Source organism: Mycobacterium sp. HM-7 (assembly GCF_053852335.1).
Map to the genome: position 1 here is coordinate 3394049 of NZ_CM132657.1, position 57071 is coordinate 3451119.

Here is a 57071-nt window from a genome sequence, read left to right on the forward strand (position 1 = left end):
AGCCGCCGCGCCTGCTGATCTTCGCGTTCATCTGGGGCGCATCGATCAGCGTCGTCATCTCGGTGATCCTGGAGACGATGTCGACGCCGCTGCTCGGCAAGGACGGTTTCGCGGCCATGGCCATCGGTGCACCGGTCATCGAGGAGGCCGCCAAGGGTGTGTTCCTCCTGCTGATGATGACCGGCCGGCGCCGCAACGAACTCAACTCGCTGACCGACTGCCTCGTCTACGCCGGTTTCGTGGCCGCGGGGTTCGCGTGGCTGGAGAACATCTTCTACATCGCGATGGGCGAGACCATCGCGCATTCGCTGCTCACCGCCGCGCTGCGGCTGATCATGGGCCCCTTCGCGCATCCGCTGTTCACCAGCATGACCGGCATCGGTGTGTACCTCGCGCTGCAGCACCGCGGCGCCGGCGCGAAGGTGTTGTACATCGGGCTCGGCTACCTCGCCGCGGTGGTCATGCACATGTTGTGGAACGGCTCGACCGTCGTCGGGGCCGGGGCCTATTTCGCGGTCTACCTGTTCTGGATGGTGCCGATCTTCACGCTGGCCATCGTCACGGGCGTGGTGGGCCGCCGCCGCGAACAGCGGGTGGTCGCCGAGAAGCTGCCCGGGCTGATCGCCTCCGGCCTGATCACCCCGAACGAGGCGACGTGGCTCGGATCGATGCGCACCCGGAAGGGCGCGATCGCCACCGCGTCCCGGATCGGCGGTGCGGCGGCGGGGAAATCGGTGAAGGAGTTCGCCGTACAGGTCGTCGAGTTGGCGTTCGTCCGGGACCGCATCGACCGCGGCCTGGCCGATCAGCGGACCTATCAACTGCACGCCGAGGAGGCGTACTGGCTGACCGCCACCCGGGCCCAGGCGCCGGTACTGCAGTGGTTGACCAACTACCGGGCACTGTGACTTAAGGATTTGCGCGGGTCAGCGATACTTCTTGCATGCTCGCGCACCTTCTCGACGTCCTCCCGGCGTTCCTGGTCGCGTCGGTGATCCTCGCCGCACTGCCCGGACCGGCGACGGCGCTGTTCCTGCACCGCTCGGTCCGCGACGGCCGCAAGGCCGGCCTGGCGGCCGTCGTCGGCAACGAGATCGGCGTCTGCGGGTGGACGCTGGCCGGCGGCGGGGGGCTGTCGATCCTGCTGACGGCCAACCACTGGCTGTCGTTGGGGCTGCACGTCGTCGGGGCCGCGATCATGATCTGGCTGGGCATCAGCGCCTGGCGCAGCGCCAAGGGTTCGGGCGCCGTCGAGGTGGCGTTGCCGCCGCGCGGGCGCACGCCCGCCGCGGCGTTCCGCGCGGCGCTGCTGTCCATCGCCGCCAACCCGAAGGCCGCGGCCTTCGGCATCGTGGTGCTCCCCCAGTTCCTGCCGGCGACAGGTCCGGTGCTGCCGACGCTGCTGGCGCTCGCCGCCCTCCAACTGGTCATCGACACCTCGTGGTGCGTCGGCGTCGTCCTGGCGGCCGATCGGGCCCGAAACGTGCTGAGCCGCACCCACATCCGGCAGCGCATCGAACGCGTCATGGGCGCGATCATGGTCGCGCTGGGCCTCGGCCTGGCTGCCGACGCCTGATCGGCGCGACGTCAGCGGCGCGAGGCGCGGGCAAAATCGCTGCACTCCGGGCATTCGGAGAGCAGCGGATGCACGCAGTGCAGCACATGTGACAGGAACCGGTCGGCGCGCCGCAGGCCCGTCAGCTCGGCGCGGATTCGCTCCTGCGACCGGGCGATGAGCGCGACCTGGGCCGACCGGTCAGCGCCTCCGAGTTCGCGAATGTCCGCCAGGGAAAGACCCGCACCCTGGCAGAGCCGGATGATCTTGGCCCGAGTCACGTGCTCGTCGGTGTATCGACGGTGACCGGTGGCGGTGCGGTGCGGGACCAGTACGCCGACGCCCTCCCAGTGCCGAAGAACGTGGGCCTCGACGCCGGCCGCTGCCGCGGCCGCTCCCACGGACATGTTCGATGCCACGGGAAACCTCCCTTGACTTCAGGTCGACCTCAAGTTCTAGCTTCGCACACATGACCAAGCCGACGTCCCAAACCCCCACCGCCGCAGTCCGTCAACTCAGCTTGATGGCCTGCTGCAGCGCAGTCGCCCACGCGCCCGTCGGGCTCTTCCGCCCACGGCGACCCGACCGCCGGTTCCTGAGCTCCCTGATCGACGCCGGGCTACCGCGCGCCCGACGCACCGTCGACATCCGCGTTCTACCGCAGGTCGCCAAGTCCGTGCCGGCTGCCGGGGTCGCCGAGGGCGTGCGCAACCCTCGCCGAGTCGACGCCGCGATAACGGCTTTCGTGGTCGAGCATCCGCAAGCCCGCTTCGTCGTCGATCCGGGCATCTGCCACGACGTGCGCCGGCGAGCCATCTCCGAACTGCCGGCGGTGCTTCGGCCCGCCGTCCTACCTCCCGCCGACGTGGTGACCACGCGGGACGCATTGGCCCGAACGATGCCGGGCGTGACCCTCGACTTTGCTCTGCCGACCCATCTGCACTGGGACCACGTGTGCGGACTGCTGGACCTGCCGACGCTGCCACTGACGCTCCATCAGACCGAATTCGATTGGGCCGCAAGCGGTCCGGTGTCGCCCGTCGGCGGCGTGCGCTCGTCTCTGATCGACCGCCCGACCACGACCTACGAGCTGGATGGACCGCCGGTGGCCACCTTCAGCCGCAGCCACGACCTGTTCGGCGACGGCTCGGTGGTGCTCGTCGACCTCGCCGGTCACACTCCGGGGAGCATCGGCATCTTGGCCACCACCGCAATGGGCCCGGTCCTACTTTCCGGTGACGCGGCATGGCATCACGTGCAGATCGAACAGCTTCGGCAGCGGCCCAGCTACCCGGGCGCACTCGTGGACGAGAACCGCGACGAAGCGTTCCGGACCCTGCACCGACTCCATGCCGTCCGGGACCAGATGCGCATCGTGCCGAGCCACGACCACGCTGCCGCGACCGCTCTGGGTGGCTAGTGCGCCGCGGCGTCCCAGCTGCGGCCGTAGCCGACCGACACCTCCAGCGGCACGTCGAGCGGGTACGCACTGCCCATCTGCTCACGCACCAAGGTCTCCAGGGCGTCCCGCTCGCCCTCGGCCACTTCGAACAGCAGCTCGTCGTGCACCTGCAGCAGGATCCGTGACTTGAGCCCGGCGTCCTTCATGGCGCTGTCGACGTTGATCATCGCGACCTTGATGATGTCGGCGGCACTGCCCTGGATGGGCGCGTTGAGCGCGGCCCGCTCGGCGGCTTCCCGGACGTTGCGGTTGCTGCTGTCGAGTTCCGGCAGGTAACGCCGACGCCCGAGAACCGTCGAGGTGTACCCGTCCTTGCGGGCCTGTTCGACGACCGAGTGCAGATACTCGCGCACCCCACCGAACCGGTCGAAGTACTGGTCCATCTGCTGTTTGGCTTCTTCGGTCGAGATCTTCAGCTGCGAAGCCAGCCCGTAGGCCGACAACCCGTACGCCAGGCCGTAGGACATGGCCTTGACCCGGCGGCGCAGCTCGGCGGTCACTTCCTCGATCGGTACGCCGAAGGCCCGCGACGCCACGAAGGTGTGCAGGTCCTCGCCGGTCTTGAACGCCTCGATGAGGCCCGCGTCGCCCGACAGGTGCGCCATGATGCGCATCTCGATCTGGCTATAGTCGGCCGTCATGAGCTCGGCGAAGCCCTTGCCCACGACGAAGGCCTCACGAATCTGCCGGCCGGCTTCGGTGCGGATCGGGATGTTCTGCAGGTTCGGCTCGGTCGACGACAACCGGCCGGTGGCCGCGATGGTCTGGTTGAAGGTGGTGTGGATGCGACCGTCCGCGGCTGTCGAATTGAGCAGTCCGTCGACGGTGACCTTGAGCCGGGTCGCATCGCGGTGCGCCAGCAGATGCTGCAGGAACGGATGCCCGGTCTTGTCGAGAAGTGATTGCAGCGCGTCGGCATCTGTGGTGTAGCCGGTCTTGGTGCGCTTGGTCTTCGGCATCTCCAGCTTGTCGAACAGCACCACCTGGAGCTGCTTGGGCGAGCCCAGGTTGATCTGCTCGCCGATCGCCGCATAGGCCGCCTCGGCGGCGTCGCGGATCTGGTCCGCGAACTGGCTCTGCAACCGGCCCAGCAGTTCGACGTCGACGGCGATGCCCGCGTTCTCCATCTCGGCCAGCGCCCGCTGCACCGGAAGCTCCATCTGGCCGAGCAGCGCCAGCGAATCCATCTTGGCGAGTTCCACGTCGAGCGCGTCGGCCAGATCGCCGACGGCCGCCGCCCGCACGATCAGGGCCTGAACCGCCGCGTCGTCGACCTCATCAGGATCGTCCAGCAGGGAGAGCTGTTGCTCCTCTTTGCTTTCCGCGCGCAGTTCCCGGCCCAGGTAACGGACCGACAGGTCGTCGAGGGCGAAACTGCGCTGCCCGGGACGGACCAGATACGCGGCCAGCGCGGTGTCGGAGGTGACGCCCGCGAGCGGCCAGCCGCGGCCCAGCAGGTCATGCCACGCCAGCTTGGCCTCGTGCAGCGCCTTCGGCGGGCCCGGGTCGGCCAGCCAGGACGCCAGCGCCGCTTCGTCCTCGGCATCCAGTCGTGCGGTGTCGATGTACACGCCTTCGCCATTGGACGACACGATGGCGACCGCGGTGGCATCGGCGTCGAACGCCTTGTGTGTGCCGTTGACCGCCATGCCGAAACGGCTGCCGTTGCTGTGCTCGGCGAGCCAGGCCGCGAGGGTGCCCGGCTCGAGCAGGCCGCCGCGGACATCGAAGCCGAGTTCGACCTCGGGCTCCACGGGCGACAGGGTGTCGAACAGGCGGTCACGCAGAACCCGGAATTCCAGGTCGTCGAACAGTTGGTGAATGCGGTCACGGTCCCAGGGCTGCACCCGCAGACCCTCCGGGGTGTGCGCCAGCGGCACGTCCTTGACCAGGTCGGTCAGCTCCCGATTGAGGATGACGTTGGAGAGGTTGGCGCGCAACGAGTCGCCGACCTTGCCCTTGACCTCGTCGACGTGGTCGACCAGGGCCTGCAGCGAGCCGTACTGGTTGATCCACTTGGCCGCGGTCTTCTCCCCGACGCCGGGGATGCCGGGCAGGTTGTCGCTCGGGTCGCCGCGCAGCGCCGCGAAATCCGGGTACTGGGTCGGGGTGAGGCCGTACTTCTCGACGACGGCGTCGGGAGTGAAGCGGTGCAGGTCGCTGACGCCCTTCTTCGGGTACAGCACCGTGACGTCGTCACTGACCAGCTGCAGCGAGTCGCGGTCGCCGGTGACGACCAGCACCCGGAAGTCCTCCGCCTGCGCCTGGGTCGCCAGCGTGGCGATCAGGTCGTCAGCCTCGAACCCTTCTTCGGCCAGCACCGCGATGCCGAGCGCGCCCAACACCTCTTTGGTGATGTCGATCTGGCCGCGGAACTCGTCGGGTGTGGCGGCACGCCCCTCCTTGTACTCCGGGTACTTCTCCTTGCGGAACGTCTTACGCGACACGTCGAAAGCGGCGGCGACGTGCGACGGCTTCTCGTCGCGCAGCAGGTTGATCAGCATGGCGGTGAAGCCGTAGACCGCATTCGTGGTCAAGCCGCCCTGCGTCTTGAAGTTCTCGGCAGGCAGCGCGTAGAACGCCCGGAACGCCAGTGAATTGCCGTCCAGCAGCATCAAAGTGGGCTTGGTGGCGGGCGGGGCGTCCGTTGCGGTGGGGCTCACGGCCCTAACTCTATTCAGGTGCACCGACAGCCAGTAACCGCCGCGCCATGTTCACCAACTCACGGGCCGCGGGGCTCATCGGCCCGCCGGCGCGCCACGCGAACACCAGACGCCCGCGCAGCGCCGGCGTCAGCTTGATGAGGTGCAGATCGACGCGTGAGCGGACCATCGATTGCGGCAGCACGGCGACGCCCAGACCCCGCGCCGCGAGGTCGGCCAGGGCGTGCGGGGTGCTGGCCTCGAATGCGACGTGCACGTCCACTCCGGCGTCGGCGCAGGCTTGGTCGAATTGATGCCGGATGCCGGTGCCGACGGGCAGTGCGATGACGGCGCGGCCCGCCAGCTCCGCCAACCCGAGCGCGCGTCGGCGGTGCCACGGATCGCCGAACGCGACCGCGGCCACGATCGGCTGGTCGGTGACGACGACGGCGGCAAGCCCGGACGGCAGCTCGGTGCCGACCGACACGATGGCGGCGTCCAACTGCCCGGTGCGTATTCCCTCGATCAACGCGTCCGAGTTGGCGGTGCCGAGCGTGATGTCGACGCGCGGGTGCGCCTCGTGGAACTGGGCCAGCAGGCTCGGCATGTCGACGTCGTGCGCGGTGACCGTGCCGATGGTCACGGAGCCGCGCACGAGGTCGGTCAATTCGGCCACCGCGGTGCGCGCGTCGGCCACCGCGGCCAGGGCCGCCCGCGCATGCGGCAGCACCGCCTGCCCCGCTGCCGTCAACCGAACCTCCCGCCGGGCGCGGTCGAACAGCGGCTCCCCCAGTTCCCGCTCCAGCCGGGCGATCTGTGCGCTGACTGCCGGCTGCGCGACGTGGATGCGTTCGGCGGCGCGGGTGAAGTTGGCTTCCTCAGCGACGGCGACGAAGTACTCGAGCTGGCGAAGTTCCATAAGCAATCATTATAGTTTCTGGAATTCATTGATATTGGACTTATGATTCCACCGCGCCGAGGCTGGACTCATGACACCAGTACTCATCGCCGGCGGCGGTATCGGCGGGCTCACCACAGCCCTGACCCTGCACGCGCGCGGAATCCGCGCAATCGTGCTCGAACGCGCAAATGCTCTGCAGCCGTTGGGAGTTGGGATCAACCTGCTGCCCCACGCGGTGCGCGAACTCACCGCACTCGGCCTCGGCGACACGTTGACGGCCATGGCCGTGGCGCCGTCCTCGATCCGCTTCTACACCCACCGCGGCGAGCTGCTGTTCACCGAACCCCGCGGACTGGCCGCGGGCGACGCCTACCCACAGCTGTCGGTGCACCGTGGGCAACTGCAGATGATGCTGCTCGATGCGGTGCGCGCACGCCTCGGCGCCGACGCGGTCCGCACCGGCAGCGGAGTCACGGGATTCCGGGAGCGCGCCGACGGCGTCGTCGTGGACACCCCCGCCGGCGAGGTCTCCGGTGCCGCACTGGTCGGCGCCGACGGCATCAATTCAGTGGTGCGCGCGGCGCTGCATCGCGGCCATGACCCGTTGCTTTGCTCCGGCATCACGATGTATCGCGGAGCCAGTGACATCACGCCGTTCCTCGACGGTCACACCATGGCAATCATCAAGGCCGACAACGGAGTTGACCTCATCTCGTATCCCATCGGAGGCGGTCAGGTGAACTGGGTGCTCCAGGTCCCGACCGGGCAGCCCGGTCCGCTGGAGGGCGACGCCGAGTGGAACGCGCCCGCGACCGCCGACGATGTCCTGCCGCACGTGGCCGACTGGAATCTCGACTGGCTCGACCTGGATGCACTGGTCCGCCACAGCCCGGCGCTGTTCAGCTATCCCATGGTCGACAAGGACCCTCTGCCCCACTGGGGCGACGGCCTGGTGACACTGCTCGGTGACGCCGCCCACCCGATGTACCCCGTGGGGGCCAACGGCGCATCGCAGTCGATCGTGGATGCCCGGGTGCTCGCCGACGAACTGGCGACGCACGGCTTCGCCGGATTACGCAGCTACGAGCAGGCCCGGCGCGCCGAGACCGCAGACGTCATCGCCGCCAACCGCGAGATGCATGTCGCGGGGGCGGCGCGGACACCGGCGGAGTTGGCTCGGGTCACCACGGAGTACCGGACCGAGACCGCGAAAAGCACCCGGTCATGACGTGCCGGCCGGTCGAACCGGATCGAGGCGACGCAGCTGTTCGCGGATCGTCTCCGCCCGGTCCGTGATCGCCGCGATGTGCCCGTCCGGCCGGACCAGCACGTATGAACCGGCCGGCACGTCATAGTCGGCGCCGGGCGTCAGGCGCAGCCGCGGGACGCCGAAATCAACAGCAGCTCCGCCGAATTCGAGCACCGTCCAGTGCGGCCCGCGGAAGACGTCGAACAGCCGGCGACCGTCCGGCAGCAGACCGTCGGGTGCGCGGTCACCAGCCTGCAGTGCGCCCACGCCGTGCGACTCCCCCGCAAGGGGTCCACCCCGGTAATTGATATCCAGCTGATGGATGGCGGACGGGGCCGCCCCGGCCGCGGCAAAGCCTTGATGGTGCAGCGCACCACTGAGCTGAAGTACGTTGGCCGCGACCGGCATCCGTTCGGCAGCGTAGCTGTCGAGCAGGTCGTCGGGCGCTCCCGCGAGCACGGCGGCCAGTTTCCAGCCGAGGTTGTACCCGTCCTGCACGCCGGTGTTGACGCCCTGTCCCCCGGCCGGCGAATGGACGTGGGCGGCATCGCCGGCCAGCAGCACCCGACCCATCCGAAACTGTTGCGCCATCAGCAGATTCACGCTGTACTCCGAAATCCAGCGCAGATCCGACAGCACCACATCAGTCCGGCCCGAGCGCCGTTCGAGCAGTTCCTGCATCGCGGCAAGCGTCAGTACGGGCGGGTCCTCACCCGGCGCCATGGTCACCACCAGCTGGAAGTGCTCGGTGCCGGGCAGGTTCCACAGCGAGAACCGCTTGGACCGGTCGCCGTCACGGGTCAGCAGGTGGCAGCAGCGACCGTCGAGTCCAGTGGCCCGCACGTCGCCGACGACGATGCGTTCCTCGGTCAGCGCGCCACCGAGAAACTCGACGCCGGACACCTTGCGCACGGTGCTACGACCCCCGTCGGCACCGACGAGGAAGTCGGCGCGAATCTGCCCCCGATCGGTCTGCACCGTGACACCGTCGTGGTCCTGAATGAAACTCGTTACCGCGGTGTCGAATTCGATGACGCCCCCGAGTTCGACGAACCGTGCCGCGAGGATCTGGTCGGTGCGCCATTGCGGGATCAGCCAGGTGAAGGGATACGGCACCGCTGGAGTGGCCGTGAGTTCGGGCAGGCCCAAGAGCTCGTAGATCGGCTTTGTCCAGACCACCTCTGCGGCGCGGTACAGCCGCATGGGTGGAAACGCCTCGCCGGCTGCCAGCACCGCACCGATGACGCCCAGGTCGTCGAACACTTCGAGGGTGCGCGGTTGCAGTCCCTTCCCACGCGATCCGGGGAACAACGTCTGCGCCCGGTCCAGCACTCGACAGGGCACGCCGCGGCGCGCCAGCTCGATCGCGAGCGTCAGTCCAGTGGGACCTGCGCCGGCGATCACAACGGTCACCGGCCACCGCCCAACAGGGGCATCAGTACGTCGTCGATGAGCCGCGCACTGAACGCCGCGTCGACGGGCAGGTCCAGGTGGACCTGCCGCAGGATCACCGCCTCGGCCACGTCGTGGATCAGCTCGACATCGGCATCCGCGGCGACGTCGCCCCGCGCGATGGCGCGATGGAGCGCGTCATGGAACGGCGAGAGCTCCTCTTTGTCCAGATGCTGACGGATGGCCTCGGCGAGTTGTTCGTCGTGGCGCATGAGCGTCGCGAGTTCCGCCGTGACCCGCGTCAACGGGTCGGCGACGTTCGCCGCGACCACGTCCATCACGGCGAACAGGTCGCTGCGCAACGCCCCGGTATCGGGCATCGACGCGTTCCGGGCGGCGTCCGCGGCATCGAGCGTGGCGCGGACGAGCTGAGCCTTGTTCGGCCAGCGGCGATAGATGGTCGCCTTGCTGGCGCCCGCCCGCACAGCCACGGCATCGATGGTCAACGCCGCGTAGCCCCGCTCGACCAGCAATTCAGCTGCAGCAGTCAGCACCGCCTGTTCTCGGCGCATTCCTCGAACCATGACCGAAGTGTACGAAACCGTTTCGTACACTTCAACGGGTTTTCCCGGCTGCCGGGAAGAAACTGCAACACGTTTCAGTTTCTCGCCTGTCGGCAGCTACGCTGAGCTGGTGCCAGGAGTGACGGACGCCGGGAGTCAGCCGGCAATCGAAGGTTGGTGGGACACCGACGAAAACGGTGCACCACACCTGATCGGGGCCAAGTGCCCACAGTGCGGGACATACGTTTTCCCGCCCCGCGCCAACAACTGCCCCAGCCCGGCTTGCGACAGTGACGTGCTTGAGCCCGTCGCATTGTCGCGCCGCGGCACGGTGTGGAGCTACACCGAGAACCGCTATCCCCCGCCGGCGCCGTACCCGGCGGCCGATCCGTTCGAGCCGTTCGCCATCGCCGCCGTCCAGCTGGAGGCCGAGGGCCTCATCGTGCTGGGCAAGGTCGTCGAGGACACGCTCGCCGCGGACCTCAAGGTCGGTATGGAGATGGAACTGACCACCATGCCGCTGTACACCGACGATGACGGTGTCGAGCGCACCACCTACGCCTGGGAGATTGCGCGATGAGCACTCCGGAACCTCTCTACATCCTGGGTGCGGGTATGCACCCGTGGGGCAAATGGGGTCGTGACTTCACCGAATACGGCGTCGTCGCCGCGCGCGCCGCGCTGGCCGAGGCCGGACTGGACTGGCGGCAGATTCAGCTGGTCGCCGGTGCCGACACCATCCGCAACGGCTATCCCGGCTTCATCGCCGGCTCGACGTTCGCCCAGAAGCTGGGCTGGAACGGCGTGCCGGTGTCGTCGTCATACGCGGCCTGCGCATCGGGTTCGCAGGCGCTGCAGAGCGCCCGCGCCCACATCCTGGCCGGCTTCTGCGACGTCGCACTGGTCATCGGCGCCGACACCACACCGAAGGGTGCCTTCGCTCCCGTCGGCGGCGAGCGCAAGAACGACCCCGACTGGCAGCGCTTCCACCTGCTCGGCGCGATGAACCCCGTGTACTTCGCGCTGCTGGCCCGTCGCCGCATGGACCTCTACGGCGCCACCTCTGAGGACTTCGCCCAGATCAAGGTGAAGAACTCCAAGCACGGCCTGAACAACCCGAATGCCCGGTATCACAAGGAAGCCTCGGTCGAGGACGTGCTGGCCAGCCCCGTCGTGTCCGACCCGCTGCGGCAGCTGGACATCTGCGCCACCTCGGACGGCGCCGCCGCGCTGATCGTGGCCAGCGCGGACTTCGCACGCAAGCACCTCGGCTCACTGGAGGGTGTGCCGTCGGTCCGCGCGATCAGCACCGTCACGCCGCAATACCCGCAACACCTGCCCGAATTGCCGGACATCGCAACCGATTCCACCGCGGCCATCGCCGGACCGGACCGGGTGTTCAAGGATCAGATCCTCGATGCCGCGTACGCCGAGGCCGGCATCGGCCCCGACGACGTCAGCCTGGCCGAGGTCTACGACCTGTCGACCGCGCTCGAGCTGGACTGGTACGAACACCTGGGCCTGTGCGCCAAGGGTGAAGGCGAGCAGCTGCTGCGCTCCGGCGCCACCACCATCGGTGGCCGGGTCCCGGTCAACGCGTCGGGCGGTCTCGCCTGCTTCGGTGAAGCCATCCCGGCCCAGGCCATCGCGCAGGTGTGTGAGCTCACCTGGCAGCTCAAGGGTCAGGCCACCGGCCGCCAGGTCGAAGGCGCCCGGGTGGGCGTGACCGCGAACCAGGGCCTGTTCGGTCACGGGTCGTCGGTGATCGTCGCGCGCTAGTTTCCGAGCCGCTGAACGTGAAGAAAATCCCGGGGAATTTCCGATTCCCCGGGATTTTCTGCACGCTGGGCCGGTGATGATTTCGGTCCGGGTCAAGCCGGGCAGTCGCAGGGGGCCGCTGGTCGAGACCGACGACGACGGCACGCTGGTCGTGTACGTCCGCGAACAGGCGGTCGACGGCAAGGCCAACACCGCCGTGATCCGCGTGCTGGCCGAGCATTTCGAGGTGCCGAAGTCACGGGTCGAGTTGGTGTCCGGCGCGGCGGCGCGGATCAAGCGGTTCCGGATCGACGAATAGCGCGGATACTGCAGTCATGCCACGCATCACCGCCGTCCTCGGCGACATCACGCAACAGGACGTCGACGCGATCGTCAACGCCGCCAACAACGCGATGCGTGGCGGCGGCGGTGTCGACGGCGCCATCCACCGGGCGGGCGGACCGGCAGTTCTCCAGGACTGCATCGAGCGCTTCCCGCACGGCCTGGCGACCGGCGATGCCGGCTGGACGACCGCCGGGGAGCTGCCGGCCCGCTGGGTGATCCACACCGTCGGACCGAATTACCGGGCGGGCCAACGCGATCCGGAGCTGCTGCAGTCCTGCTACCGACGTTCCCTCGAAGTCGCGGCCGAGCTCGGTGCGCGAAGCGTGGCCTTCCCGTTGATCAGCGCGGGTATCTACGGGTGGCCGTTGCACGATGCGATCATGATTGCCGCCGAAACGATTTCATCGGCCTCCATAGAAGTCGACGACATCCGCTTGGTGGCCTTCGACGACGACATCCACAACCGGATCGACGCTCAGTTGCGCCGGACATGAGCTGACGTCCGAAATTTCACAGGTTCTTCGAACACAAGCTCATATTCGCCGGAAGACGGCTCAGGCGACACCGAGGTACGCGGCTCGGATGCTGTCGTCCTTCAGCAGATCAGGCGCATTGCCACTGCGGGTGACGGCGCCGGTCTCCAGGATGTAAGCCCGATCCGAACGACTCAGTGCCTGCTGCGCGTTCTGCTCCACCAGCAGCACCGTGGTGCCCTGAGTGTTGATCTCGGAGATGATCCGGAAGATCTGCGAGATGACCATGGGTGCCAGACCCATCGACGGCTCGTCCAGCAGCAGCACTTTGGGCCGCGCCATCAGCGCGCGGCCGATCGCCAGCATCTGCTGCTCGCCACCGGACAGGGTGCCACCGACCTGGCTGCGGCGTTCGGCCAGCCGTGGGAAGGTCGTCAGCACCCAGTCGAGACGCTCGTCGTGGTCGTGCTTGGACTCGAATTTTCTTCCGTAGCAGCCCATTTCCAGGTTCTCGAGCACCGACATCCCAGGGAAGACGCCGCGGCCTTCGGGGGCCTGGATGAGCCCCCGAGTCACCCGTTGGTGCGGCTTGACCTTGGAGACGTCCTGACCGTCGAACCACACCGACCCCGACGTCAGGTGCCGCAACCCCGAGATGGCCCGCATCATGGTGGTCTTTCCCGCGCCGTTCGAGCCGAGCAGGGTGACCAGTTCACCTTCCCGCACGACGAGCGAAACACCGTGCAGCGCTTCAATCCTGCCGTAGTGGACGACGACGTCGCGGACCTCCAGCAGCACCGGCCGCGGGTCGAGATCGGCGGATTCAGAGCTGGTCATCGGGCACCCCCAGGTAAGCGGCGATGACCTTCGGGTCCTCGCGAATCTCGGCCGGCAGGCCCTCGGCGATCTTGCGCCCGAACTCCAGCACCACGATCCGGTCGGTGACGCCCATGACCAACCGCATGTCGTGTTCGATCAGCAGCACGGTGTAGCCGTCGTCCCGGATGGCCTGGATCAGTTCGATGAGCGCGGACTTCTCGCTCGGGTTGAAGCCGGCCGCGGGCTCGTCCAGGCACAGCAGTTTCGGTTCGGTGGCCAGGGCCCGGGCGATCTCCAGACGGCGCTGGTCACCGTAGGACAGGTTCCGCGCCTTCTCCTCGCCGCGGTGTGCGATCCCGACGAATTGCAGTAGCGCAGCGGCACGTTCGATGGCGTCGCGTTCCTCGCGGCGGTGCCGCGTGGTGCGCAGCAGCGCGCCGGGGACCGACGTCTTGTGCCGGGCATCAGTGCCGACGACGACGTTCTCCAGCGCCGTCATCTCGCCCCACAGCCGGATGTTCTGGAAGGTGCGTGCGATGCCGCGCCGGGTGATCTCGTGGCGCTTGATCTTGCCGAGCGGGGCGCCGTCGAACGTCACCGAGCCGGATGACGGCCGGTACACGCCGGTGATCGCGTTGAAGCACGTGGTCTTGCCGGCGCCGTTGGGCCCGATGAGACCGAGAATCTCGCCGCGCCGGATGTCGAACGTCACCGAGTCGAGCGCGGTGAGCCCACCGAACTTGACGGTGAGATCGGTTGTCGCCAAGAGCTTCTCACCCTCGGCGACCTGCACGTCACGGTGCAGGGCGGCGAGCTCCTCGTCGGGCGCCGGCTCGACCGTGTCGCTCATGCCGCCGCCTTCGATTCGTCGGCATTGCGCAGCAGCCGGCGCGCCGACTTCCCGTACGCCAGCAACTGCTGGCGTACCGGGAACAGGCCCTGCGGCCGGAAGATCATCAGCACCACCAGAGCAAGGCCGAAGAACAGGTACTTGAGGTCACCGAGGTTGATGCCGAGCACATGCACCCCGAGCAGCCGGTTCGGCAGGTAGACGATGATGAACGCACCGAGGATCACGCCGAGCTTGTTGCCCTGCCCACCGAGGACCACCGCGCAGAGGAACAGCATCGAGTTGATGATGTTGAAGGTGGGCGGCGCGACGTACTGAACCTGGCCGGCATAGAGCGCGCCGGACAGGCCGCCGATGCCCGCGCCGATGACGAATGCCCACAGCTTGAACTTGAAAGTGTTGACGCCCATGACTTCCGCGGCGTCCTCGTCCTCGCGGATGGCGACCCACGCGCGCCCGACGCGGCTGCGTTCCAGGTTGCCGACGAGCAGCAGGATGCCGACCATGAGCGCCAGGCCGAGCCAGAACCACCAGGTGCCGTAGTTGGCCTGACCGGCCGAGTTACCGCTGGAGAACACGCCGTTGGGCAGGGCCGCGTTTTCCCCCACGCGCGGATAGGCGATCTGATTGAGGCCGCGGGCACCGTTGGTGAGGTCGGAGAGGTTGTCGGCCAGGAGCCGGATGATCTCGCCGAATCCCAGCGTGACGATGGCGAGGTAGTCGCCGCGCAGGCGCAGCGTCGGGATACCCAGCACCAGGCCCGCCATGGCGGTGACCGCCATGGCAAGTGGCACGCACGCCAGCCAGGCCCAGTCCTTGTCGAGGAATCCGTTGACCCCGACCTGGTTCCAGGGGCTGTCGGGACTGGTTAGCAGCGCGACGGTGTAGGCGCCGACGGCGTAGAACCCGACATAACCGAGATCGAGCAATCCAGCTTGGCCCACAACGACATTGAGGCCGATCGCGATGATCGCCACCATGGCGAACTGCGCCATGGTGCCACCGAAGCTGATGCCGGGCGTGTTGAGGAACGACGGGGTGTGCAGCGGCAGGTACGCCACCAGAATGAACACGAAGACGCCGAAGCACCATTTCGCCGGCCTCGACTGTTGATCCCACCATTGCCGGATCTGGTCACCGGGTGCCAGCAGGTACCTGGCACGGCCATCGTTTCGATGCTGAGCGCTCATGCTCGTGCCTTCCCGAGACTTTCACCGAGTATCCCGGTAGGACGGATCAGCAGCACCAGCACGAGGAGGACGAATGCCACCACGTCGCGCCATTGGGTGCCGAAGAACGCCTGGCCGTAGTTCTCCATGATGCCGAGGATCAGCCCACCGAGCAGCGCGCCCCGCAGGTTGCCGATGCCGCCGAGCACCGCGGCCGAGAATGCCTTGATGCCCAACAGGAATCCGCCCGAGTAGATGATGCCCTGCGGCACCTTCAGGGTGTAGAGCAGCGCGGCGGCGCCCGCCAGCAGGCCGCCGATGAGGAACGTCGTCATGATGATGCGCTCCCGGGACACGCCCATGAGGGTGGCGGTCGTCGGGTCCTGCGCGACGGCACGGATGCCACGGCCGAACTTGGTGCGGCCCAGCGCGATATCGGTCAGCAGTGCCAGCACGATCGCGGCCACCACGATGACGATGGTGACGTTCGAGATGTTCGCACTGAACAGCGTGAACTGCGTCTTGGGCTGCACCAGGATGATGGGCTGTTGGGCGTTACTGCCACCAAATCCTTTGAGAATCTTCGGCAGTACGAAGTGCACGAACTCCTGCAGGACAAACGACATGCCGATCGCGGTGATGAGGAACGTCAGCCCGCGCGCGTTGCGGCGGCGCAACGGCCGGTACGCCACGACCTCCAGTCCGACGGCGGCGGCGCCCGACACGAGCATCGCGACGAGAGCCGCCACGCCCAGATAGACGACCGTCAACCCGATGCCGAGGTTGTAGGCATTACCGCTCGGCTTGAAACCGAGGATGATCTCCAGCGCGAAGTACGCGCCGAACATCCCGAGCATGAAGATCTCGGAGTGCGCGAAGTTGATCAGTCGCAGCACACCGAACACCAGCGTGTAGCCGACCGCGACGAGGGCATAGATGGCGCCCCACGACAGCCCGTCAATCGTCAACTGCCAGAACCCGTTCACCAGGTTGTCGACGTTGAAATTGATGTTGGCCGCGGTGCACACGTATTGGCCGACGCAGTCGGATGTCATCGGGTGGCGGCTCCTCGGTTATCGCGGTGGTGACAGTCCAGGAACGACGACGCGCCCGGCACTGGGTCCGGACGCGTCGTCGCCTGCAGGTTCCTACTGGACCTTGTAGATCCAGATCAGGTTGGTGGTCAGCTCACCCTTGTTGTTCCACTGGTACTTGCGCGCCACGCCCTGACCTTCGTACTTGGTCACGAAGTCCAGTAGTGCGGGCCGGGTGACGGCGCCGGAGTCGATGCCCTTGACCAGGATGGTGCCCAGGTCGTAGCCCTCGGTGCTGTAGGTGCCGGGCTCCTGGCCGAACTTCTTGGTGTACTCCTCGGCGAACTGCTTGCTCGCCGGGCCGCACGGGCAGGACAGGATGGCGCCCTTGGTGGCCTCGCCGCCCTGCTTGACGAACTCGGGGTCCTTCGTGCCGTCGGCGCTGGCGAACGTCGCGGTCACGCCGCCGTCCTTGAGCTGCTGCGCGAACGTCGCGGCCTCGGCGTAATACCCGCTGTAGAAGATCGCGTCCGGCGCCGCGCCCTTGATCTGTGTGACCGCGGCCGAGAAGTCCTTGTCGCCCTTCTTGACCGAGATGTTGCACGCCGAATCCGCGACCGGTCCGAGCGTGGTACGCACAGCGGTGGCCAGGCCCAGGCCGTAGTCGGTGCTGTCGTCGACGACGCAGACCTTCTTGTACTTGAGCGTGTTCTTCAGGTAGTTCGCGACCGACGGGCCCTGCACACCGTCGTTGGCGAGGCCGCGGAAGAAGGTCTTCCAGCCGTTCTCGCTCAGCGTCACGTTGGTGGCCGAGGCGGTGGCCGCGACCAGGCCGGCCTGGTCGAAGACCGTGCCGGTGGCCTTGGTCTCGCCGGAGAAGGCGGGGCCGACCAGGCCGATGGTGAACTTGTCGTCGACGATCTGCGGCGCGATGCCCGTCGCCTTCTGGGGGTCGCCCTCGGTGTCGAACGTCTTGAGCGTCACCTGGCAGCCGGGGTTCGCCGCGTTGTGCTTGTCGATGGCGAGTTGCACGCCGTCCTTGATGTTGATGCCCAGAGCGGCATCGGGGCCGTTCAGCGCACCGGCCATCGCGATGGAGACCGGCGGGCACGTGGCCTTGCCGTCACCGGCGGGATCCGCCGGGGTCGCGCCGCCGGCGGCCTTGATCTCCGCGCCGTTCTCGTCGATCTGCACCTGTTCGACGATCTTGAGATTCGAGCCGGCCGCGCCGCTCTGCTTCGGATCAGACTGGCTGCAGCCAGCCACACCGAACACGATCAGACCGGCACTGCCGACTGCAAGAGCATTCCGAGCTACGCGACTGCGCACGCTTCACCTCCGGGTCATGGTTACGTGGCACCGGATGTCGACCTGACTCTTCGCAGGTGGGCCCGACGTCCGCTACTTCGCGTAGACAGTAACCAACACGGCGCGGCGATACTCGCTGTTGAGCGATGCTCGCCAACGTTGTCTCCGGCGGACCTGTGTAAATGCTGCGGCCCGAAACACAGAGTTAACGGGAGGCGCCTTGGCGACTCAGTCGGCTGACGGCTCTGTCGCTTCCGCGGCCGGCGGATCCAGCGTCTCGACGACGACCTCGGCCACCCGTTTCATCGTGGTGCGGCGGTCCATCGCGGCCCGCTGAATCCACTTGAACGCCTCGGGTTCGCTCATGCCCTGCTTGGTCTGCAGGATGCCTTTGGCCCGCTCGACGAGCTTGCGGGTCTCGAGCCGGTCGGACAGCGACAGGACTTCGTTCTCCAGAGCCGTCAGCTCACCGAAGCGGCTGACCGCGACCTCGATGGCCGGCACCAGGTCGGTGATGGAGAACGGCTTGACCAGGTAGGCCATGGCACCCGCATCACGGGCCCGTTCAACCAGCTCACGCTGCGAAAACGCGGTCAGGATAACGATGGGTGCGATGCGCTTGGCGGCGATCTCCGACGCCGCGTCGATGCCGTCGCGGCGCGGCATCTTCACGTCCATGATCACCAGATCCGGCTTCAGCTGCTCGGCGAGCTCGACGGCCTCTTGGCCGTCGCCGGCCTCGCCGACGATCTCGTAGCCCTCCTCGCGGAGCATCTCCGCCAGGTCCAGCCGGATGAGCGCCTCATCCTCGGCCACGAGAACACGGCGCGGTGTGACGTCATCAGTTGTTGGCCCGGTCATCCCCATATTGTCGCGTGAGGTGGCCGATGAGGCGACCTCGGGGCGCGGCGTGGCCGCCAGAATCACATCAACTATGGTGGTACACCGCACCGCTAAACGCCCTCGTATCCCAACTGGCAGAGGAAACGGATTCAAAACCCGTGCAGTGTGAGTTCGAATCTCACCGAGGGCACCAAATCTCGCCGCTAAACTGCACGCATGGGGGCACTGCGAGTCACTGCGGATGGACTGTTCGCCGTTGCCGGTCAACTCGAGCAGCATGCCCAAGCGCTGTCGGCACACGTCATCAGTGGCGCCGTGCTGCCCGACGGCCAGTCCACCGCCGATGTCGTCGCCGAAATCCAGTCGCGCGTCGATGCGGCATCCGCCGCACACGCCGAACGCATCTGGTCTGTTGCGTCCTCCCTGACCGCCGCCGGACGTGCTTATACCGCCTCCGACAGCTCCGCCTCGGCAGCATTGGCGGAATAGCCTTGATGGCCGAACTCGAGTTGCCGACACTCGCACAGATCACCGATTGGGATGTCCAGCACCTGGTCGACGCTGCTGCCGAATGGAACAAGACCGCCGACCTCTGGGAGAACTCGTTCCACGACGTCTGGCAGGGCACCCTGCGTCCCGGCGGCACCACGTGGGAAGGCAGCGCCGCGGAGAACGCGCAAGACATCGCCTGGCGCGATCTGGTCAAGGTCCGCGGATCGGCCGACGCTCTGCGGACCGCCGCCAACATCGCCCACACGGGGGCGTCGTCGCTGTCCGATGTCAAACGTCTGGCGCTCAACGCAATTGACGAAGCACGCACCAACGAGTTCACCGTCGCCGAAGACCTGTCGGTGAACGAAGTCCGGTACCGGTTTGTGGCCAGGGAACGCGAATCACGCGAGTCGCTGGCTGACGACCACTCCGCTGACATCCGGCACTTCGCCGCGAATCTCGTTGCGCTGGACCGTGATATCGCGCACCGACTGCGGGCCACCATGTCCGGGATCGGCGCCCCGATCTATTCGGTCTGAGCTGCCGGCCTGCGCCGTTCAGCGTGAGCGCCTCCCCGGCGCATGACGCGCCAGGGAGGCTCCGCCCAGACCCGGACTATGCGCCCTGATGCTGGTGTGACTTGGCGTCGGTGGACGAGGTCTTACCACCGGTCTCGTTGTCGGACCGGCCCGTCGGCTTCGACGGTTCGGCGGCAGCGGGGGCCGGCTTCTTCGCCTTGCCCGGCTTCTTGCCCGGCTTAACCTTGGCGCCCGGCTTGTCGCCGGCCTTGCCATCGGTCGACTTGTCCTGGGCCGCGCCGTCTTTGGCCGGCTTCTTGGACTCGTTGGCAACCTTGGGCTCCGTCGACGCAGGCGAATCCGTCTGCGGCGTTTCGGCTTTCGGGGTTTCGGCCTGGGGCGTGTCAACCTTCGGCGGGTCAACCTTCGGCGTCTCCACCTTGGGGGTCTCGACCTTGACGTCGGGGGTGGTCTCGTCGACCTTCGGGGTCTCTGTCTTGTCTTCGGTCTTGGTATCAACAGCCTTGGTATCAACGGCCTTGGTGTCAACGGTCTTGGTATCGACGGCCTTCGTATCGACTGCCGCGGTATCGACTGCCCCGGCCGCTTCGTGCTCGACGGCATCGACCGCCTTGACGTCGGACTCCGACTTGTCGCCGGCTTTCACGTGGTCGACAGTGCCCTTCGAATCGCCCACCTGAGATTTGAGCTCGGTCGCGGCCCGGTTGGCGGCCGCGAGAGAATCCACACTGATCGAGGCGGCGGCAGGTGCCAGGCCGGCGGTCGTAGTCGGTTGCGCCGCAGCCGGTTTGAAGATTCCCGACAGCAGGCTCTGGAATGCCTTGACAGCGTTGCTGAACGCGGTCTGCAGTGATGTCGTGAACGATGCGAATGCCTTCTGGAACTGAGCAACCGCCTTCTGGATCAATTCGGCCAGTGTCACGATCGGCGCGACGATGACGGGCGGCAGACCGATGGCGTCAGAGATCACTTTCACGGCCAGCTTCGCCGTCCAGTCGGCTTGGAAGATGCCGTAGCCGGTGTCCGTACCAGGCACGCCGTCGCGGGTGGTGTAGATGAACAACGGTCCGGTGTAGGTCAGCGCCCGCCAGGTGGTGATGAAGTCCTGGATGAAATCGGCCTGCTGCTGGTTACTGGTCGGGTCGACGACGCCGAGTTTGTCGAGCACGGTTTGGAAGCCATACTCGGTGGCCCAGATCAGCTTTTGACCATCACCGTTCTGCACCATGATCGCTCGCATCTGCTGGACCTGGTACAGCGCCGAGAACGGATTCAAGGCACCGCCCTGCGAGAACTTCAGCACCTGGTTGAACTCGTACGGGTGAACCGAGATGGCATCGAAAAAGCCTTTGGCCCCAGCGGCATACATCGCGGCGAGGAAGGTCTGCGGTGACGACGTGAGACCGAAGAAGTCCTGCAGCGGAGCCAGCGCGCCGGCGATGACCGTGGACGTCGGGTCCACACCTCCGGTCCCGTTGACACCCTTGAGAGTGGTGTAGACGGCCTTCAGGATGGCGGTGTACCGGACGGGGTCCATCGGCTGGAAGAAGCTGGCGCTGTTGGGCTCGTTCCAGACCTCGTACGCGGAGATGACGTCGCCATACCGGGTCGCCACCTGCTTCACGAAGTCTGCATAGACCGCGGGATCGGGCGCGCCTGCACCCGGGATCGTGCCGCTCGGCGCCGCCCATAGGGGCGTGTGGCTGATGACCGCCAGCACACCCATGTTGTGGGCGCGAGCGGCATTCATCACGTTGTTCATCAGGGTCCAGTTGGCGTCATTCGCCAGATCATTCGGACCCGTCATCTTGATCAGCGCCCACGGGACGAAGACCCGGACGTTCTGCACACCGATGCTCTGCAGCTGGGTCAAGGTCTTGTCGATGTCCGCCGGAGACAGTCCATAAAGGCTCGAATCGGCGATGCCGATGCTCGACGAATTCGGGTCGATCTCGGCGGTGGGTGTGACGTCGACCGCGACCGACCGGGGCGACGCCGGCGTCACTTGGCTGTAGGTGCAGATGACGGCCAACGGCATCAATACGACAACGACCCTCAACATGAGAGCACGGACCAGACGTTTCATCGCAGTCCCCTTTCCGCCCTGCCGCCGCCCCTCGGCGATGACTCGTGGCAGTTAATTTACTGCCGCGACAACAACGAAATACATGCAAATCCGAAATCTCATAGAAATAATCTGGCCGTGCATTTCAGGCAAATATAGAGCTACCCTAAATACTTTTGGTATGTTCTCATACAGCTAATCAATATCGGTTTGCAAATTCGCTATAAGCAAGGATTTTTCAGCCATTTACCCAGTTCAGATGCGAACCGCGAAGCAAGAAGACACCATTCGACGCAACTGTAGAATACTTGGCAATTTTGATATTGATCGGTGTCGTACCCATTTTTCGGTGACGGCGAAGAAACACCTGACATCGTTGAATGTCGCACTCCGGGAAGCCTCCGTAATGGCCACAGCAACTGGCCATTACGGGGTCCCGCCACGACCCCGACGGCCGCACCCGAGGGACCACGGCGGCCCGCGGTTTCGCCGTCAGCGGAGTATCCGCAGGCGACCATCAAATCCGGCCCTGCACGTCTACCCTTAGATCCATGGCGATCATGGGCGACGCTCGCCTCGCCGGTGGTACCGCGAACCCGGCCAGCGCAGAGTTGGTCGCTGCCGTGCGCCGTTCCGTGTGTGTGCCGACCGCGACGGTCCGCGAGTGCCTTCGCCCCGACGCCGACACCCTGAGCCCGACTGTCGCCCGCAGCCGACGCATCCTCACCCGCACCAGCCGGCTCGGCACCATCCTGAGCGTCTTCTTCGCCTTCCAGGCGTTGTCCACCGGGCCGCATGCGATGTGGATCAGCGGGGTGAACCTGGCCAGCGCAGCGCTGTTCCTGCTCGTCCCGACGCTCTACCGGTTCGGTGAACTGGTCGCCCCAGCGGCGTTCGTCCTCATCGCCTACACCTCGGTCACCGTCGTGACCATCGATATCGGCACCGGTTCCGGCATCCTGCTGTATTTCGCTGTGGCAGGCGCAATCACGCTGCTCATCGTGGGGCTGGAACACCTCGCATTCGCCGCCGTCGTCGCCGCGGTCGGCATCGTCACCGCGACCATTCTGGAATTCACGGTGCCGGCACACACCGGCGCACAGACCGAGCTGGAAAGCCGGGTGTCGTTCGTCATCACGGCGGTATCCGGCTGTCTGATCGTGATGGCGACCGTCTGGTCCGTCCTGCGCGAGAACGCCATCGCCCAACGCGCCATCCAGGCCGAGTATCTCCGGTCAGAGACGCTGCTGGCCAACATTCTCCCGGAGTCCATCGCGCAGCGACTCAAGGATCCGGCGCACACGGTGATCGCCGACAAATTCGATGATGCCTCAGTTCTTTTCGCCGATATCGCCGGATACACCCAACGCGCCAGCGACACCGCTCCCGCCGATCTGGTCCAGTTCCTGGACACCCTGTACACCGGCCTGGACGCGCTGGTCGACCGGCACGGCTTGGAGAAGGTCAAGACGAGCGGTGACTCCTACATGGTGGTCAGCGGCATACCGCACGGCCGCGCCGATCACCTCGAGGCACTGGCCTGCCTGGCCCTGGACTTCGCCGATGAAGTCCGCGAACTGACCGATCCCAAGGGACGCCCCGTCCCGGTCCGCATCGGTATCGCCGCGGGGCCGGTGGTCGCCGGTGTGGTGGGGTCCCGCAAGTTCTTCTACGACGTGTGGGGCGACGCCGTCAACGTGGCGTCCCGCATGGAGAGCACCGACGTCGCCGGACGAATCCAGGTGCCGCACAACGTATATGAACGCCTCCAGCATGCCTACGAATTCGAGGAGCGCGGCGAGATCGACGTCAAGGGCAAGGGGCTGATGCACACCTGGTACCTCGTCGGGCGGCTGTCCGCGGCCGGCTCGTCACGGGCCGACGGCGCTCAGTCCAGGCCGTGCTCGATCGCGTAGCGCGCTGCTTCCACCCGATTGGCGACCTGCAGCTTGCGGAACGTCGCCTGCACGTGGTTCTCGACGGTGCGGTGGCTCAAGGTCAGCCGTTCGGCGATCTGCTTGGCGGTCAACCCTTTTGCCACGTAGCGGAGGATCTCGGTCTCCCGCTCTGTCAGGCCCGCGGCCGGATCCGCGCCCGGCGCCTTGGCCATGCGCCGGTGCTCCCCCAGCACCAGCCCGGCCAGCCCCGGGGTGAACACCGCACGTCCGTCGCCGGTCGCGCGCACCGCGTCGGCCAGCTCCGCCTTTGACGCGCTCTTGACCAGATACCCGGTGGCACCGGCCTTCACGGCCTCCAGCACGTCGTCGCGCTCGTCGGACGCCGACAGCACCAGCACCCGGCTGGCCGGCGACACCGCAAGCACCTGGATGGTCGCCTCGACACCGCTGCCGTCGGACAGCCGCATGTCCATCACCACCACCTGGGGCTTGACCACCGCGGCCCGACGCCCCGCGGCGGCGACGCCGTCGGCGGTGGCCACCACGGTGAAGCCGGAGTCTTCGAGATCACGGGCGACGGCGTCCCGCCAGATCGGGTGGTCATCGACCACCATGACCGTCAGCTGCGGCTCAGACATCTGCGGCCGCCGTCCTCGGCACTGTCAGCTCCCACTCCGTGCCCGCTCCCGGCGATGTCGTCAGCTCGGCCCCACCACCGAGTGATTCCATCCGTCCCACAATGGATTTCGTCACGCCCATATGCCCCTCCGCCGCAGCCTGCGCCAACCGTCCGTCGGCGATCCCCACCCCATCGTCGCGGATGCTCACCACGACCTGCTCCCCCAGGTCTTCGACAAGAACGAAGGCCCGGGCCTCTGGGCCGGCGTGCGCGGCCGTGTTGCCCAGCACGTTGGCGACCGCGGCATCGAGTTCGCCCGCGACAGCGGCATCGAGCAGCACCGGATCCGGCGGCACACTCACCGCGACGCGATCACCCGCACGGGCGCGGAGCATCTCCCCGACGTCGACCAGACCACCCGTCGTCTCGTCCAGGCCGGAACTGACCAGCCGGCGCAACGCCCGTTCCTGCTCGCCGGCCAGCTGTGCGAGTTCCGTTGTCTCGCCGCCGATTTCCCGTCCCTTACGAGCCACCAGCGCCAGCACCTGGATGGCGCCGTCGTGCACCTGCCGCGACAGCCGTTCGCGCTCGGCGGTCGCCGCCGCCAATCGGATCGCGCGCTGCAACTCCGCGTGGGCCCGGCGGGCGGTCTGCGCGGCCATCCCGACCGCGAGGCCCGCTGCCAACTCGATGACGAGTGTCGCCTGTCGCCCCAGATTGGGGTCGAAGTACCCCTTGAGCACCGCGCCTGCCGCCGTCACCAGTAGGCCGACGCCCATGCCGGCCACCGGGCCCAGCTGGATGGCCGCCGACAACGTCGCGTTGGTGGCCCACAACGTCGTCGGCCACGATTGGTTGCCGGCGATCCACGCCGGGGACGCCACCAGTTCGGTCGACAACACCAGCAGGACGACAACCAGTACCTCGGCCAGCACCCAGGACTTCCGCCGGCCGAAGCCTCTCAGATAGGCCACCGCACACGCCAGGCTCCAGGCCATGAGGACCCCGAACAGTACCCACGTCACGCCGGGGTGCCGCAGATCGTCATTCACCGCGAGCTGAAAGCCCAATGCGTACAGGCAGCTGAGCAACCGGAAGCCCTGCGCCGCCCGCCACAGCGGGGCGGCCGGGTCCGGTGCTGAGTCCGGTTCTGCAGCTTGGTCCACAGCCACTACATCACTTTGGACAGGAATGCCTTCGTGCGTTCATGTTTCGGGTCGGCCATCACCTCACGAGGGATGCCGCGCTCGACCACCACGCCGCCGTCCATGAACACCAGCTGGTCGGCGACCTCGCGGGCGAAACCCATCTCGTGGGTGACGACGACCATCGTCATGCCCTGCTGGGCAAGATTCTTCATGACCGCGAGGACGTCGCCGACGAGTTCCGGGTCGAGCGCCGAGGTCGGTTCGTCGAACAGCATCAGCTTGGGTTCCATCGCCAACGCGCGGGCGATGGCGACCCGCTGCTGCTGGCCGCCGGACAGCTGAGCCGGATACGCGTCGGCCTTGCTGGACAACCCGACCTGATCGAGCAGATCGCGCGCACGGCGCACCGCCGCATCGCGCTTGACACCCTTGACGTGGACCGGCGCCTCGACGATGTTCTCCAGTGCGGTCCGGTGCGGGAACAGATTGAAATGCTGGAAGACCATGCCGACGTCACGGCGCTGGCGGGCGGCGTCCTTGGGCGGGAGTTCGTGCAGCTTGCCGCCCCGCTCGCGGTAACCGACCAGCTCCTCGTCGACGTACAACCGCCCGGCGCTGACCTGCTCGAGGTGGTTGATACAGCGCAGGAATGTCGACTTGCCGGAGCCGGACGGGCCGACGAGCACGAGGACCTGTCCCCGCTCGACTTCCAGTGAGACACCCTTCAGCACATCCAGGGCACCGAAGCTCTTGCACACCTGCTCGGCGCGCACCATGGGCGTCATGCGGGCACCCCTCCGTGCTCACCTAGCTGCGCGAGGGCAAGGGCCTCAAGCTGTTTGGAGGTCAACTTGCGGGAAGCGCCGCGGGAGAAGTACCGCTCCAGGTAGAACTGTCCGACCATCAGCAAGCTGGTGATGACCAGGTACCAGGTGGCGGCCACCAGCAGCAGCGGGATGGGCTGGAAGATGACCGCCGAGATGTCGCGCGTGCGCGTGTAGAGCTCGAGGGTGTACGGCACCGCTGTGACCAGCGACGTGGTTTTGAGCATGCTGATGAGCTCGTTGCCGGTGGGCGGCACGATGACGCGCATCGCCTGGGGAAGGACGGTGCGCCGCATGGTCATCGACCACGACATGCCCAGCGCGACCGACGCCTCGGTCTGCCCCTCCGGGACGGAAATGATTCCGGCACGGATGATTTCGGCCATGTAGGCGGCTTCGTTGAGACCCAGGCCGATGAAGGCCATCTCGAAGGCCAGCGAAAGTCCCTGCAACTGGATGTGAAAGAGCGACGGGCCGAACGGCACGCCGATCTGGATGCTCTGGTAGATCGACGGGAACAGGCCCCAGAACACCAGCTGCACGTACACCGGGGTGCCCCGGAAAATCCACAGATAGCCCCACGCGACCGCGCGGAACACCGGGTTGGGCGAGAGCCGCATCACCGCCAGGAGGACACCGAGCACCAAGCCGATCGCCATCGCGTAGACAGTGAGCTGCACCGTGTTCCACGCCGCCTCGGCCACCCGCTCGTCGAGCAGGTACTTGAGGTAGGTCTGCCAGCCGTACGCGGGATTGGTCGCGGCGCCGTAGACGAACAGGCCGGCGATGACGAGGATCGCAATGGCCCCCACCCACCGCCACGGATGTCGCAGCGGTACCGCGTCGATGGCAGCTGGACCGTGCGGGTCTGCCGCCGACTCAGCTTTGATCACGTCAGCTGGTGGCCCCGTTGACGACCGGCTTGTCGATCATCCCGGCCTGCACACCCCAGCTGGAAGCGATCTGCTTGTAGGTGCCGTTGTCGATGAGGTGCTGCAGCGCCTGCAACAACGACTGGGCCAGCGGCGAACCCTTCTTCACCGGCCAGCCGTACGGCGACGAGTCGAACACCTCACCCGCCTGCACGAGCTTGCCGCCTGTCTGCTTGATGGCCCACAGCGTCACGGGCGAATCGGCGGACATGGCGTCAGCCTGGCCCACGACGACGGCGTTCGCGGCCTGGTCCTGGTTGTCGAACTTCACCACATCGATCGGCGGCTTGCCGGCGTCGGTGCAGGCCTTGGTCTTGGCGGGCAGTTCTTCGGTGTCCTGCACCGTGGTCGATTCGACGGCGACCTTCTTGCCACAGGCATTGTTCGGGTCGATCTGGCCGCCCGCGCGCTGCGCCCACAGGCTGCCTGCCGAGAAGTAGGTCACGAAATCGACCTGCTGCTCACGCTGCTTGCTGTCGGTGAAGGACGACATCCCCACGTTGTAGGTGCCGGCCTGGATCGCCGGGATGATCTTGGAGAAGTCGGACTCCTCGCGGTAGTCGACCGTCAGACCGAGCGTCTGGGCGATGGCGTTCATCAGGTCGACGTCGAATCCGACGACCTTGCCGGTGCTCGGATCCTTGTACTCGTTGGGCGCGTACGGGATGTTCACGCCGACGATCAGCTTGCCGCTGGATTTGATGGCCTCGGGCACCGTGTTGGCGATCGACTCGACCTTGGCGGCGGGAGCCGCCGACGAACTGGACGCGGGCGATGCGGATTCGGTGTTCTTCGTGCAGCCCGACAGCGCCACCGCGCTGCTGGCAGCCACCACCACCGCAATGCGCCACGTCGTGCCCCGAACGGACTGACTCACACCTGACACGTTGCCTCTTTCTTAGTGCTTCACTCTGTCCCGACCACGCCTGCCATGCCGCAGCGCCACCGCGCATCGGAGCGCCCGCGTTGGGAGCACCTTATCGGCACCGTGGTCCACAAGCAGCCCAATCGTCAGTTGTCCACCTCTGGAACCAACGAAAAACAGTGATGTCCGAACCCGGTTGCAGCCACCGTCAAATATGTGAGACTGCGTCAATGACGACCCCAACTCCGCCAAGTTTGTTGCAGCACCTGTGGAAAGCCGAGCTCATCGCGGGCCTGATCTCCGTGGTCCTGGGCGCAGCCGTGCTGGCTCAGCCTGGCATCTCGGTCGCGGTGGCGGCCATCTTCTTCGGCGCCTACCTGCTCGTCACCGGCATCGGCCAAGTGGTGTTCGCGTTCAGCCTGCACGTCGCGGCCGGTGGACGGGTACTGGCGTTCATCAGTGGCGCCGCGTCACTGGTGCTCGCGGTGCTGGCGTTCCGCCATATCGGCGATGCCGTACTGCTGCTGGCGATCTGGATCGGCATCGGCTTCATCTTCCGCGGGGTGGCCACCACGGTGTCGGCGATCAGTGATCCCGGCCTGCCCGGCCGCGGCTGGAACATCTTTCTCGGCATCATCAGCCTGATCGCCGGTTTCGTGGTGCTGGGCTCCCCGATCGAGTCGATCGGCACGCTGGCGCTGGTGACGGGCATCTGGCTGGTGGTCACCGGTATCGCCGAAGTGATCACCGCATTCGGAATCCGCAAGGGCGCCAAGGCCGTTGACAATGCCATCAACGGAGCGCCGACCAACGCCTGAGTCCGCTGACCGCCTGCGATTGGGTGGCCGGGCGCACGTGTGCGCCTGGCCACACAATTCGCTGCACTCCAGGTCTGGACCGTCGCACAGATGAACTACTACAGTAAGTCGTAGACCAATCCCTCCGGCTCGGGGAAGGCCCCATGGACGCACTGGACGTATCGAGGTGGCAGTTCGGGATCACCACCGTCTACCACTTCATCCTGGTCCCGCTCACCATCGGCCTCGCGCCGCTGCTCGCGGTCATGCAGACCATCTGGGTGGTGACCGGTAATCCGGCCTGGTACCGACTGACCAAGTTCTTCGGCAAACTGTTCCTGATCAACTTCGCTCTCGGCGTGGCCACCGGCATCGTGCAGGAATTCCAGTTCGGGATGAACTGGAGTGAGTACTCACGATTCGTCGGCGACGTGTTCGGCGCACCGCTGGCCCTGGAGGGCCTCGCGGCGTTCTTCTTTGAATCCACCTTCATCGGCCTGTGGATCTTCGGCTGGACCAAGCTGCCCCGCCTGGTGCACCTCGCGTGCATCTGGATCGTCGCGTTCGGCGTGAACGCGTCCGCGTTCTTCATCATCTCGGCCAACTCGTTCATGCAGCATCCCGTTGGCGCGCACTACAACCCGGAGACCGGCCGGGCGGAGCTGACCAGCATCTGGGAGCTGCTGACCAACAACACCGGTATCGCGGCGTTCACGCATACGGTCGGCGGCGCCATCTTGACCGCCTCCACCTTCGTGGCGGCCATCAGCGCCTGGTGGATGGTGCGCAGCGGCAACACCGAGGAATCACGCACCATGTTCCGCCCCGCCGCCATGCTGGGCTGTTGCGTCGCGCTGGTCGCGGCCGCCTCGCTCACGCTCACCGGCGACGCCCAGGGCAAGCTGATGTTCGTCCAGCAGCCCATGAAGATGGCCTCGGCAGAATCGTTGTGCCACACCGAGACCGACCCGGACTTCTCGGTGCTGACCATCGGCACCCACAACAACTGCGACAGCGTCACACACGTCATCGAGGTGCCGTACGTGCTCCCCTTCCTGGCCGAGAGCAAGTTCGAGGGCGTTCGCCTGGAAGGCGTGCAGGATCTGCAGAAGGAGTACGTGGCCAAGTACGGTCCCGGTGACTACCGGCCCAATCTGTTCGTCACCTACTGGTCGTTCCGCATGATGATCGGATTGCTGGCCTTCCCAGGGCTTTTCGCGCTCACCACACTGTGGCTGACGCGCCGCGGCCGGATCCCCACCCAGCGCTGGCTCAGCATCTTCGCCCTCGTGACACTGCCCATGCCGTTCCTGGCCAACAGCGCCGGCTGGGTGTTCACCGAGATGGGCCGGCAGCCCTGGGTGGTCGCCGCCAACCCGACCGGCGACCCGAACCTGCACCTGACCATCCGGCAGGGCGTTTCGGCGCACAGCGCGGGCACGGTCTGGATCTCACTGATCACCTTCACCGCGCTCTATGCCCTGCTCGCCGCCGTCTGGTTCTGGCTGATCCGCCGTTACACGCTGGAAGGGCCGCTGGAACACGACGCCGAACCGGCGCCACCCACCCCACCCGACAGCGACGACGTCGCCCCACTGTCGTTCGCGTACTAGGAGGGGCAGCCATGGCACTTCAGCATCTCTGGTTCATCATCCTGGCCGCGCTGTTCCTGGGCTTCTTCGTCCTGGAGGGGTTCGACTTCGGCGTCGGCATGCTCATGGCGTTCTTCGGCCGTGCCGCCGGCGGTGACGAGGAGAACGCGGAGCAGCACCGCCGTGCCGCACTGAACACCATCGGGCCGGTGTGGGACGGCAACGAGGTCTGGATCATCACCGCGGGCGCGGCGATGTTCGCAGCGTTCCCCGGCATGTACGCCACCCTGTTCTCGGGCCTCTACCTGCCGCTGCTGGCGATCCTGGTCGGCATGATCGTGCGGGTCTGCGCCATCGAATGGCGTGGCAAGATCGACGATCCGCGGTGGCGCCGGTGGGCCGACATCGGCATCGCCCTCGGGTCGTGGCTGCCCGCCGTACTGTGGGGCGTGGCATTCGCCTCGATCCTGCGCGGCCTCCCCGTCGACGCCCACCATCAGATTCAATTGTCGGCCGGCGACGTGCTGAACCCGTATTCGCTGCTCGGCGGTATCGCCACGGCGGGCCTGTTCGCGTTCCACGGCGCGGTGTTCGTCACGCTCAAAACCGAAGGGGCCGTGCATGATGACGCGCGCCGCTTCGCCACCCGACTGACCGTTCCGGTGACCGTGATCGTCGCCGCGTTCGGCATCTGGACCCAGCTGGCCTACGGCAACGACGTCACCTGGATAGCACTGGGAGTCGCTGTGGTGGCACAGCTTTCGGCCGTCCGGTTGGTATGGACGCGCCGTGCCGACGGTTGGGCGTTCGCCGCGACGGCGATCGTCGTGGCCGCTGTGGTCGCACTGCTGTTCAGCTGCCTCTACCCGAATCTGATTCCGTCGACTCTCGACCCCGCGTGGAGCCTGACCATCCACAACGCGTCGTCCTCGCCGTACACCCTCAAGGTGATGACCTGGGCCGCGCTGCTGTTCACGCCGCTGGTGATCGGATATCAGGGGTGGACGTACTGGGTCTTCCGGCAACGGATTTCGGCCGCGCACATCCCCGCCTCCATCGGGTTGTCCCGAAACGGCGGGCCGCACTGACGCGTTCGTCGACCAATCCCCGCATGACCGCCGGTCTGCGGCGGCATCTGGCTGCCACGGTCGGCAGCGGGGTCGTCATCACCGGCGCAGCGCTGGCGGCAGCCGTACTCACCGCGCAGGTGGTGGCCGGGGTCATCACGACCGGCGCACCGTTGTCGCACTGGATTCCTCAGCTACTGGCGCTCGCCGCGCTCTGGTCTCTGCGCGCCGGAGCCCAGTGGTGGCAGGCCAGGCTGAGCCAGCACGGCGCCACCGCGATGATCGCCGACCTCGACGCCCAGGTGCTCAGCGCCGTCACCGCGTTGCCGCCGCACCGTCGTCAGGCCGTGCACGACGAGGCCGCGATCCTGCTGACCCGCGGCCTCGACGGGCTGCGACCGTACTTCACTCGGTACCTGCCCGCGGTGGTCATGTCCGTATTGCTGACTCCGGCAGCCGTCATCGTGATCGCTTGGTACGACGTGAAATCCGCGCTGGTGGTGCTGATCGCACTGCCGCTCATCCCACTGTTCATGGTGCTGATCGGTGTCATGACGACCGAACGGTCCGCGGCCGCACTGGCCGCCATGGCCACCCTGCAGTCGCGACTGCTCGACCTCATCGCGGGTATTCCGACCCTGCGCGCCCTGAACCGTGCCGAAGGCGCCGCACCGCGCATCACCGAACTGTCCGACGCACACCGGCATTCGGCCCTGGCCACGCTGCGCATCGCGTTCCTGTCGGCGCTCGTCCTCGAATTGCTGGCGACGCTCGGAGTGGCGCTGGTCGCCGTCGGTGTCGGTCTACGGCTCGTCAGCGGCGGAGTCACCTTGCCGGTTGCCCTGACAGTCCTGCTGCTGGCGCCCGAGGTGTTCTGGCCGCTGCGCCGCGTCGGCGTGGAATTCCATGCGGCACAGGACGGCAAGGTCGCCTTCGGGCAGGCGTACCGGCTGCTGGAAGACGCCGGCCGACCGGAATCCGGCACCGCACAGATCGGGGCGCGGCCGACCATCGAGCTGGACCAGGTCAGCATCGAGGGACGCGACGGCCCGGCGCCACACAATCTGACGCTCCGGGCGGCGCCCGGCACGGTGACCGTGCTGACCGGGCCCAATGGCAGTGGGAAAAGCACAGCGCTGCAGGCAATTCTGGGGCTGACGACACCCGACGGCGGCCGGGTGCTGGTCAGCGATGACGAACACGGCTTCGACGTCGGCGCGCTGGACCGGCAGCGCTGGTGGCAACGGATCGGCTGGCTGCCGCAACGGCCCGTTCTGGTCCCGGGCACCGTGCGGGAGAACCTGGAACTGCTCGGTGCCCTGCCCGATCTCGACGATGCCTGCCGCGCAGCAGGATTCGACGAAGTACTCGCCACCCTGCCCGCCGGACTGGACACCGTGCTCGGCCGCGGCGGCTCGGGCCTGTCGCTGGGCCAGCGGCAGCGGCTCGCGCTGGCGCGGGTACTGGGCCGACCCAGCCCGGTGCTGCTGCTCGACGAACCGACTGCGCATCTGAACGCCGAACTGGAAATCCAGGTACTCCAGTCGATCCGGGCCCGCGCCGCGGCAGGCGCGACCGTCGTGGTCGTCGGACACCGCGACGCGGTGCTGGACATCGGCGACGAGATTGTCCGGGTGGTCGGATCAGAAGGAGCCATCCGTGTCCACAGCTAGGTTCGCGCTCGACCTGCTCCGGCCCCGGCTCCCGCGCCTGGCGCTGGCGGTCTTCCTCGGGTCCGCGGCGCTCGGCAGTGCCCTCGCCCTGGCCGGGGTGTCGGCGTGGCTGATCACCCGGGCGTGGGAGCGACCGCCGATTCTGGAGTTGACCGTCGCGGTGGTGGCGGTCCGGCTGTTCGGCATTTCCCGTGGGGTACTGGGCTATTGCGAACGCCTGGCGTCGCACGACGTCGCCCTACGTGCCGCGGGCCGGGCCCGCACCGAGCTGTACCGGCGGCTGTCGGCTGCGCCGCCGGCGACGGTCCTGCGGCTGAGCAGCGGCGAATTGGTCTCGCGTGCAGGCGCTTCCGTCGATGATCTGGCCGACACCCTGGTGCGCTCCGCGCTACCCATCGCCGTGGCGACGGTGCTGTCGACCGCCACGGTGATCGTCATCGCCGTCATCTCGCCCGCCGCAGCGCTCGCCCTGTCGACCGGGCTGATCGTCGCCGGAGTATGGGCGCCATGGCAGGCGGCCCGTGCCGCGGAAGACACCGAGCACCTTGCCGCAGCGCATCATTCGGATCGTGACGGGGCCGTCATGCTGGCACTCGACCATGCCGCGGAACTGGCGGTGGCCGGCCGCCTGACCGATGTCATCGCGCAAGCCACCGTGGACCACCGACGCTGGGGCGACGCCGTCGACCGTGCCGCCCGGCCCGCCGCCCTGGCCGCTGCGGTGCCGATCCTGGCGACGGGCGCGAGCGCCATCGCCGCGATGGTCGCCGCCATCTCGCTCACCGGGTCCGTCGCACCCACGACGCTGGCGGTGCTCATGCTGCTGCCGCTGTCCGCGTTCGAGGCAACGGGCGCCCTGCCGGCCGCGGCGGTGCAGCTCACCCGGGCTCGCATCGCCATCACCCGGCTGACCGGAATGCTGACGGAGAACCCCGACGACCGCGCGCTCGCGGCCGTCACGCCACTGCAGGTGGCAACCGGCGACCGGGTTGCCGTGCTGGGCGCCAGTGGTCGCGGAAAGACGACCCTGCTGCTGTCCACCGCGGACCGGCTCCGCGAAACCGATTCACCGGCAGGGTTTTTCGCCGAGGATGCCCACCTGTTCGACACCACGCTGCGGGACAACCTCCTGGTGGCCCGCGGCGACGCCACCGACGGCGAACTCACCGCAGCCCTGGCACAGGTCGGCCTGGGGCCCTGGCTCGCGACACTGCCGGACGGCTTGTCCACCCCGCTCGCCGGCGGGTCCGCGGCCGTGTCCGCCGGCCAGCGGCGCCGACTGCTGCTCGCCCGCGCCTTGTTGACCGACTTTCCCGTCGTGCTCCTCGACGAACCGACCGAGCACCTCGACGCAGCCGACAGTCATCGCCTGCTCACCGAACTCCTCACTCCGGGCGCATTGTTCGGCGCCGACCGGGCCGTCGTGGTGGCCACACACCATCTGCCGCCGGACCTGCACTGCACGGTGCTGGACCTCAGCAACGACGGGTACCCTGCGCAGTCATGAGCATGTATCCCGGTGGCGGGTATCCCCCGCCACCACCGCCGCCCTACGCCAACCAGGGTTACGGGCCGTACACGCCGGCGCCGCGCAACGGGTTGGGGACGGCCGCGCTGATCCTGGGCATCGTGGGACTGCTGACGTCGTGGTCGGTGGTCGGTGGGTTGCTGTTCGGGCTGGGCGCCGTGGTCTGCGGCATCCTCGGCCGTGGCCGGGTCAAAGAGGGGCTCGCCGACAACGCCGTGGTGGCCGGCGCGGGCGTCGCACTCGGCGCGCTGGCCACGGTGCTGGCCGTGGTGTTCGTCTTCGTCGTGATCGGCTTCTACCGCCAGGTCGGCTTCAGCGATTACACCGACTGCATGACGCGCGCAGGACAGGACCAGAACGCTCAGAGCACGTGTGTCGAGCAGTTCCGGAGCCGCATCGAGAAGGAGTTCGGCGTGAAGGTCGAAGGCTGACGGGCTCGTAAACCGTTAGCCGGGAAAGTGTTTGACGATGCCTTCCTGGGTGACCGTCGCCAGCACCTGACCGGCGCGATCGAAGAAATGGCCGGACGCCAGGCCCCGGGAGTCGGCGGCCACCGGCGACGTCGTCGAATACAGCACCCATTCGTCGAACCTGATGGGCCGGTGGAACCAGACGGTGTGGTTCATGGTGACCGCGAAAATCCGGTCGTGGCCCCACGACAAGCCGTGGGTGGTGATGATCGAGTCCAGCAGCGTCGTGTCCGACGAATAGACCAGAGCCGCGGCATGCAACACCGGGTCGTCGGGCATGGCACCCATGGTCTTCAGCCACACGCGGTTGTGGTCGAGCTTGCCGCCCTTGTCGCGCATCACCCAGGCCGGGTCGTTGGTGTAGCGCCATTCGATCGGCTTGAGCGCCTCGACGAACAGCGGAACGGTCTCTTCGTAGCCCTTCAGCAAGTCGTCGATCGTGGGCAGCGACAACGGATCCGGCACCGACGGCGCTTTGACGGCATGCTCGAGGCTCTTGCCGCCGGCCAGGTGTGACACCAGCGCCGTCGCCAGCAGCGTGTCACCCTGCATGACGTCGACGCGGCGGTTCGCGAAGCGCCGCTCGTCGCGGAGCCGGACCACCTTGAACTCCAGGTCGCGCTCCGGGTCACCGCCGGCGATGAAATGTGTCGACAGCGTCGTCGGTGGCAGCTTCGGCGGCACGGTGCGGCTGGCGGCGACGAACGCCTGCGCCATCATCTGGCCGCCGAAGGTGCGGACCGGGTTGCGGCTCGGATGACCACCGGTGAAAGTGTCGTCATCGACCTGGGTGACGTCGAGAACCTTGAGCAGTTCCTCGAAATCCGCTGTCGTCACGCGTCTCGTTTTCCCGTCGCTTCGCCCGCCGCTGGCACTCCCAGCTAGTGGTCTTCCTCCCCGATCCGGTGTACGTGGATCAGGTTGGTCGAGCCTACTGTGCCCGGCGGCGCGCCCGCGACGATGACCACCAGGTCACCGCGCTTGTAGCGGTCCAGCTCCAGCAGCGCCTTGTCGACCTCCTGGATCATGCCGTCGGTGCTGTCCATCTGCGGGACGATGAACGTCTCGGTCCCCCACGTCAGCGCCAGCTGGCTGCGCACCTCCGGCAGGTCGGTGAAGGCCAGCAGCGGGAGTGGCGTGTGCAGCCGGGACAGCCGGCGCACGGTGTCGCCCGACTGGGTGAACGCAACCAGCGCCTTGGCGTCCAGTCGCTCCCCGATGTCGCGGGCCGCGTAGGAGATGACGCCCCGCTTGGTGCGCGGCACGTGGGTCAACGGCGGTGCGTCGGTGGAATTCGCCTCGACAGCTTTGACGATGCGCGCCATGGTCCGCACGGCCTCGAGCGCGTACTTGCCGACCGACGTCTCACCGGAGAGCATCACGGCGTCGGCGCCGTCGAGGATCGCGTTGGCGACGTCCGAGGCCTCGGCGCGGGTGGGCCGGGAGTTCTCGATCATCGACTCCAGCATCTGGGTGGCCACGATGACGGGTTTGGCGTTCTCCCTGGCCATCTGGATGGCGCGCTTCTGCACCAACGGCACTTCTTCCAGCGGCAGCTCGACGCCCAGGTCACCGCGAGCGACCATGACCGCGTCGAAGGCCAGCACGATGGCCTCGAGATTGTCGACCGCTTCGGGCTTCTCGAGCTTGGCGATCACCGGGACCCGGCGGCCCACCTCGTCCATCACCTCGTGCACGAGTTCGATGTCGGCCGGCGACCGGACGAAGGACAGCGCGATCAGGTCGACACCGAGTTTCAGAGCGAACTTCAGGTCGGCGATGTCCTTCTCGGACAACGCCGGGACGGACACGTTCATCCCGGGCAGGGACAGGCCCTTGTTGTTACTGACGGGACCGCCCTCGGTGACGGTACAGACGACGTCGGTGCCGTCGATCTTCTGGACTACGAGACCGACCTTGCCGTCATCGACGAGCAGGCGGTCACCGGCGACGGCGTCTTCGGCCAGCTGCTTGTAGGTGGTCGAGACCCGGTCGTGGGAGCCCTCGCAGTCTTCGACGGTGATCCGCACCGTTTCGCCGGTGCGCCACTCGGTGGGACCGTCAGCGAAGCGGCCGAGCCGAATTTTCGGGCCCTGCAGGTCGGCGAGAATCCCGACCGCACGGCCAGCGGCATCAGACGCCGCTCGCACGCGCTTGTAGGCCACCTCATGGTCGGAGTGCGCACCATGGCTGAAATTCAGCCGTGCGACATCCATCCCAGCTTCCACCAGCGCCCTCACGGTTTCGTCGGTCGACGTAGCCGGGCCGAGGGTACAGACGATTTTTCCGCGCCTATTCACAGTGCATGAGCATAGTGGATCGATTCAGATAACGGCCCGCCGGGAGCGCCGCGGGCACGTCAACATCAGCCGAACAGGGAGTTGCTGCGCAGTGACCGCGGCGCAGCGGTGGCTACGGCTGAGTGAACGTCGGCACCAGGGGGAAGGCCGGCAGATTCCGGACCACTGTCCACACCACCATCGCCACCACTGCCGTCACCAGCGGCGGCGCCGGCGACAGTCGGCGGCGCCAGCACACGACGAGCCAGGCCATCAGCAGCGGCAAGCCGACCAGCGCGAACACATTGTCGACCACGGCGGCCGACAAGTCGCCGTGCAAGACGTCGTGGGTCATCCGCAGCCCGCCACACAGCGGACAGTTCCACCCCGTGATGGCCTTGAACGGGCAAGGCGGAAACCCGAATCCGGGACGGTGCGGGTCGGCGACTCCGATGTACGTCAGTGCACCCACCGCGGCGACTCCGGTGCCGACCACTCCGGCCACGCGCGCGACCCTGGCGACTGACGTCATCAGTCCATGATGCCCCGTGACCGCCGATTGGCTGAACTCGATGCGGGACGCTGAGAGGGGTACGTCAGAGAACTCACGATGCGTTGCGGCGTGCATTGCGAACGTCGGTGACCCCTCGACACCGACGTTCGCCGCGAATCAGCGACAATATTGCCGTATTGTAACGGTTCGGGCAAACGCAGTGGGGTTTATTGGCGCAACTGACCATGCCGGATCAGTTCGTTGACCGACTCCTCCCACCTGGCCAACTCCGGATCAGAGGTGAACGACGCGGGCAGATGCCGGTCGAGGTGCCGGCGCAGGATGATCGAGCCCAGTGTCAGGACCAACGGATTGAGCCCGGCCCAGACCACATCGAGCCCCTCGGCCGCGTCCCCGCTGTCGATCATGCGCTGCCACCGCTCGATGCCGATCCGCGCCATCGCGTCGAATATCGCTATGCCACTTGGTGTTTCAGAGGCCACCGCCCGGCCCAGATAATCCATCACCACCAGATGGTCGGTGAGCAGACCGTGCACCGCCCGGCCGATCGCGGCCACCGAGTCGGGGCCCGGGCTGTCCAGCGCGGCGAACATGGTGGCGCTGATCAGCTTCATGGCCACGTCGTCGACGGCCTTGATCAAACCGTCCTTGGTGCCGAAATGGTGCTGCACCAGCCCGACCGAAACGCCTGCGGTATCGGCCACCATCTGCAACGTCGCATCGGACGTCCCGCGTTGCGCAAACACCTGTAGCGCCGCATTGAGGATGCGGTCCTGCCGAGACTGCTGCAACTGCGCTCCGTCGGCTATGTCATCCACAGGGGACATCCAACCACCGCACAAGCCATCACGACCGGTGAGTGAGGAACATACCGATCGCATGAAAGTGCAGCTTGTGCACACTTTTGCCACGGGACGGATGTGAGGACCGCCCAGCCCCGTTGAGCCTGCGCCTACGGCCTACGCCACTCGGACTTTCACGCCCTCAGTTCAGGGTCAACCGTCACTGCGAGCCCACTTCGCGCCCTCCGCCGGGACTCAGCCTTGGCGGCGCCACCAACGACGACGAGGAGCCGGCGGCTCCCAGACTGGAACCCCAACGGGCTCAACCTTTTCGGTGGTTTCCACCTTCGGCGCTGCTTCTTCCACCGGCTCGGGATCGGCGTCGGATTCTTCGACAGCGTCCTCTGCGACGGCCTCGTCCTCGACACCAGGCTCCTCGGCAGCCTCGTCCGCCGCGGCGTCCTCAGCATCGGCGCTGTCGTCAGCGTCGGCGATCTCCGTCTCGGCAGCTGCCTCGTCAGCAGACTCGTCCGATTCGGTTGTCCCCTCGGATTCCTCGGCCACCTCGACGGCGTCGACCTCAGGCTCGTCAGCGGCAAGTTCGGATTCGTCGACGGATTCCGCAACGGCCACCTCGGCAGTTTCGTCCTCCGCGGCGGCTTCATCCTCCGCAGCGTCCTCAACATCGGCGCTGTCGTCGGCGTCAGCGACCTCCGTCTCGGCAGCCGCCTCGTCAGCAGACTCGTCCGATTCGGTTGTCCCCTCAGATTCCTCGGCTACCTCGACGGCGTCGACCTCGGGCTCGTCGGCGGCAAGTTCTTCGGCCTCGGTGTCGGACTCGTCTTCTTCCTCCACCTCGTCGGAATCGACTGGCTCTTCGGCGGATTCGTCGGCAGATTCCTCCACAGCCGCCTCGGCGTCGACCGCGTCCTCGTCCTCGGCCGCGTCCTCGTCCTCGGCCTCGTCATCGGCGTCGACGGTCCCCTCAGCGAGAGCAACGGTTTCGTCGGGCTGGGTTTCGACGGCGTCGGCCTCGTCGGCAACTTCGGCGGCGTCGTCGGCCGACTCGTCATCGGCTGCCACGGCGCCGACAGCAGCACCGGCTGCGACGGCGACGGGGACGGCCGGCACGGCCGCTTCAGCCTCGGTCTCAACCCCGGCCTCGGCCTCGTCGCGATCCTCGGCCTGTCGGCCACCGAGCGTCGACGGATCTTCGCGACCCCGCGGCGCCACCATCATGTAGACCACCGCACCGATGAACACGAACGTCGAGGTGAACGAGTTGACCCGGATACCGGCGATCAGCGTCGCGGTATCGCTGCGCATCAGTTCGACGCCGAAGCGACCGACGCAGTAGGCGGCGACGTACAGCGCGAACAGCCGGCCGTGGCCCAGCTTGAACCGGCGGTCGGCCCAGAGCAGGAAGAAGAAGACCAAGAGGTTCCACAGCAATTCGTACAGGAACGTCGGGTGGACGACTTCGTAGACCTGCCCGGTCGAGACGCCGTTGAGCAGGTGCGGGTTCACCACACCGGAACCGTCGCTGCGCTGGAAGATCTGCAGGCCCCACGGCAGGTCGGTCGGCCGGCCGTACAGCTCCTGGTTGAAGTAGTTGCCCAACCGGCCGATGGCCTGCGCCAGGATGATCCCGGGCGCGATGGCATCACCGAACGCGGGCAACGGAATTCCGTGCCGGCGGCAGCCGATCCAGGCGCCGACGCCACCGAGCGCGACGGCACCCCAGATGCCGAGGCCGCCGTCCCAGATCCGGACAGCACCGGAGATGCCTGCGCCGCCCTCGGCGAAGTACGTGCGCCAGTCCGTCATCAGGTGGTACAGGCGACCACCGATGAGACCGAACGGCACCGTCCACAGCGCGATGTCGTAGACGACGCCCGCTTCACCACCGCGCGCGACCCATCGGCGATCGCCGATGATCAGTGCGGCGATGATGCCGGTGATGATGCAGAGCGCGTAGGCCCGGATCGGTACTGGCCCCAAGTGCCAGACGCCCTGGGCCGGACTCGGGATGTATGCCAGCAACGATGTGGTCACGCGGAAACTTTCTGTCGTACTCCGTGGGCCAGTTCTTCGGACAAAGCTCGTACCGCAGGGATGCCGCCGTCACCGAGCGCGGACACCAACGCGGAGCCGACGATGACCCCGTCGGCGTACGACGCGATCTCGGCGGCCTGTTCGCGGGAGCGCACACCGAGCCCGACACCCACCGGGATGTCCGACACGGCCCGAACCCGCGACACCAATTCCGGGGCCATGTTCGACACGGCATCGCGCGCACCCGTGACGCCCATGGTCGACGCGGCGTACACGAAACCGCGTGACGCCTGCACCGTGGCAGACAGCCGCTCCGGGGTCGACGACGGCGCCACCAGGAAGATGCGGTCGAGGTTGTGGGCGTCGGAGACGCCGAACCACTCGTCGGCTTCGTCGGGGATGAGGTCCGGGGTGATCAGTCCGAGCCCGCCGGCGGCCGCCAGGTCGCGCGCGAAGGCGTCAACGCCCCAGCGCAGCACCGGGTTCCAGTAGGTCATGACGACGGCGTGACCGCCGGCGTTGCTGATCGCCTCGACGGCCCGCAGCGCATCGCGCACGCGCACCCCGCCCTGCAGGGCAGTGTTGGTCGCGGCCGCGATAACCGGCCCGTCCATCCCCGGATCGGAGTAGGCGACCCCGACTTCGATGATGTCGCAACCGGATTCGGTCATCGCCACCATCGCGTCGATCGAGGTCTGCACGTCCGGGTAGCCGGTCGGCAGGTACCCGATCAGCGCCGAACGCCCTTCGGCCCGGCACGATTCGAACAATCCAGCCAGTCGGCTCATGACGCTTCCCCAGTCTCCCCGTCCAGTAGACCGAACCATTTGGCCGCCGTCTCGACATCCTTGTCGCCGCGGCCGGACAGGTTCACCACGATCACCGCGTGCGGACCGAGTTCCTGACCCAATTTCAGCGCACCGGCGACGGCATGCGCCGATTCGATCGCCGGGATGATGCCTTCGGTGCGGCACAACAACCCGAAGGCGTCCATGGCCTCGGTATCGGTCACCGGCCGGTACTCGGCACGGCCGACGTCCTTGAGGTACGCATGCTCGGGGCCGACACCCGGGTAGTCCAACCCGGCTGAGATGGAATGCGATTCGATGGTCTGGCCGTCCTCGTCCTGCAGCAGGTACGAGAACGAGCCCTGGAACGCGCCCGGCGAGCCGCCGGCGAAAGTGGCTGCGTGCCTTCCGGTTTCGACGCCGTCACCGGCCGCCTCGAAGCCGACCAGGCGCACGCCCGGATCGTCGATGAAGGCGTGGAATACGCCGATGGCGTTCGATCCACCGCCGACGCACGCGGTGACCGCGTCGGGCAGACGACCGGCCTGCTCCTGCACCTGGACCCGCGCCTCCATGCCGATGACGCGCTGGAAATCACGCACCATGACGGGGAACGGATGCGGCCCGGCCGCGGTGCCGAAGCAGTAATACGTGTCGTCCGCGTTGGTCACCCAGTCGCGGAACGCCTCGTTGATGGCGTCCTTGAGGGTCGCCGAGCCGGCCTCGACCGACACCACGGTGCCGCCGAGCAGCCGCATCCGGGCCACGTTCAGTGCCTGCCGGGCCGTGTCGACCGCACCCATGTAGACGACGCACTCGAGGCCGAGCAGCGCGCAGGCCGTCGCGGTCGCGACGCCGTGCTGGCCGGCGCCGGTCTCGGCGATGACGCGGGTCTTGCCCATGCGCTTGGCCAGTAGCGCCTGACCGAGCACGTTGTTGATCTTGTGAGAACCGGTGTGGTTCAGGTCTTCTCGTTTGAGAAACAGCCGGGCGCCGCCGGCGTGCTCGGACAGCCGCGTCGCTTCGTACAGCGGCGACGGGCGGCCGGTGTAGTGCTGCTGCAGCCGGTCGAGCTCGTCGAGGAAGGTCTGGTCGGTGCGGACCTTGTCGTAGGCCGCGGTGACTTCCTCGATGACCGCCATCAGCGCCTCCGGCACCAGACGGCCACCGTAGGCACCGAAGTGCCCTTTGGCGTCGGGGTCATGGCTCGTGGCTTCGGCGACCGCGGCGCTCATCCGCGGCAATTCGGTACCAGTGCGATCAGACATGAGAACTCAACTGCTCTTCGCGCAGGAGCCCGCAGCTCAGCGGGCTGGTTTCGGGCAGGACGGGTGCGTGCCGGCGGTCACCAGATCGGCGACAGCGCTGCGGGGATCGCCACTGGTCACCAGGCCCTCACCGACCAGAACTGCGTCGGCGCCGGCACCGGCGTAGGCAAGCAGGTCAGCGGTGCCACGCACCCCCGACTCGGCGATCCGGATGATGTTGCTCGGCAGGCCGGGAGCGATGCGGGCGAAGCAGTCGCGGTCGACCTCGAGGGTCTTGAGGTCCCGGGCGTTGACGCCGATGACCTTGGCCCCAGCCTGCAGGGCCTGGTCGGCTTCTTCCTCGGTGTGCACCTCGACCAGCGCGGTCATCCCGAGGGACTCGGTCCGGTCGATCATCGAGGTCAGTACCGACTGCTCCAGCGCGGCAACGATCAGCAGCAGCATGTCGGCGCCGTGGGCGCGAGCCTCGTGAATCTGGTACGGGGTGACGACGAAGTCCTTGCGCAGCACCGGAATCGACACCGCGGCGCGCACGGCATCGAGATCGGCCAGCGACCCGTTGAAGCGACGCTCCTCAGTCAGCACGCTGATCACCCGGGCACCACCGGACTCGTACGCCTTGGCCAGCTTGGCGGGATCGTCGATCTGCGCCAGCGCGCCCTTGCTGGGGCTGGCCCGCTTCACCTCGGCGATGACGCCGATGCCCGGCTCCCGCAGCGCGGCGAGTACGTCCTTCGCCGCCGGCGTCTTCTTGGCCCGCTCCTTGACCTCGGTCAGACTCAGCGCGGCTTCGCGGGCGGCAACGTCAGCGCGAACTCCCTCGATGATGGAGTCGAGCACGGTCCCCGAAGTCATAGCGCGTCGTCGTCCTTCCGTGCCGGTTCGGCAAGCCAGATGATCATCTCGAAGGGTAGTCGCCGGGACGGCGCAGACTGCCACCGGGCCACACTCATTTGCTCCCGCCGTCGTTCTGGGTGGGGTCACGACCCTCGACCTGCGTCGGATCGCGACCTTCGTCGATGGCGTCCCAGATCATCCGTTCCGACATGCCGTCGGCATCTTCTTCCCGCACCGCCTCGCGGCGCGCGGCCGGGGCGGCGTATTTGGAGGCGGCCGGCGCCGCCGCGGCCCGACCGGCCGACCGCATCAGCAGAACGGCTCCGACCAGCGTCAACACGGCAGCCGCCAGCGTCACCCCCGCGCCCCAGTAGTGCCGCTGCGTCCCCACCAGGAACATGACCGCGATCTGCGCCATGTCGGCGGCACGCACCGACACGTCGGTGACCGCCCACAGGCTGATGGCCAGATATCCCATCCCCGCGCTCGCCACGGCGACCAGCAGCGCCAGCAGCCGCAGCGCCCAGCCCCGCACGGCCAGCGCCGCCACCGCGGCGGCGCCGGCCAGCAGCGCCAATGGAAGGAGCGCCGTGGACCAGGCGGCACCGGACAGCGTCGTCGTCTTCGGCTGACCCAGCCCGTCGAACGACGACACGTCGACCCAGGGCAACCGGGAGGCGCCCCACAACATCAGCGCGGCAACGAGCAGGAGCACCTGAGCGGTGCGGGTGGTCCTCACGGCTCGCTCAGCGTCTCGGCCGCCGCGATCGCCGCCAGCACGGCCTTGGCCTTGTTGGACGACTCGTTGTATTCGTACGGCCCGTTGGAGTCCGCCACGACGCCGCCACCGGCCTGCACATAGGCCGTACCGCCGCGCATCAGCGCCGTACGGATCGCGATGGCGAAGTCGGCGTTGCCGGCGAAGTCGAGATACCCGAGCACGCCGCCGTACAGGCCGCGCCGGGTCAGCTCGACCTCTTCGATCAGCTCCATGGCCCGGACCTTCGGCGCCCCCGACAGCGTCCCCGCCGGGAAACAGGCCGTCACGGCGTCCAGTGCGGTCTTGTCATCGGCGAGGTGGCCGGTGACGGTGGAGACCAGGTGCATGACGTGGCTGTAGCGCTCGATGTGGCTGTAGTCCTCCACGCGCACCGTCCCGGGTCGGCAGACGCGGCCCAGGTCGTTGCGGCCCAGGTCGACGAGCATCAGGTGCTCCGAGCGCTCCTTGTCGTCGGCGAGGAGTTCCTTTTCGAGCAGGATGTCGTCCTCCTCGGTGGCTCCGCGCCACCGGGTACCGGCGATGGGGTGCGTCGTGGCCACCCCGTCCTTCACCGTGACGAGCGCCTCCGGGCTCGAGCCGACGACCGAGAACTCAAGGCCGCCTTCGGCATTGGGCACGTTGAGCAGATACATGTACGGGCTCGGGTTGGTGACCCGCAGCATCCGGTAGACATCAAGAGGATCTGCTGGGGTCGTCATTTCAAACCGCTGCGACGGCACCACCTGGAACGCCTCGCCGGCCTCGATGTCGCCGACCAGCTTCTCGACGATCGCGGTGTACTCCTCGACCGTGCGCTGCTGGCGGGGCTGCGGCTGCGGGCGGTCGAAGGTCGCGATGCTCGACGGCAGCGGCTCCCCCAGCGCCTTGGTCATGACGTCGAGGCGGGCGACCGCATCGTCGTAGGCCCAGTCGACCCGCTCGTCGGTGCCGTTCCAGTTCACCGCGTTGGCGATGAGCGTGATGGTGCCCTCGTGGTGGTCGACGGCAGCCATGTCGGTGGCGAGCAGCAGCACCATGTCGGGCAGCTTGAGGTCGTCGACCGCCAATTCAGGGAGACGTTCGAGGCGCCGCACCATGTCGTAGGCGAAGTACCCCACCAGGCCGCTCGACAGCGGTGGCAGACCCGGCACGGGCGCGGTCTGCAGCAGCGCCAAGGTGTCGCGCACGGCCTGCAACGGGTCTCCGCCGCTGGGTGCGTCCTGCGGCGTGGTGCCGAGCCAGACCGCTTCACCGTCCCGGATCGTGAGCGCCGACGGTGCGCCCGCGCCGATGAACGACCATCGCGACCAGGACCGCCCGTTCTCCGCCGATTCCAGCAGAAACGTGCCGGGACGGTTCGCCGCCAGCTTGCGGTAGGCCGACAACGGCGTCTCGCTGTCGGCGAGCACCTTGCGGGTCACCGGCACAACGCGGTGCTCGGCGGCCAGCGCCTGGAATTCCTCGCGTGAGGTCGTCTTCACGGGGTCATCCTCCCAGAAGTAGCGTGGCACCCATGAAACGTGGTGACCTCGTCGCAGAGTTCAATCTCCCCGACCAGACCGGGACGAACCGCAGCCTGACCGAACTGTTGGCCAATGGACCGATCGTCCTGTTCTTCTATCCCGCCGCGATGACGCCGGGCTGCACCATGGAGGCCTGCCACTTCCGGGATCTGGCCGCCGAGTTCGCGGCCGTCGGTGCGTCGCGAGTCGGGATCAGCATGGACGCGGTCGAAAAACAGGACAAGTTCGCCGAGAAGCACAGCTTCGACTACCCGCTGCTGTCGGACACCTCGGGTGCGGTGGCCGAGGCGTTCGGTGTCAAACGTGGCCTGCTCGGCAAGCTGATGCCCGTCAAGCGGACCACGTTCGTCATCGACACCGACCGCAGGATCCTCGAGGTCATCGCCTCTGAAATCAGCATGGACTCGCATGCCGACAAGGCGCTCGAGGTGCTCAGGGCGCGTTAGCCGCCCGCACCACGGCCGCCAGCGACGCGGTGAGCACCGAGTCGCTGCGGCCGCAGGCCCAGCCGCCGCGGTGCTCCAGATAGGTGACGGCCGTGTCGCCGATGGACTGCTGGGTCAGGCCGAGAATCTCGACCGGTCGGCCCACGTCGGCCAGGGCCCGGGTCAGCGCCTCGACCGGTCCGACGCCGCGATGCGCAGTCGTGTGCGCAACCCCGTTGACGGTCAACGTGATCTCGGTGGTCTCATCGCTGCTGGTGTGCCAGTCCTTCAATTCGACCGCGCCGCCCGAACCCAGGTAGGCCGCCTCGAACAGGTCGTAGAGCTCGGCTGCGGTCACCTCGGCACCACTGCCGTCGGTGTGGGCCTGCACATGCCGGGCGAAGTCGATCTGCAGCCGCCGCGGCAGGTCCATGCCGTAGCCGGTGTGCAACAGGTAGGCGATACCACCCTTGCCGGATTGCGAGTTCACCCGGATGACCGCGTCATAGCTGCGCCCGATGTCGGCGGGATCGATCGGCAGATACGGCACCCGCCAATCGATTTCGCGTTCCGACCTGTTCTCCGCGGTGGCCCGGACGCGATGTTCGGCCAGACCCTTCTTGATCGCGTCCTGATGCGTACCGGAGAACGCGGTGTGCACCAGGTCGCCGGCGTACGGATGCCGCTCGTGGATGGCCATCCGGGTGCAGTGCTCCACGGTGCGCGCGATCCGGTCGATGTCGGAGAAGTCGATCATCGGGTCGACGCCCTGGGCGTACAGGTTCAGCGCCAGGGTGGCAATGTCGACGTTTCCGGTGCGCTCACCGTTGCCGAAGACGCAGCCCTCCACCCGTTGCGCGCCGGCCAGCACGGCCAGCTCGGCGCAGGCCACCCCGGTCCCCCGGTCGTTGTGCGGGTGCACCGAGAGGATCACCGCATCGCGGCGAGCCAGATTCCGGTGCATGTACTCGATCTGGTCGGCGTAGACGTTGGGCGTCGCGACCTCGACCGTGGCGGGCAGATTCAGGATCACCGGCCGGCTCTCGGTGGCATCCCACAACTGCGTCACCGCATCGCAGATTTCCAGCACGTAGTCGGGTTCGGTGAGGTTGAAAACCTCCGGCGAGAACTGGAATCGGATGTTCGGCATGTTCTCCGTCAAGCTCAAGACGTCGAGGGCGCCGTGCAGGATCAGACTGCGCAGCTCGTCGCGGTCCTTGCCCAGCACGGTGTTCCGCCACGTCGGCGCCGTCGCGGTGTACATGTGGATGACGACGTCGTTGCGCATACCCCGCACCGACTCCACGGTGCGCTCGATCAGGTCGCGGCGCGCCGGGGTGAACACCGCGATGGTGACATCCCGTGGCGCGATATCGGTCTCGGCCAACAACCGGACGAAGTCGAAATCGGTCTGGGAAGCCGACGGATAGCCGACCTCGATCTCCTTGTAGCCGATGACGACGAGCTGTTCGAAAAACTGGCGTTTGCGGGCCGGGTCCATCGGCTCGGCCAGGGCCTGGTTGCCGTCGCGCAGGTCGACGGGCACCCACAGCGGTGCGGCGGTGATTCGGTTGCCTGGCCAATCCCGTTGGGTGACAGGAATGTCCACCCGGTTGAAGACATCGGTGTAGCGATGCCACGGCATGGGAGACGGTTGTTGACGGTTCCAGGAGGTGCTCATGAGTGGTGCGCTTTCGGTCGGGTGAGAAAGGTGACCGGTCGCGACAGAGCCCCACGGCAGGGGGCCGGTCGTGTCAGACCCCGCCGCGGCAGCCAAGGAGAAGCACGCGCGTCATGATGGCTAGACTATACACAACTCCTCAGACAAGTAGAGAGGTTTCATGGTCTCGCAGGTATCGCGTCAACCCCTGGCGGCACAAGCCGCGCAACTACTGCTGACGCGCATCAAAGACGGCGAATGGTCACTGGGACAACGGCTTCCGGGCGAGACGACGCTGGCCGCCCAGCTCGGCGTTGGCCGCTCCACGCTGCGTGAGGCCATCCGGGAATTGGCCGGAAAGGGCGTCCTCGACAGCCGCCAGGGCGCCGGCGTCTTCGTCACCGCCGTTGATGTCACCGAGGACTGGGACACCGTCCTGCGCAGTGCGAACATCGCGTCGGTGATCGAGGCCCGCATCGCCATCGAGGCGGAAGGTGCAGCACTGGCGGCGAGCCGGCGCACGCCCGCCGACCTGCGCACCATCCGGCGCACCCTTGCCGCCCGCGGCGTGACGGGCCAGTCGGTATCCGACCACGTGGACGCGGACATGGCGTTTCACCGCGCCGTGATCGCCGCGTCGCACAACGATGTGCTGATCCAGTTGTTCGACGCGTTCCTCCCCCGACTTCGGCTGGCGATGATCGACATGCTCAAGATTCGCCCCATCACGTCAGAGCCATGCGACCACGACCTGCATCGGCAACTCGCCGACGCCATCGTCGCGCGCGATCCCGACGCCGCGGCCGCCGCGAGCCGCACCCACCTGAGCGCTTTGAAGGAGTCGTTCACATGACCCCGGTCCTCGAACTCGACACGGTGACCTTCCGGCGCGAAGGCAAGCAGATCATCGACGGCATCTCACTGACGGTGCACGAGGGCGAGCACTGGGCGCTGCTCGGCCCCAACGGTGCGGGCAAGAGCACGCTGCTCGGTTTCTGCGGCGCAGTCACGTTTCCGACGTCGGGCACGGTGCGCGTGCTGGGCGCGCAGATGGGGCGCACCGACCTGGCACCGCTGCGCCGGTCCATCGGCCACGTCAACCCCCGGCACCGGCTGCAGTACCCCCTGACCGTGCGGGAGGTGGTGCTGACCGGCATCACCGGCACCATCGACCTCGCGGCCCGCTGGACTCCCACCACCGAGGACATCGCCCGCGCCGACGCATTGATCGGCACCGTCGGGCTGACCCACCGGGCCGATGCGGTGTGGCCGACGCTCTCCCAAGGCGAGCGTGGCCGCACCCTGATCGCCCGCGCCCTGATCGCGGAGCCGCGACTGCTGCTGCTCGACGAACCAACCACCGGCCTCGATGTCGCCGCCCGCGAGCAGCTGCTGGAAACCCTTGACGCGCTGGAACATTCACACCCCGAGATGGCATCGATCCTGGTGACGCATCACCTCGAGGAGCTGCCGACATCCACGTCACACGCCCTCCTGATCGCCGGCGGCCGCACCGTTGCCGCGGGCCGGGCCGTCGAGACCGTGACGACCGATCATGTGACAGAGGCGTTTTCACATCCGGTCGAAGTCGGCTATGACCACGGCCGCTGGTCAGCCCGCGCGAAAGCCGGCCGAGTCACGGCCTAACACACGCGCCGGGCCCTGTCCGGCTATTGGCAGTATTACTGCCCGGTTTCCCGACCCGAGTCGTTAATTTACGTGCGCGACAGAGTCTTTCGGTTCACTTGCGACAGTTGTCGAACTAGTGGTCTACTGCGAACTAGAACATGTTCTACCAGCCACCCACAACGACGTGGACGCGGGAACGTAGTCGGGGAAATCTACGGACACGTGCGGAGCTCCCGCGTGTCTTTCGCCGGCGCTGTCCGCGCGTCACCTGTTTCGGATTCGACTCCACCGCGCGGCCAGCGAAAGGGCTTCGATGACCTCAACGACGGAAGTGACCAGCCTCAGCCGCGCCGGTGACGCGTTCCCGCCCTACCCCTACAGCTGGTACGCGGTGGCGTTCGCCCATGAACTCAAGCCCGGGACGGTGCTGACGCGGCGCTTTCTCGACGGCGAGATCATCATCTTCCAGACCGCATCCGGGGAGTTGTCAGCCGCCGAGCCGTACTGCCCCCACCTGGGCGCACACATCGGTAAACGCGGCTGGGTCGACGGCGAGGCCGTCGTCTGCCCATTCCACGAGTTCAGATTCGCTCCGTCGGGCACCTGCGTCTCGACGCCGACCGGCGAGCCGCCGCGGGGCGCGGCGCTCAAGACCCTGCCCGTCCGCAATCACCTGGGCATGATCATGGTCTACCACGGCCCGCCCGGTCAGCAGCCCACATTCGAACTCGACCTGCCCGCGGCCGACCCGGGCTGGCACCCGATCGCGACCAAGAAGCTGCATTTCAAGACCCATCCGCAAGAGGTCAATGAAAACGGTTTGGACCACGCGCATTTCGCGACCATCCACAAGTTCCGCGACTTCGTCGTGCCCAAGCCGATGGAGATCGACGGCCCCCGGATTTACACCGAATACGGTGGCACCAAACCCATTCCGGTGATCGGCGGCGTCAGCTTCCACTTCAAGTCGGTTCTGGTCGGCCTCGGCTTCTCCCTGGTGGAGATCGCCATCCAGGGCGGCCTGACGGTCCGCCAGATGGTGCTGCCCACCCCGGTCGCCGAACGCAATGTCGACATCTACATCGGCATCGCTGCCAAAAGGCATGTGCGGAACCGGCTTCTGGGCGCACTGCTGGCACCGATCGAACGCCTGGCAGGCTGGATCGTGCTTCAGGTCGTCGCGTACGAGGTGCAACGTGACCAGCTGATCTGGGACGACAAGGTGTACCTCGAGCATCCCAAGCTGACACCGGGCGACGGGCCGATCGGCAAGTACCGCCACTGGGTTCGGCAGTTCTACACCCCGGCGGCATGAGCACGGCGATGCCCCGCGCGGAGCGGGTCAGCGGGATGGACGCCTGGCAGCTCTATCAGGAGACCGGCCTGCAGGTCGGCAACGGCATGTCACTGATCCTCGTCGACCGTAGTTCGGTGCTCGGAAACCTGCGGGACTACGTGGTTTCGGCCCTGAACAACCGGATGCACCTGATGCCCGCGTACCGCAAGGTGCTCTACGACCCGTGGTTCAACCTGGACCGGCCCATGCTGGTGGCCCGGCCGCGGATCGACGTCTCGGCGCACGTGACGGCGCTGCCGATGCCCGAGCCCGGTGGCGCTGTCGGCGCGGCCAAGGCGCTGGCTGCGGTCCGTGCCATGCATCTCGACCGGCGGAAACCCCTGTGGCACATGTACGTTCTGGACGACGACGACACCGAATTGGCGTACCTGATCTCCGTGGTGCACCACCTCCTCGTCGACGGTGACTCGGCGATAGAGGTCACCGGCTGCCTGATGACCCCGGGGGATCTGAGTGCCCGGCCGGCCAGGGCCATCCCCGAGTCGTCGACGTTTCCGACGCGGCCGACGGCGATCCTGCGCGATGCCGTCACGCGCAAGGCGCAGCGGCTCCGCCGACTCCCCCGGCTCGTGGCCACCTCGGCGCGCGTCGCGCGCGGCAAATGGGCCGCCCGCCACCTCGACGTGAAAGCGCCCAAGACGGCGCTGAATTGCTCACTTTCCGGTTCTTCGACCGCCGCTGTGGCCGTCCTGCCGCTCGCGGATCTGCAGACGGTGGCCCAGTGCTTTTCTGTCACCATCAACCACATTCTGCTGAGCTGCGTGGGCGCCGCCTTGGACAACGTGCTGGACCGGCAGGGCCAACGCCCGGAGCAGCCCCTGGTCGCGGCCGTTCCCTATGCGATGCGCACGGCCGACACCTCCGACTACGTCACCGATGGCGTCGGCACCACCACGGTGCTGCGGGTCAACCTGAACACGACGGTGACGGACCCGGTACGACGTCTTCGCGCAGTCGCCGAACATGCCCGGGCGGTCAAAGCAGTACAGGAACAGCGCGGCGTCAACCTCTTTCGGCAGTGGAACGAGTACGCGCCCGGCCGTGCGGTCAACCTGCTGTTCCGGACCATCGAGCGGTTCGGTCTGGCCGAACGGATTTCGTGGCCCTGCAACGTCATCGTGTCGAACGCCAGCGGCATCGCGGTCGACGATCCGGTGTTCCTCAACCTGCCGGCGCTGCGCTTCCATCCGGCGGGGCCGCTCTATCACGGTATGGGACCCAGCGTCATCGCCATGTCTTGGAACAACAACCTCTGCCTGTCGGTGACGGCGGACGCCCGGCACGTCTCCGATGCCGCCGCCATCACCGCGGGGATCGAGGCCGAGCTCGCGACTCTGTTGGCCTCGGCGAGTTAGGGTTCCGTGTTCACCCTGCGGTTCGATATGCGGGCCCCGGCCGGTGGCGCGCCGGCGTCGTCGCTGTATCCCGCCGCGCTCGACATGGCGGCGTGGTCCGAATCCCGCGGTCTGATCCTGCTGGTGGTGTCGGAGCATCACGCCGCCGAAGACGGTTACCTGCCGAGCCCCTTGCCGATGGCCGCGGCGCTGGCGGCCCGAACCACATCGGTGCCCATCGCGGTGAGCGCCCTCATCCTGCCGTTGTACAACCCGGTGCGCCTCGCCGAGGACATCGGCGTACTGGACCATCTCAGCGGCGGACGAATCTCGTACACCTTGGGCGTCGGCTACCGGCCCGAAGAGTTCGAGTCACTCGGGGTCGACTATCACCGCCGCGGCGAACTGGCCGAAGAACATCTGACGGTGTTGCTGAAAGCCCTTGACGGGACCCGCTTTTTCGACCACGACCGCGGCGTGTTGGTCCGTCCCGCACCCGAGCGCAAAGTGCGCCTGTCCTATGGCGGCGGCACCCCGCGGGCCGCCCGGCGCGCGGCCCGTTTCGGGTTGGGGTTCAACGCGCAGAACAATCTGCCCGAGCTGGCGGAGGCCTATCACGACGAGTGCGCCCGGCAGGGCCGCGTACCCGGGCGAATGCAGCAGCCCCGGCCCGGGTTCCCGACGACGGTCTTCGTGGCCGACGACGTGGACCGGGCCTGGGACGAGATCGGCCCGTATCTGCTCCACGATGCGATGACCTACGCCGACGGCCATCACGACCCCCACATCGTCAGCCTCTCCACCGCGCGGACCGTCGACGCGCTGCGTGCCGAGAACGGCAGTCACCGCATCTATTCGGTGGAGCAGGCGATCGAGGCCATCGCGCGGGACGGCGTGCTCTCCCTGCATCCGCTCTGTGGTGGCCTACCGCCGGACATCGCCTGGCCGTATCTGCACCGCGTCGTGGACGATGTCATGCCCGCCGTGCCGCGCTAGAACCGCACGCCCGTCAAGGATTCCGCCGATTCCCACAGGCGCTGCGCGACAAGCGGGTCACGCGCGACAGCGGCGAGCTCGACCTTCACCGGCGCGCCCGTCATCTGCAAACGCCCCCCGGGGCCGTAGAAGTCACCGGCCTCGGCGTCAGCGTCGGTGGCCGCGCGGAGGATCGGCAGCGCTCCGGCATCGGCGTCCTGCACGAACCATGACGTCGAGAACCGCAACCGCGGGTGGTACGCCAGCTTCTGCCAGCCCTGGTCCCGAAGAATCGCGGTGCGGGCGCTGCCCGGGTGCGCCGCCACGCACATCGCGCGGTGCCGGCGGTTGTACTCGCTCATGAACAGTAATTGCGCGAGTTTCGAATTGGCATACGCCTTGGCGCTGCGAAACTTCGTGCGGCCGTGCAGATCCTCGAAGTCGATGACGCCGCGGCGGTGGGTCAGGCTGCTCACCATCACGATGCGTTCAGCGCGGTCGTGCAGCAACCCGGTCAGGGCGAAGTGGCCGAGAAAGTTCACCCCGAAGTCCCCTTCGAAACCGTCCTTGGTCTCGGTGCGCACGGGATGCATGACGCCGGCATTGTTGATCAGCAGGTCGACTCTGCGGTGCCGGGTACGGAGACTTTCGGCGCACTGCCGCACCGACGCCAGGTCCGCGAGGTCCAGTTCCGCGAATTCGGTTGTCGCCTCCGGCATCGAAGCCTGCACCTGCCGAGCTGCTTCGGCATTGCGGCACGCCAGCACCACCGTCGCCCCGAGCCCGGCCAGGCCTCTCGCGATCTCCGCGCCGATACCGCTGTTCGCGCCGGTGACCACCGCGACGCGCCCGTCCTGACGGCCCGCGTCGGCCAGGGTCCAAGGTGTGCTCGTCATATTCGGTGCAGCGTAGCCGCCGCCGGCTCACTGGGTGGCGAACTCCTGGGCCCGCAGGTAGGCCCGCCAACCGCCGAATTCCGAGATATCGGGCGCCGCGATGGCGCCCTCGTCGGCACACACGAAGCCGGTCTCCCAGGTTCCGTCGTCGAGTTCGATCGCTGCCAGCCCCATCGGCGTCGGCAGGGCGACCAGGAACTTCCCGAGCGCCGCGGGTGAGAGAGACCAACGCTCGACCTCGAAGGCCCGCCCGCCGTGGGGCAGTCGCACCAGCGCGGGCTTGCCGGACGGCAGCGCCGTCATCCGGTAGTGCTCGGCCGTACGGGCCGGCCCGTCCCACCGAGCCCCGAGGTCATGCAGCTGACCGGCGAGCGGCTGGTCCCGCAGATGCGCGCCGGCCACGACCAGCGTCACCGCCTCGGCTCCCGCGCGTTCCGGCCAGGAAGCCGCCCCGCGCTCACTGCCGCTCAGGCGAGCCGCGATATCGGCCACCACGGCGTCATCGAAGGCGCGGCCCAGCACCGTGACCCCGAATTGGGCTGTGGTGCCATCGGATTCCACGACCTCGCCGGCCGGAACCGCGACGCCGCACATGTCGAACAGATTGCAGAAATTGGTGTACGTGCCGATCCTCGCGTTGACGCCGACCGGGTCGGCCGCCACGTCGGCAAGCGTCGGCTGCAGCGGCGCGGTCGGGACCAACAGCGCGTCACACTCCCCCAACGCACGGAATGCCCGGTCCCGCAGGCGATCCAACTCGCACCGGTCGCGCAGCAACCCCGTCGCGGTGTGAGCGGCGCCGGCGGAGATGATGGCCGCGACCGTCGGATCGAGGCCGGCGCCGTCACCGGCGCCGGCGATGAACTCCCCCACCGCTTCCGTGCGCTCGGCAACCAGTGCGCCTTCGTACAGCAGTCGGGCGGCAGCCAGGAAGTCCGTCAGATCTATGGAGACGATCCGCATCCCGGCGGCCCGCGCCGCATCGACCGCGCGCTGGAACGCAGCGTCCCAGCCAGGCGCCATCGCCGGCAGTTCGGCGGGTACCGCCAGCACCGGGTCCGCAGGGGCGGCGAAACGGGTCGACGCCGGCCATGGCCGCTGCGTCGTGGCTGCCATCACGGCCATGGCGCTCTCCGCCGTCGCGAGGTCCCGCGCGAGGATCGTCACGCAGTCATAGCTCGGGCACGCCGGGACGACGCCTTTCGTCGACACCAGACCGATCGTGCCCTTGATCCCCACGAGGCCCTGGTACGCAGCAGGAACCCGGCCGGATCCCGCAGTGTCCGTGCCGATTCCGAGGTCGGCCGCCCCGATGGCCACCGCGACGGCCGAACCCGACGACGAGCCACCCGAAATCCGGTCCGGCCGACGTGCGTCGCGCACCGCACCGTACGGGCTGCGGGTACCGACCAGCCCGGTCGCGAACTGGTCCAGATTGGTCTTGCCGATCACCACGGCGCCGGCCGCGCGCAGCGCCGCCACGACGGGCGCGTCGGCGCCCGGGGTATAGGCGTAACCGGGGCAGGCCGCGGTGGTCGGCAAGCCGGCGACGTCGACGTTGTCCTTGACCGCCACCAGCTGACCGGCCAGCGGCCCCTGGGCCTGCGCGACCTCACGACGCACCGCATCCTCGTCCCGCAGGGTGATGAAGGCTTCCTGTCGCAGCGCGATGGCCGCGTATGCGGCGCTGATCCGGTCCGTCATGCGACTTCCTGTCCTGTTGTGGCCTGTCCTGTTGTGGCGCCTGAATCTGATTGGTCGCACTCTCCCCCGCAAGCGGGAGGTGCCCCCACATCGCGGCTCGTTCCTCGCCGCTTGATCGTCGCGCTCCCGGGTTTCTTGCGTGCGCCGATCTCGCCGCTGGCCTCCCAGCGGGCTCTCTCCTCATTGCGGGCGGCGGTCATCCGCTGTCGCACCGCGGCGATGTCGTCGGCCTCCCGTGACAGGAAGTCCAGATGGTCCGCGATGCGGAACTCCCCCTCGGTGATCTCGACCGTGCCGCGGCCGGCGGCGACGTCGGCACGCAGATCGGTCAACTCTTCGGAGGACACCGGATACCACGACACCTGATCGAAGAACCGCAGCAACCACGGCTGTTCGGGCTCGAAACCCGGTGCGGACAGCGGGAATCGGTGGTTCCACACCTGGGTGGTGCGGCCCATCAACTGGTAGCCGCCCGGGCCTTCCATGCCGTAGATGCACAGGTAGGCACCGCCGATCCCGACCGCGTTCTCCGGTGTCCAGGTGCGGGCCGGGTTGTACTTGGTGGTGACCACGCGGTGGCGAGGATCGACCGGGGTCGCGACGGGGGCACCCAGGTAGACGTCCCCCAGGCCCAGTACGAGATAGCTTGCCGCGTGGACGATGTCGAACACGTCCTGGTGCGATTCCAGGCCGTTCATGCGGCGGATGAACTCGATGTTGCTCGGGCACCACGGGGCGTCGTCGCGCACACCGTTGCGGTACCGGTCGATCGCCAACCGAACAGTCGGGTCGTCCCAGCTCAGCGGCAGCCGTACCGATCGGCTCGGCAGCACCAACTGGTCGACGGGTCCCAGCGCAGACTCGATGTCCAGCACGAACGCCGTCATCGTCTGGTGATCGGTGAGCGCCGCGTCGAATTTGACCTGCAGCGAGCGGATTCCCGGCGTCAGGTCGATGATCCCGCGAGGCCGGTGTGCGTCGATCGCGGTGTGCAGCGCGTGCACCCGCGCCCGCAACACCAGATCCAGTGTCATCGTGCCGTATTCGACCAGGAGGTTGTCATCACCGCTGCGGCGCAAGGTCATCGACGTCGTGCCGTCCCCGGTGACGCCGCGGTGCAGCACACCGTCGTCGCCGTCCCCGCGTGGACTGCGCACCACCGGCGATGCCGCGCGCCGCGAGGTGCCCAGGGCCGCCAAAGGTGCTGCCGCACTGGCGCGCACCGGAACGAAGCGGACCCGGTCGCCGGGTGTGAGCTGTCCGAGCTTCCACCGGTCCGCGGACGTCACCGTCACCGGGCAGACGAAACCGCCGAGGCTGGGTCCGTCCGGGCCGAGGAGGATCGGGGTATCCCCGGTGAAGTCCAGCGCGCCGACCGAATACGGGGTGTCATGGATATTGGAGGGATGCAGG

General features: G+C 67.4%; 53 protein-coding genes, 1 tRNA gene and 1 pseudogene (2 of these 55 running past the window's edge). 24 read left to right on the forward strand and 31 right to left on the reverse strand.

Features of this window, described 5'->3' with window-relative positions; genetic code table 11:
* A protein-coding gene (locus tag ACWW1C_RS16355) for a PrsW family intramembrane metalloprotease (protein WP_455984312.1) crosses the window boundary here: on the forward strand, positions 1-908 show its 3' portion. Its footprint begins 190 nt before the window's first position; the window shows 908 of its 1098 coding nt (coding positions 191-1098); the start codon falls outside the window, past its left edge; the stop codon is at positions 906-908.
* A 35-nt stretch (positions 909-943) separates the two neighbouring features.
* Entirely contained in the window at positions 944-1576 is a 633-nt protein-coding gene (locus ACWW1C_RS16360; RefSeq protein ID WP_455979361.1) for a LysE family translocator, read from the forward strand.
* An 11-nt stretch (positions 1577-1587) separates the two neighbouring features.
* On the opposite strand, the gene ACWW1C_RS16365 is transcribed toward ACWW1C_RS16360, so the two are convergent.
* A complete protein-coding gene (locus ACWW1C_RS16365) occupies positions 1588-1974 on the reverse strand; it encodes a MerR family transcriptional regulator (RefSeq protein WP_455979362.1) in 387 nt (128 codons plus the stop codon).
* A gap of 50 nt (positions 1975-2024) precedes the next feature.
* Between ACWW1C_RS16365 and ACWW1C_RS16370 the strand changes: the two genes are divergently transcribed.
* Positions 2025-2975, forward strand: coding sequence for an MBL fold metallo-hydrolase (locus tag ACWW1C_RS16370; protein ID WP_455979363.1), 951 nt, complete (start codon positions 2025-2027; stop codon positions 2973-2975).
* On the opposite strand, the gene polA is transcribed toward ACWW1C_RS16370, so the two are convergent.
* Positions 2972-5632: a DNA polymerase I gene (polA, locus tag ACWW1C_RS16375; protein WP_455984313.1), complete on the reverse strand. Its 2661-nt coding sequence runs from the start codon at positions 5630-5632 to the stop codon at positions 2972-2974. The two genes, ACWW1C_RS16370 and polA, sit on opposite strands and share 4 nt — an antisense overlap.
* 58 nt (positions 5633-5690) lie before the next feature.
* Positions 5691-6578 (reverse strand): LysR substrate-binding domain-containing protein, encoded by an 888-nt coding sequence (locus ACWW1C_RS16380; RefSeq protein ID WP_455979364.1) that lies wholly within the window; start codon positions 6576-6578, stop codon positions 5691-5693.
* 70 nt (positions 6579-6648) lie between these two features.
* Here ACWW1C_RS16380 and ACWW1C_RS16385 point away from each other — a divergent pair, with 70 nt between their 5' ends.
* Positions 6649-7788, forward strand: a complete 1140-nt coding sequence (locus ACWW1C_RS16385; RefSeq protein WP_455979365.1) for an FAD-dependent monooxygenase — start codon at positions 6649-6651, stop codon at positions 7786-7788.
* Here the strand turns inward: ACWW1C_RS16385 and ACWW1C_RS16390 are convergent.
* Together ACWW1C_RS16390 and ACWW1C_RS16395 are read right to left on the reverse strand one after the other, a co-directional pair.
* Positions 7783-9222 carry an FAD-dependent monooxygenase gene (locus tag ACWW1C_RS16390; RefSeq protein WP_455979366.1) on the reverse strand — a complete coding sequence of 480 codons (1440 nt, stop codon included), beginning with the start codon at positions 9220-9222 and terminating at the stop codon, positions 7783-7785. The two genes, ACWW1C_RS16385 and ACWW1C_RS16390, sit on opposite strands and share 6 nt — an antisense overlap.
* A complete protein-coding gene (locus ACWW1C_RS16395) occupies positions 9219-9785 on the reverse strand; it encodes a TetR/AcrR family transcriptional regulator (RefSeq protein ID WP_455979367.1) in 567 nt (188 codons plus the stop codon). Before ACWW1C_RS16395 ends, ACWW1C_RS16390 begins: the two co-directional genes overlap by 4 nt.
* 118 nt (positions 9786-9903) lie before the next feature.
* Between ACWW1C_RS16395 and ACWW1C_RS16400 the strand changes: the two genes are divergently transcribed.
* From ACWW1C_RS16400 to ACWW1C_RS16415, 4 genes are all read left to right on the forward strand, one after another.
* Positions 9904-10344: a Zn-ribbon domain-containing OB-fold protein gene (locus tag ACWW1C_RS16400; RefSeq protein WP_455984314.1), complete on the forward strand. Its 441-nt coding sequence runs from the start codon at positions 9904-9906 to the stop codon at positions 10342-10344.
* Positions 10341-11543, forward strand: coding sequence for a lipid-transfer protein (locus tag ACWW1C_RS16405; protein WP_455979368.1), 1203 nt, complete (start codon positions 10341-10343; stop codon positions 11541-11543). The genes ACWW1C_RS16400 and ACWW1C_RS16405 overlap by 4 nt, the downstream gene beginning before the upstream one ends.
* A 76-nt stretch (positions 11544-11619) precedes the next feature.
* Positions 11620-11841, forward strand: a complete 222-nt coding sequence (locus ACWW1C_RS16410; protein ID WP_455984315.1) for a DUF167 domain-containing protein — start codon at positions 11620-11622, stop codon at positions 11839-11841.
* Between the two features lie 16 nt (positions 11842-11857).
* Positions 11858-12361, forward strand: coding sequence for an O-acetyl-ADP-ribose deacetylase (locus ACWW1C_RS16415; RefSeq protein ID WP_455979369.1), 504 nt, complete (start codon positions 11858-11860; stop codon positions 12359-12361).
* A gap of 60 nt (positions 12362-12421) precedes the next feature.
* On the opposite strand, the gene ACWW1C_RS16420 is transcribed toward ACWW1C_RS16415, so the two are convergent.
* From ACWW1C_RS16420 to ACWW1C_RS16445, 6 genes are all read right to left on the reverse strand, one after another.
* Complete coding sequence (locus ACWW1C_RS16420) at positions 12422-13177, reverse strand: ABC transporter ATP-binding protein (protein ID WP_455979370.1); 756 nt, start codon at positions 13175-13177, stop codon at positions 12422-12424.
* Positions 13164-14009, reverse strand: a complete 846-nt coding sequence (locus ACWW1C_RS16425; RefSeq protein ID WP_455979371.1) for an ABC transporter ATP-binding protein — start codon at positions 14007-14009, stop codon at positions 13164-13166. The genes ACWW1C_RS16420 and ACWW1C_RS16425 overlap by 14 nt, the downstream gene beginning before the upstream one ends.
* Complete coding sequence (locus ACWW1C_RS16430) at positions 14006-15199, reverse strand: branched-chain amino acid ABC transporter permease (RefSeq protein WP_455979372.1); 1194 nt, start codon at positions 15197-15199, stop codon at positions 14006-14008. Before ACWW1C_RS16430 ends, ACWW1C_RS16425 begins: the two co-directional genes overlap by 4 nt.
* Positions 15196-16233, reverse strand: a complete 1038-nt coding sequence (locus ACWW1C_RS16435; protein ID WP_455979373.1) for a branched-chain amino acid ABC transporter permease — start codon at positions 16231-16233, stop codon at positions 15196-15198. The genes ACWW1C_RS16430 and ACWW1C_RS16435 overlap by 4 nt, the downstream gene beginning before the upstream one ends.
* A 93-nt stretch (positions 16234-16326) precedes the next feature.
* A complete protein-coding gene (locus ACWW1C_RS16440; RefSeq protein WP_455979374.1) occupies positions 16327-17541 on the reverse strand; it encodes a branched-chain amino acid ABC transporter substrate-binding protein in 1215 nt (404 codons plus the stop codon).
* Positions 17542-17748: 207 nt separating this feature from the next.
* Complete coding sequence (locus ACWW1C_RS16445; RefSeq protein WP_455979375.1) at positions 17749-18381, reverse strand: ANTAR domain-containing response regulator; 633 nt, start codon at positions 18379-18381, stop codon at positions 17749-17751.
* 98 nt (positions 18382-18479) lie between these two features.
* On the opposite strand from ACWW1C_RS16445, the gene ACWW1C_RS16450 reads away from it, so the two are divergent.
* The 3 genes from ACWW1C_RS16450 (at position 18480) to ACWW1C_RS16460 (ending at position 19394) form a co-directional block, all read left to right on the forward strand.
* Positions 18480-18556 (forward strand) — tRNA-Leu (locus tag ACWW1C_RS16450).
* A 23-nt stretch (positions 18557-18579) separates the two neighbouring features.
* Positions 18580-18852: a hypothetical protein gene (locus tag ACWW1C_RS16455; protein WP_455979376.1), complete on the forward strand. Its 273-nt coding sequence runs from the start codon at positions 18580-18582 to the stop codon at positions 18850-18852.
* Positions 18853-18857: 5 nt separating this feature from the next.
* Positions 18858-19394 carry a hypothetical protein gene (locus tag ACWW1C_RS16460; protein WP_455979377.1) on the forward strand — a complete coding sequence of 179 codons (537 nt, stop codon included), beginning with the start codon at positions 18858-18860 and terminating at the stop codon, positions 19392-19394.
* A 76-nt stretch (positions 19395-19470) separates the two neighbouring features.
* Here ACWW1C_RS16460 and ACWW1C_RS16465 read toward each other — a convergent pair whose 3' ends face one another.
* Complete coding sequence (locus tag ACWW1C_RS16465; protein ID WP_455979378.1) at positions 19471-21480, reverse strand: cellulase family glycosylhydrolase; 2010 nt, start codon at positions 21478-21480, stop codon at positions 19471-19473.
* 530 nt (positions 21481-22010) lie between these two features.
* Between ACWW1C_RS16465 and ACWW1C_RS16470 the strand changes: the two genes are divergently transcribed.
* Complete coding sequence (locus tag ACWW1C_RS16470) at positions 22011-23375, forward strand: adenylate/guanylate cyclase domain-containing protein (RefSeq protein ID WP_455979379.1); 1365 nt, start codon at positions 22011-22013, stop codon at positions 23373-23375.
* Here ACWW1C_RS16470 and ACWW1C_RS16475 read toward each other — a convergent pair.
* Genes ACWW1C_RS16475 through ACWW1C_RS16495 form a run of 5 tightly spaced genes read right to left on the reverse strand, consistent with a single transcriptional unit; the run spans position 23348 to position 27757 of the window.
* Positions 23348-23995, reverse strand: coding sequence for a response regulator (locus tag ACWW1C_RS16475; RefSeq protein WP_455979380.1), 648 nt, complete (start codon positions 23993-23995; stop codon positions 23348-23350). The two genes, ACWW1C_RS16470 and ACWW1C_RS16475, sit on opposite strands and share 28 nt — an antisense overlap.
* Positions 23988-25148 (reverse strand): MacS family sensor histidine kinase, encoded by a 1161-nt coding sequence (gene macS, locus ACWW1C_RS16480; RefSeq protein ID WP_455979381.1) that lies wholly within the window; start codon positions 25146-25148, stop codon positions 23988-23990. Before macS ends, ACWW1C_RS16475 begins: the two co-directional genes overlap by 8 nt.
* Positions 25148-25900 carry an amino acid ABC transporter ATP-binding protein gene (locus tag ACWW1C_RS16485; RefSeq protein WP_455984316.1) on the reverse strand — a complete coding sequence of 251 codons (753 nt, stop codon included), beginning with the start codon at positions 25898-25900 and terminating at the stop codon, positions 25148-25150. Before ACWW1C_RS16485 ends, macS begins: the two co-directional genes overlap by 1 nt.
* A gap of 5 nt (positions 25901-25905) precedes the next feature.
* Complete coding sequence (locus tag ACWW1C_RS16490) at positions 25906-26841, reverse strand: amino acid ABC transporter permease (RefSeq protein ID WP_455979382.1); 936 nt, start codon at positions 26839-26841, stop codon at positions 25906-25908.
* A gap of 1 nt (position 26842) precedes the next feature.
* On the reverse strand, positions 26843-27757 hold the full coding sequence (locus tag ACWW1C_RS16495; protein WP_455979383.1) for an ABC transporter substrate-binding protein: 915 nt from the start codon (positions 27755-27757) through the stop codon (positions 26843-26845).
* Between the two features lie 200 nt (positions 27758-27957).
* Here ACWW1C_RS16495 and ACWW1C_RS16500 point away from each other — a divergent pair, with 200 nt between their 5' ends.
* From ACWW1C_RS16500 to ACWW1C_RS16525, 6 genes are all read left to right on the forward strand, one after another.
* Positions 27958-28563, forward strand: a complete 606-nt coding sequence (locus tag ACWW1C_RS16500) for an HdeD family acid-resistance protein (protein WP_455984317.1) — start codon at positions 27958-27960, stop codon at positions 28561-28563.
* A 143-nt stretch (positions 28564-28706) separates the two neighbouring features.
* Positions 28707-30155 (forward strand): cytochrome ubiquinol oxidase subunit I, encoded by a 1449-nt coding sequence (locus ACWW1C_RS16505; protein ID WP_455979384.1) that lies wholly within the window; start codon positions 28707-28709, stop codon positions 30153-30155.
* Between the two features lie 11 nt (positions 30156-30166).
* Positions 30167-31222: a cytochrome d ubiquinol oxidase subunit II gene (cydB, locus tag ACWW1C_RS16510; RefSeq protein WP_455979385.1), complete on the forward strand. Its 1056-nt coding sequence runs from the start codon at positions 30167-30169 to the stop codon at positions 31220-31222.
* Positions 31223-31245: 23 nt separating this feature from the next.
* Positions 31246-32874 carry a thiol reductant ABC exporter subunit CydD gene (gene cydD / locus ACWW1C_RS16515; protein WP_455979386.1) on the forward strand — a complete coding sequence of 543 codons (1629 nt, stop codon included), beginning with the start codon at positions 31246-31248 and terminating at the stop codon, positions 32872-32874.
* The gene (locus tag ACWW1C_RS16520; RefSeq protein WP_455979387.1) at positions 32861-34381 is read left to right on the forward strand and encodes an ATP-binding cassette domain-containing protein; all 1521 of its coding nucleotides are present in this window, start codon (positions 32861-32863) and stop codon (positions 34379-34381) included. The genes cydD and ACWW1C_RS16520 overlap by 14 nt, the downstream gene beginning before the upstream one ends.
* Positions 34378-34833: a DUF4190 domain-containing protein gene (locus tag ACWW1C_RS16525; protein WP_455979388.1), complete on the forward strand. Its 456-nt coding sequence runs from the start codon at positions 34378-34380 to the stop codon at positions 34831-34833. Before ACWW1C_RS16520 ends, ACWW1C_RS16525 begins: the two co-directional genes overlap by 4 nt.
* 15 nt (positions 34834-34848) lie before the next feature.
* Here ACWW1C_RS16525 and ACWW1C_RS16530 read toward each other — a convergent pair whose 3' ends face one another.
* From ACWW1C_RS16530 to ACWW1C_RS16575, 10 genes are all read right to left on the reverse strand, one after another.
* Complete coding sequence (locus tag ACWW1C_RS16530; RefSeq protein ID WP_455979389.1) at positions 34849-35709, reverse strand: acyl-CoA thioesterase domain-containing protein; 861 nt, start codon at positions 35707-35709, stop codon at positions 34849-34851.
* 44 nt (positions 35710-35753) lie between these two features.
* Positions 35754-37172 carry a pyruvate kinase gene (gene pyk / locus ACWW1C_RS16535; RefSeq protein ID WP_455979390.1) on the reverse strand — a complete coding sequence of 473 codons (1419 nt, stop codon included), beginning with the start codon at positions 37170-37172 and terminating at the stop codon, positions 35754-35756.
* A gap of 112 nt (positions 37173-37284) precedes the next feature.
* Entirely contained in the window at positions 37285-37683 is a 399-nt protein-coding gene (locus tag ACWW1C_RS16540) for a DUF2752 domain-containing protein (protein WP_455979391.1), read from the reverse strand.
* A 188-nt stretch (positions 37684-37871) separates the two neighbouring features.
* Complete coding sequence (locus ACWW1C_RS16545; protein ID WP_455979392.1) at positions 37872-38492, reverse strand: TetR/AcrR family transcriptional regulator; 621 nt, start codon at positions 38490-38492, stop codon at positions 37872-37874.
* Between the two features lie 210 nt (positions 38493-38702).
* Positions 38703-40502: a prolipoprotein diacylglyceryl transferase gene (gene lgt / locus ACWW1C_RS16550; RefSeq protein WP_455979393.1), complete on the reverse strand. Its 1800-nt coding sequence runs from the start codon at positions 40500-40502 to the stop codon at positions 38703-38705.
* Positions 40499-41329 (reverse strand): tryptophan synthase subunit alpha, encoded by an 831-nt coding sequence (trpA, locus tag ACWW1C_RS16555; RefSeq protein ID WP_455979394.1) that lies wholly within the window; start codon positions 41327-41329, stop codon positions 40499-40501. Before trpA ends, lgt begins: the two co-directional genes overlap by 4 nt.
* Positions 41287-42558, reverse strand: a complete 1272-nt coding sequence (gene trpB, locus ACWW1C_RS16560; RefSeq protein WP_455979395.1) for a tryptophan synthase subunit beta — start codon at positions 42556-42558, stop codon at positions 41287-41289. The genes trpA and trpB overlap by 43 nt, the downstream gene beginning before the upstream one ends.
* Before the next feature lie 36 nt (positions 42559-42594).
* A complete protein-coding gene (gene trpC, locus ACWW1C_RS16565; protein WP_455979396.1) occupies positions 42595-43413 on the reverse strand; it encodes an indole-3-glycerol phosphate synthase TrpC in 819 nt (272 codons plus the stop codon).
* A gap of 94 nt (positions 43414-43507) precedes the next feature.
* Complete coding sequence (locus tag ACWW1C_RS16570) at positions 43508-44086, reverse strand: TIGR02234 family membrane protein (protein WP_455984318.1); 579 nt, start codon at positions 44084-44086, stop codon at positions 43508-43510.
* Positions 44087-44130: 44 nt separating this feature from the next.
* On the reverse strand, positions 44131-45666 hold the full coding sequence (locus ACWW1C_RS16575; RefSeq protein ID WP_455979397.1) for an anthranilate synthase component I: 1536 nt from the start codon (positions 45664-45666) through the stop codon (positions 44131-44133).
* A gap of 2 nt (positions 45667-45668) precedes the next feature.
* Here ACWW1C_RS16575 and ACWW1C_RS16580 point away from each other — a divergent pair, with 2 nt between their 5' ends.
* A complete protein-coding gene (locus tag ACWW1C_RS16580) occupies positions 45669-46124 on the forward strand; it encodes a peroxiredoxin (RefSeq protein WP_455979398.1) in 456 nt (151 codons plus the stop codon).
* Here ACWW1C_RS16580 and ACWW1C_RS16585 read toward each other — a convergent pair.
* A complete protein-coding gene (locus tag ACWW1C_RS16585) occupies positions 46111-47748 on the reverse strand; it encodes a 2-isopropylmalate synthase (protein ID WP_455984319.1) in 1638 nt (545 codons plus the stop codon). The genes ACWW1C_RS16580 and ACWW1C_RS16585 overlap by 14 nt on opposite strands.
* Before the next feature lie 196 nt (positions 47749-47944).
* Here ACWW1C_RS16585 and ACWW1C_RS16590 point away from each other — a divergent pair, with 196 nt between their 5' ends.
* The 5 genes and pseudogenes from ACWW1C_RS16590 to ACWW1C_RS16610 form a co-directional block, all read left to right on the forward strand.
* Positions 47945-48616 carry a FadR/GntR family transcriptional regulator gene (locus ACWW1C_RS16590; RefSeq protein WP_455979399.1) on the forward strand — a complete coding sequence of 224 codons (672 nt, stop codon included), beginning with the start codon at positions 47945-47947 and terminating at the stop codon, positions 48614-48616.
* A complete protein-coding gene (locus ACWW1C_RS16595) occupies positions 48613-49410 on the forward strand; it encodes an ABC transporter ATP-binding protein (protein WP_455979400.1) in 798 nt (265 codons plus the stop codon). The genes ACWW1C_RS16590 and ACWW1C_RS16595 overlap by 4 nt, the downstream gene beginning before the upstream one ends.
* 295 nt (positions 49411-49705) lie before the next feature.
* A complete protein-coding gene (locus ACWW1C_RS16600) occupies positions 49706-50707 on the forward strand; it encodes a Rieske 2Fe-2S domain-containing protein (protein ID WP_455979401.1) in 1002 nt (333 codons plus the stop codon).
* The gene (locus ACWW1C_RS16605) at positions 50704-52104 is read left to right on the forward strand and encodes a wax ester/triacylglycerol synthase domain-containing protein (RefSeq protein ID WP_455979402.1); all 1401 of its coding nucleotides are present in this window, start codon (positions 50704-50706) and stop codon (positions 52102-52104) included. The genes ACWW1C_RS16600 and ACWW1C_RS16605 overlap by 4 nt, the downstream gene beginning before the upstream one ends.
* 84 nt (positions 52105-52188) lie before the next feature.
* Positions 52189-52797, forward strand: a pseudogene (locus tag ACWW1C_RS16610) (LLM class flavin-dependent oxidoreductase); the annotation flags it as partial.
* A gap of 278 nt (positions 52798-53075) precedes the next feature.
* Here ACWW1C_RS16610 and ACWW1C_RS16615 read toward each other — a convergent pair.
* The 3 genes in view from ACWW1C_RS16615 to ACWW1C_RS16625 are tightly spaced (at most 27 nt apart) and all read right to left on the reverse strand, a layout consistent with a single transcriptional unit that may run on beyond the window.
* Positions 53076-53954, reverse strand: a complete 879-nt coding sequence (locus ACWW1C_RS16615) for an oxidoreductase (RefSeq protein WP_455979403.1) — start codon at positions 53952-53954, stop codon at positions 53076-53078.
* Positions 53955-53981: 27 nt separating this feature from the next.
* Entirely contained in the window at positions 53982-55658 is a 1677-nt protein-coding gene (gene atzF / locus ACWW1C_RS16620; RefSeq protein WP_455979404.1) for an allophanate hydrolase, read from the reverse strand.
* Positions 55655-57071 carry the 3' portion of a 5-oxoprolinase/urea amidolyase family protein gene (locus ACWW1C_RS16625; RefSeq protein ID WP_455979405.1) on the reverse strand. 725 nt of this gene lie beyond the right edge of the window, so the window shows 1417 of its 2142 coding nt (coding positions 726-2142); the start codon falls outside the window, past its right edge; the stop codon is at positions 55655-55657. The genes atzF and ACWW1C_RS16625 overlap by 4 nt, the downstream gene beginning before the upstream one ends.

What these genes read in the sequence shown, in the direction of transcription:
- ACWW1C_RS16370 (WP_455979363.1), top strand. Translation starts at nt 2,025, where the DNA reads ATGACCAAGCCGACGTCCCAAACCCCCACCGCCGCAGTCCGTCAACTC.
- ACWW1C_RS16595 (WP_455979400.1), top strand. Translation starts at nt 48,613, where the DNA reads ATGACCCCGGTCCTCGAACTCGACACGGTGACCTTCCGGCGCGAAGGC.
- ACWW1C_RS16605 (WP_455979402.1), top strand. Translation starts at nt 50,704, where the DNA reads ATGAGCACGGCGATGCCCCGCGCGGAGCGGGTCAGCGGGATGGACGCC.
- ACWW1C_RS16505 (WP_455979384.1), top strand. Translation starts at nt 28,707, where the DNA reads ATGGACGCACTGGACGTATCGAGGTGGCAGTTCGGGATCACCACCGTC.
- ACWW1C_RS16615 (WP_455979403.1), bottom strand. Translation starts at nt 53,954, where the DNA reads ATGACGAGCACACCTTGGACCCTGGCCGACGCGGGCCGTCAGGACGGG.
- cydB (WP_455979385.1), top strand. Translation starts at nt 30,167, where the DNA reads ATGGCACTTCAGCATCTCTGGTTCATCATCCTGGCCGCGCTGTTCCTG.
- ACWW1C_RS16475 (WP_455979380.1), bottom strand. Translation starts at nt 23,995, where the DNA reads ATGTCTGAGCCGCAGCTGACGGTCATGGTGGTCGATGACCACCCGATC.
- ACWW1C_RS16585 (WP_455984319.1), bottom strand. Translation starts at nt 47,748, where the DNA reads ATGCCGTGGCATCGCTACACCGATGTCTTCAACCGGGTGGACATTCCT.
- ACWW1C_RS16455 (WP_455979376.1), top strand. Translation starts at nt 18,580, where the DNA reads ATGGGGGCACTGCGAGTCACTGCGGATGGACTGTTCGCCGTTGCCGGT.
- ACWW1C_RS16395 (WP_455979367.1), bottom strand. Translation starts at nt 9,785, where the DNA reads ATGGTTCGAGGAATGCGCCGAGAACAGGCGGTGCTGACTGCTGCAGCT.
- cydD (WP_455979386.1), top strand. Translation starts at nt 31,246, where the DNA reads ATGACCGCCGGTCTGCGGCGGCATCTGGCTGCCACGGTCGGCAGCGGG.
- ACWW1C_RS16360 (WP_455979361.1), top strand. Translation starts at nt 944, where the DNA reads ATGCTCGCGCACCTTCTCGACGTCCTCCCGGCGTTCCTGGTCGCGTCG.
- ACWW1C_RS16445 (WP_455979375.1), bottom strand. Translation starts at nt 18,381, where the DNA reads ATGACCGGGCCAACAACTGATGACGTCACACCGCGCCGTGTTCTCGTG.
- ACWW1C_RS16430 (WP_455979372.1), bottom strand. Translation starts at nt 15,199, where the DNA reads ATGAGCGCTCAGCATCGAAACGATGGCCGTGCCAGGTACCTGCTGGCA.
- ACWW1C_RS16545 (WP_455979392.1), bottom strand. Translation starts at nt 38,492, where the DNA reads ATGTCCCCTGTGGATGACATAGCCGACGGAGCGCAGTTGCAGCAGTCT.
- trpB (WP_455979395.1), bottom strand. Translation starts at nt 42,558, where the DNA reads ATGTCTGATCGCACTGGTACCGAATTGCCGCGGATGAGCGCCGCGGTC.
- ACWW1C_RS16465 (WP_455979378.1), bottom strand. Translation starts at nt 21,480, where the DNA reads ATGAAACGTCTGGTCCGTGCTCTCATGTTGAGGGTCGTTGTCGTATTG.
- ACWW1C_RS16405 (WP_455979368.1), top strand. Translation starts at nt 10,341, where the DNA reads ATGAGCACTCCGGAACCTCTCTACATCCTGGGTGCGGGTATGCACCCG.
- ACWW1C_RS16600 (WP_455979401.1), top strand. Translation starts at nt 49,706, where the DNA reads ATGACCTCAACGACGGAAGTGACCAGCCTCAGCCGCGCCGGTGACGCG.
- ACWW1C_RS16580 (WP_455979398.1), top strand. Translation starts at nt 45,669, where the DNA reads ATGAAACGTGGTGACCTCGTCGCAGAGTTCAATCTCCCCGACCAGACC.
- ACWW1C_RS16425 (WP_455979371.1), bottom strand. Translation starts at nt 14,009, where the DNA reads ATGAGCGACACGGTCGAGCCGGCGCCCGACGAGGAGCTCGCCGCCCTG.
- ACWW1C_RS16380 (WP_455979364.1), bottom strand. Translation starts at nt 6,578, where the DNA reads ATGGAACTTCGCCAGCTCGAGTACTTCGTCGCCGTCGCTGAGGAAGCC.
- ACWW1C_RS16485 (WP_455984316.1), bottom strand. Translation starts at nt 25,900, where the DNA reads ATGGTGCGCGCCGAGCAGGTGTGCAAGAGCTTCGGTGCCCTGGATGTG.
- trpC (WP_455979396.1), bottom strand. Translation starts at nt 43,413, where the DNA reads ATGACTTCGGGGACCGTGCTCGACTCCATCATCGAGGGAGTTCGCGCT.
- ACWW1C_RS16385 (WP_455979365.1), top strand. Translation starts at nt 6,649, where the DNA reads ATGACACCAGTACTCATCGCCGGCGGCGGTATCGGCGGGCTCACCACA.
- ACWW1C_RS16570 (WP_455984318.1), bottom strand. Translation starts at nt 44,086, where the DNA reads ATGTTGTGGGGCGCCTCCCGGTTGCCCTGGGTCGACGTGTCGTCGTTC.
- ACWW1C_RS16540 (WP_455979391.1), bottom strand. Translation starts at nt 37,683, where the DNA reads ATGACGTCAGTCGCCAGGGTCGCGCGCGTGGCCGGAGTGGTCGGCACC.
- ACWW1C_RS16470 (WP_455979379.1), top strand. Translation starts at nt 22,011, where the DNA reads ATGGCGATCATGGGCGACGCTCGCCTCGCCGGTGGTACCGCGAACCCG.
- ACWW1C_RS16590 (WP_455979399.1), top strand. Translation starts at nt 47,945, where the DNA reads ATGGTCTCGCAGGTATCGCGTCAACCCCTGGCGGCACAAGCCGCGCAA.
- ACWW1C_RS16435 (WP_455979373.1), bottom strand. Translation starts at nt 16,233, where the DNA reads ATGACATCCGACTGCGTCGGCCAATACGTGTGCACCGCGGCCAACATC.
- polA (WP_455984313.1), bottom strand. Translation starts at nt 5,632, where the DNA reads ATGCTGCTGGACGGCAATTCACTGGCGTTCCGGGCGTTCTACGCGCTG.
- ACWW1C_RS16415 (WP_455979369.1), top strand. Translation starts at nt 11,858, where the DNA reads ATGCCACGCATCACCGCCGTCCTCGGCGACATCACGCAACAGGACGTC.
- ACWW1C_RS16420 (WP_455979370.1), bottom strand. Translation starts at nt 13,177, where the DNA reads ATGACCAGCTCTGAATCCGCCGATCTCGACCCGCGGCCGGTGCTGCTG.
- ACWW1C_RS16525 (WP_455979388.1), top strand. Translation starts at nt 34,378, where the DNA reads ATGAGCATGTATCCCGGTGGCGGGTATCCCCCGCCACCACCGCCGCCC.
- ACWW1C_RS16460 (WP_455979377.1), top strand. Translation starts at nt 18,858, where the DNA reads ATGGCCGAACTCGAGTTGCCGACACTCGCACAGATCACCGATTGGGAT.
- atzF (WP_455979404.1), bottom strand. Translation starts at nt 55,658, where the DNA reads ATGACGGACCGGATCAGCGCCGCATACGCGGCCATCGCGCTGCGACAG.
- trpA (WP_455979394.1), bottom strand. Translation starts at nt 41,329, where the DNA reads ATGGTTCGGTCTACTGGACGGGGAGACTGGGGAAGCGTCATGAGCCGA.
- ACWW1C_RS16410 (WP_455984315.1), top strand. Translation starts at nt 11,620, where the DNA reads ATGATTTCGGTCCGGGTCAAGCCGGGCAGTCGCAGGGGGCCGCTGGTC.